The following is a 57,446-nucleotide window of genomic DNA, read 5'->3' as shown; positions in this document are numbered from 1 at the left end:
AATTCGAGGTTCGCGGCACCCGGCAGACACGTCTTGCGTTCGGCGGGGTTCATTTCTTCGTCCTCCTGAGGCGGCGCGAGTCTGCGGGAATTCACGTCGATTCCCTTTTCCCTCGCTCGGTTTTCATTGTCGGGGGGGTCGGCAAAGCGCTCACTAAAAGCGGGCTCAAAGCACCCAGGCGAGCGGGCTGTGGTAGGCGTGCCCGGCCCGGTCCCAGGTGGCCCGCGGCGCGGCACCGGCCGCGTCGTCGGCGGCGCCGGCACCGGCGTCCGCGCGTCCGTACAGCGCCACCAGGACCGCGACGAGCGCTGCGAGTTCGTCGGCGTCCGGGTTGCCGCGCACCACGCGGAACGCGGCCTCGCGCAGCAGCTCCAGCGGCCCGGCCGCGCCAACGGCCCCGCGCGGGGCGTCGGTCGGGGCCGCTGCCGGCGGACGGCCGCTCACAGCGGGGTGATCCCGTGCTTGCGCTGCGGCAGCGCCCGGTGCTTGGTGCGCAGCATCTGAAGCGCGCGGGCGAGCACCGCGCGGGTCTCGCCCGGCTCGATCACGTCGTCGACGAGCCCGCGTTCGGCGGCGTAGTAGGGGTGCATCAGCTCCGAGCGGTACTCGTCCACCATCCGCGCGCGCATCGCGGCGGGGTCGTCGGCCTCGGCGATGCGGCGCCGGAAGATGACGTTGGCGGCGCCCTCCGCGCCCATCACCGCCACCTCGTTGGTGGGCCAGGCGAACGACAGGTCCGCGCCCACGGAACGCGAGTCCATGACGATGTAGGCACCGCCGTAGGCCTTGCGCAGGATCAGCTGGATGCGCGGCACGGTGGCGTTGCAGTACGCGTACAGCAGCTTGGCGCCGTGCCGGATGATCCCGTTGTGCTCCTGCTCCACCCCGGGCAGGAACCCGGGCACGTCCAGCAGGGTGACCAGCGGGATGTTGAACGCGTCGCACAGCGACACGAACCGGGCGGCCTTCTCGCTGGCACGGATGTCCAGGACACCGGCGCTGACCAGGGGCTGGTTGGCGACGACGCCGACGACGTGCCCGTCGATCCGGGCCAGCGCGCACACCACGTTGGCCGCCCAGGTGGGGTGGGTCTCGAAGAAGTCGCCGTCGTCGACGAGTTCCTCGATGACCTCGCGCACGTCGTAGCCGCGTGCGGGGTCGGCCGGCACCAGGTCGGTGAGGCGGTCGGTGCGCCGGTCGGCCGGGTCCCCGCCGCGCAGCACGGGCGGTGCCTGGCGGTTGTTGGAGGGCAGGTACGACAGCAGGTAGCGCACGTCCTGCAGGCAGCTGACCTCGTCGTCGTAGGCGAACGCGGCCACCCCCGACACCGAGGCGTGCACGTCGGCGCCGCCCAGCTCGTCCATGCTGACCTGCTCACCGGTGACGGCGCGCACCACGTCCGGCCCGGTGATGAACATCTGTGACACGCCCCGCACCATGAAGGTGAAGTCGGTCAGTGCCGGCGAGTAGGCGGCGCCGCCCGCGCACGGCCCGAGGATGACGCTGATCTGCGGGATGACGCCCGAGGAGCGGGCGTTGCGGCTGAAGATCCCGCCGTACCCCGCCAGCGCCGTCACCCCTTCCTGGATGCGGGCGCCGGCCCCGTCGCACAGGCTCACCAGGGGCGCGCCCGAGGCCTCCGCGAGGTCCATCAGCTTGTGGATCTTCGCGGCGTGCGACTCGCCGAGGGCGCCGCCGAAGATCCTGAAGTCGTGGGCGTAGACGAACACCTGCCGCCCCTCGACGGTGCCCCAGCCGGTGACGACGCCGTCGGTGTGCGGCCGCTTGTCCTCCAGCCCGAACCCGGTGGCGCGGTGCCGCCGAAGCGGCTCCAGCTCGGTGAACGAGCCCTCGTCCAGCAGCAGTTCGACCCGCTCGCGGGCGGTGAGCTTGCCGCGTGCGTGCTGCGCCTCGGTGGCGCGCTGCCCGGGCCCGGCGTGCACCTCGGCCCGCAGCCTGCGCAGTTCCTCCACCCGCACGTGCATGGTGTCGGCCCGCAGGGGCTGTGCGGCCTCGACCGCGTTCCCCGGGGGTTTTTCGACCACGGTGGTCATGCAACGCCTCCCGTCCCGTATGCCGTTTCGTCGCTCCGTCGGTGAAGCACGACACCGAGAGTCGGCCCTGCGCGGCAATGCCTGACTCAAGCCGGGAAAAAGCCGGGAACGGGGCGGGAAAAGGCTGCCGGAGAAACCGGGAGAGTTCTTGTGCGGTCTTTTAGCGAGCGCATGGTGAACACCGTGCCGCCCCTTGAGGAAAGACCGCGGAAGATGATCCGGACCGCCCCCGACCGACAAAGGAAAAAACCATGGAGACGCACGTCGAGGAACCGGCCGCCCCCCGGACCGCACCCCGGATCGCCGTCCTGTTCCCCGGCCAGGGCGTGCAGCGCCCCGGCATGGGCGAACCCTGGCGCGACACCCCGTCCTGGGCCCTGGTGGAGGAGGTCTCCCGGGCCTCCGGCTTCGACGCGGCCCACCTGCTGCTGGCGGCGGACCAGGAGACTCTCTCGCGCACCGACCACGCCCAGATCTCGGTGTTCACCGCCTCCCTGCTGGCCTGGTCCGAGTTCCGCCGCACCGACCCGGCGGCCGACGTGGTCGCCGTGGCCGGCCACAGCCTGGGCGAGTACGCGGCGCTGGTCGCCGCGGGAGTGCTGTCGGTGGCCGACGCCGCCTGGCTGGTGGGCGAGCGCGGCCGCGCCATGGCGGACGCCGCCCGGCTGCGCCCCGGCGCGATGGCCGCGGTGATGGGCGCCGGCCTGGACACGGTCGAGGCGCTGGTGGCCGCCGCGCAGGGCGACCTGTGGGTGGCCAACCACAACAGCCCCCAGCAGACGGTGATCGCGGGCAGCCGCACGGCCGTCCAGCAGGCCGCGGCCCGCGCGGCCGGGGCGGGCCTGCGCTGCACCGTCCTGCCGGTCACCGCGGCCTGCCACACCCCGCTCATGGCCCCGGCCGCCACCCCGCTGCGCCAGGCCCTGGACCTGACGCGGTTCACGGCGGGAACGGTCCCGGTCGTCGCCAACGTCGACGCCACCGCCCACCGGGGCGGCCCGCACTGGCGCGAGCTGTGCACCCGCCAGCTCACCGGCCCGGTCCACTGGACGGCCACCCTGCGCGTCCTGAACGAGGACCTGGCGGCCACGACGTTCCTGGACATCGGCCCCGGCGCCACCCTCTCCGCCCTGACCCGCCGCAACCTCCCCGACGCCGAGTCGCTCCGCTTCAAGGCACCGGCCGTCCAGGGCGCCTGACGGCACCCGCACCGCACTGCCCGGGGCGCGGGGCGGCACGGACCGGGCCCTTCCGAAACTATTCGGCCCGCACGCCCCCTGTTCCCCCACGGCCACGGCACCCACCATTTGTCAGGTCGCTTGCCGAATATGGGGTGGAGGGGTCCGTCATGCCCGCGCACGTCAGTCGCAGAGCTGTCCTGGGCACCGGGCTGGCGGCCGCGGTGCCGGCGGCGGCACCGGCCGTCGCGCTGCCCGCGCCGTCCGCGGGGGCGGACGCACCCGGCCCGTCCGCCCCGCGCGTGACGGACCCGGGAGCGTACGTCTCCTTCGCCGCCCACCGCCCGCACCCCGGCGCCTTCCCGCTGGTCGGCGCCCCGGTCCTGGTCGACGACGACGACCACCCGGGAGTCGTGCGCGCCGCCGCCGACCTGCGCGCCGACATCGCCCGCGTCACCGGCGTACGCCCCGCCGGCACCGTCGCCCGCCGCGCCGTGCTCGTGGGGACCCTCGGCCGCAGCCGGCTGGTCGACTCCCTGGCGGCCTCCGGGAAACTCGACACCACCGGCGTGCGCGGCCGCTGGGAGACCTCCCTGCAGACCGTGGTGGACCACCCCCTGCCCGGCGTCGAGCAGGCCCTGGTCATCGCGGGCAGCGACCCGCGCGGCACGATCTTCGGCGCCTACGACCTCTCCTACGGCCTCGGTGTCTCCCCCTGGCACTGGTGGGACGACGTGCCGCCGCCCCACCACGACCGCGTCTGGATCCTGCCCGGCCGCCACACCCAGGGCACCCCGGCCGTGAAGTACCGGGGAGTGTTCCTCAACGACGAGAACCCGGCGCTGGGCACCTGGGCACCCGCCCACTTCGGCCCCGGCAAGGCCGAGGGCCACCCCGGCGGCTTCACCGCCGACTTCTACGCCAAGGTCTTCGAACTCCTGCTCCGCCTGAAGGCCAACTACCTGTGGCCGGCCGTCTGGGGCCGCGCCTTCGCCGAGGACGACCCCGACAACCACCGCCGCGCCGCCGAGTACGGCATCGTCATGGGCACCTCCCACGAGGCGCCGATGATGCGCGGCATCGAGGAGTGGAACCGGCACGCCACCCCCGCCGTGCGCGACGCCTCCGGCGCCGTCGTCACCCCGGGCCACGACCCCTACGGCGGCACCGGCGAGTGGTCCTACCTGCGCAACGCCGACGCGATCGAGCAGTACTGGCGGGCCGGCCTGCGCCGCATGGCCGACCAGGGCTTCGAGGGGGTGGTCACCCTCGGCATGCGCGGCAACGGCGACACCGGCCTGCCCGACGGCGACGGCATCGAGCTGATGCGGGAGATCATCGCCGCCCAGCGCCGCATCATCGAGGAGGTGACCGGCCGGCCGGCCGCCGAGACACCCCAGGTGTGGACCCTGTACAAGGAGGTCCAGCGCTACTGGGACCGCGGCCTGCGCGCGCCCGACGACGTCACGGTCGTCCTCACCGACGACAACTGGGGCAACATCCGCAAGCACCCCGACCCCGCCGAACCCGCCCGCGGCGGCGGGTACGGCCTGTACTACCACTTCGACTACGTCGGCGTCGGCCGCAACTACAAGTGGGTCGACACCGCCAACCTCACCAACACCTGGGAGCAGCTTCACCAGGCCCACGCCTTCGGCAGCCACGGCCTGTGGGTGGCCAACGTCGGCGACCTGAAGGGCAACGAGCTGCCCACGGAGTTCTTCCTCACCTACGCCTGGAACCCCGCGCGTTGGCCGCAGGAGCACCTGCCCGAGTGGGAACGGCGCTACGCCCGCCAGAACTTCGGCGAGGACGCGGCCGGCGCCGTCGCGGCGGTCCTCTCGCGCTACGGCCGCCTGCAGGCCCGCCGCAAACCGGAGCTGCTCAACCGCCGCATCACCGAGCGCGACGGCCAGGTCGTGTACGACGACCGCCAGACGCCCTACTACTTCGCCCACCGCGAGCTGGACCGCGTCACCGAGGAGTGGCAGGACCTGGCGAAGGAGGCGGACCGCGTGGCGCGCGCCCTGCCCGCCCGGCTCCAGGACGCCTGGTTCGAACTGGCCGGCTACCAGGTCCAGGCCACCGCCAACCTCTACGCCCTGCGCCGGGCGGAGTTCACCAACCTCCTCTACGCCGCCCAGGGCCGGGCCCGCACAGGCGACCTGGCCCAGCAGGCGCAGGACGGCCTGGCCCGCGACCTGGCCCTGGCCGACCGCTTCAACTCCCGGGTCGCGAACGGCAAGTGGCAGGGCTTCCAGACCCAGCCGCACATCGACTACGGCGACGTCGACCGCTACGGCCCCAACGCGCCCTGGCAGCAGCCGGAGAAGGACAACGTGGCCCTGCCGGACGTGCTGTTCCCGGCGGTGCGCCGCATCGAACTGCCCGAGGCGGCCGCCCTGGGCGTGTGCGTGGACGGCGCGCAGGACACCGGCCGGTGGTGGCCGCACGGCGCGGCCGGCACCCCGGCGCAGCTGCCCGAGTTCAGCCCCTTCCAGACCCGCCCGCAGCAGTACGTGGAGGTCTTCAACCGCGGCCGCACCCCCTTCGCCTACCGCGTGGAGACCTCCGCCCCCTGGCTCACCGTGGACCGGCCCCGGGGCCGCGTGGAGCAACAGGTACGCCTGGAGGTCCGCGCCGACTTCCCGCGCGTCCCGCACGACGGCGCACGGGCCACCCTGACCGTCACCGGCGCCGGCACCTCGGTCACCGTGACCTGCACCGCCCGCATCCCCTCCCGGCGGGGCCTGCGCGGCTTCGTCGAGGCGAACGGCTACGTGGCGATCGACGCCGAGCACCACGACCGCGCCGTGGGCACCTGGCACCGCCTTGACGGCATCGGCCGCACCACCTCGGGCATGACCCCCTGGCCGGTCACCGCACCCCCGCAGACCCCGGGCCGGACCACCTCCGCCCGCCTGGAGTACGAGGTGACCCTGCTGGGCCCGCCCCCCGGCGGCGAGGTCACCCTCTGGGTCGAAGCCTCCCCCCGCAACCCGGCCCTGCCCACCGGCACCGGCCTGCGCTACGCGGTCTCCTTCGACGACGCCCCGCCCCGGACGGTCGACATCATCGCCGCCACGGGCGCCGACGACACCACCATGAACACCCCCTGGGCCCGCAACACCTCCGACAACGTCAACCGCACGGCCACCCGGCACACACTCACCGCCCCCGGCCCCCACCGCCTCACCCTCTGGGCGGTGGACCCCACCCTGATCGTCCAGCGCCTCCTGATCGACACCGGAGGCCTGCCGCAGACGTACCTGGGACCGGCACAGAGCATGCGGGCCGACTGAGGCACCACCGGGCGGGCCCGGTGCAGCTCGCGCACACGCCGGCGGGTCAGGGGCACAGGCCCCGGTCGGAGTTGTAGTAGAGGTCGATCGAACCGCTCCAGGTCATGCACCGGCCCGGCTCGGGGAGGTCCTTGTACACCGGGCCCGCGAAGGCCGTGTAGGAGCCGGCGTCGCGGGCCGGGGTGGTACTGGTCGGCCAGGTGTCCAGGGTGACCTCCATGAAGACGCGGGCGCCGGGCTTGCTGCGCACGGTCACGGCGCACCACTGCCGGTCGGCGGAGCTGTAGGCCACATAGGTGGTGGCGGCGACGGTCCGCTGCGAGGACATCACCGGAGTCGACGTGAAGACCTCGTACCCCGCGCCGCACGCCCCGTTGTAGGCGCCGGCGGTGGCGGCCGAGGCCGGTGCGGTCGCGGCGAGCGTGCCGCCCAGCGCCAGTACGGCGAGGGCGCCTGCGGTGGCTGCCTTGCGGCGGATCGGCTTCATGGTGTTTCCCCCTGTCGGTTCACGGCGGGACGGCCGGTCGTCGCCGTCCACGCACAGTGGGACGGGCGATCCCCGCTGACCGTTGTGGCCGGTTGTGTCCCGGTCCTGTCACCGCCGTCACAAGGGCCGTTACGACGGCTCCCGTCGCAACGGCGGCGATATTCGCTGTCCGGCCGGCGGAGCACGGTGATAGACACCGGCTGTGGCCATGACACTGGAGTTCTCCGACCTGCGGCGACTGACGGACGAACGGGCGAGCGCCTTCCGCGCCGCGGTCGCCTCCGCCCCCAGCCTCGACGCGCAGGTGCCCACCTGCCCCGAGTGGACGCTGTACGACCTGGTGCACCACCTGGGCGGCGGGGACCGCTTCTGGGCCGCCGTCCTCAGCGCGGGTCCCGCCGACGTCCCCCCGGCCAAGGCCATCGCCGAGCGGGCCGCCCTGACCGCGCCCCGCGAGCGCGCGGCCCTGCTGGACTGGTCGCGGGAGTCGACGCAACTGCTGCTGGACGCCCTGCGCGAGGCAGGCCCGCAGCGCGGGTGCTGGACGTGGTGGGGCGCGTCGCACTCGCCGCAGAGCTCCGGCGCCGTCGCCCGCCACCGGCTCCAGGAGACCGCGGTGCACACCTACGACGTCCAGGTCGTCCTGGGCGCCCCGCAGCCGCTGGCGCAGCAGGTGGCACTCGACGGCGTCGACGAGTTCCTGTCCACCTGCTGCGCGACGACGGCCGCCTGGCCGCACGAGCCCACCGCCTTCGACTTCCACGCCACCGAGGGCCGCTCCTGGCGCCTCACGCTCGACGGGGACGGCGCCCGGTCCACCCGCATGCCCGCCACCGGCGAGAGCCCGGACGGCACCCCCGGCGCCCGCGTCAGCGCCACGGCCAGTGACCTGGTCCTCTACCTCTACGACCGCGTCCCCGCCGACGGTGTGCGCATCGACGGCGACGCGTCCCTGCTCGACCTGCTGCGCGCCTGGGAACCCGAGGACTGACACCTGACCGGATGTCACCTGCTGCGCGGGGCACGGCCGTTCACCTACCGTGTGCGTGCCGTGCCACCGAGCCGAGGAGACAACCCCGTGACCGCGTCAGCGCTGCGCCACCCGTCCAAGCCGATGCCCCGCGCCGCCCTCGCGGGTGTGCTCACCGCCGTCACCGCCGTCCTGACGGCACTGATGCTCGCCCTCACCCAGTCCGCCGCCTACGCCGGCGGCCCCTACCGCTGGGCGCACGACGGCAACATCGGCCAGCGCCTGACCGTCTGCGCCCAGACGCTCGAGGTCCGCAGCTCCTACGGCGGCTCGGCGTTCGGCCGGCTCACCTACGGCCAGACCTTCACCATGCACCAGAACTACGCGGAGTTCGGCAGCGAGTACGTGCGCGGCTTCGCCTGGGGCGACGTCAACGCGGAAGGCTTCGTGCAGAACGGCTGGTTCTGCTGACCCCGGCCGGCTGACCGGGGGCCGGCAGCCCCCGGCCCCCGTCCCGGCTGTCCCGTCCGTTGACAGGGCATCACCCCCCTCCCATCATGGGAGCGCTCCCATGCGTGCGCTCACCGTCCTGCCGTCGGCCCCTGAGGGGGGACCCCATGCCCTTACCGCGCAGATCCGGCCGACCCGGCCGCTCCCGCCCCCGCCCCCGTTCCCTCGTGCGCACCGCCGCCGCCCTGGCCGCCGCGCTCGCCCTGCTGTCCCCGCTCGGCGCCGCCGGTCCCGCCTCCGCGGCGGGGGAGGAGCCCGCCGCGGACGTCGCCGTCCAGGTCAACGCGCAGGCGTCGCTGGGCCGGCTCACCGACACCGCGCGCGGGGTCAACGCCGCCGTCTGGGACTCCCACATGAACGACCCCGAGGTCGCGTCCCTGATGAAGCGGGCCGGTGTGGGGGCGATGCGCTACCCGGGCGGCTCGTACGCCGACATCTACCACTGGCAGACGCACACCGCGCCCGGCGGGTACGTCGCGCCCGGCACCGGGTTCGACGCGTTCATGGGCACCGTCCGCGCCACCGGCGCCCAGCCCGTCCTCATCGCCAACTACGGCTCGGGCACGCCCGAGGAGGCGGCCGGCTGGGTCCGCTACGCGAACGTCACCAAGGGCTACGGCGCGAAGTACTGGGAGATCGGCAACGAGATCTACGGCAACGACCACTACGGCAGCGGCTGGGAGCACGACGAGCACGCCGACAAGAGCCCCCAGGAGTACGCCCGTCAGGTCCGCGCCTACGCCGCCGCGATGAAGGCCGTCGACCCGACCGTGAAGATCGGCGCGGTCCTCACCGCACCGGGCAACTGGCCCGACGGCGTCGTCGGCCAGGGCGATCCGGGCGACTGGAACCACACCGTGCTCTCCCAGGTCACCGACGTCATCGACTTCGTCAGCGTGCACTGGTACGCGGGCGGCTCCGACACCACCGCCGACGCCGCCCTGTCCCGCCTGACCCGGCTGCCCGGCGAACTGCGCGAGGTGCGCCGCCAGCTCGACCGGTACGCGGGCGCCGACTCCCCGCGCATCGGCATCGCCCTGACCGAGGTGAACACCAACACCGGCGGCGCCCTGCTCACCGCGCGCCCCAACGGCCTGTTCGCCGCGGACGCCTTCGCCACGGCACTGGAGAACGGGGTGTTCACCGTCGACTGGTGGAACACCCACAACGGGCCGGGCCAGATCAGCACCGTGGACGGGGAGACGGACTACGGCGACATGGGCATGCTCTCCAGCGGCGCGTGCAGCGGCGCGGTCTGCCAGCCGCCCGCGAACACGCCGTTCCACCCGTACTTCGGCATGAAGATGACGACCGAGCTGGGCACCACGGGCGACACCATGGTCGCCGCCGCGTCCTCCGCGCAGGACGTCTCCGCGCACGCCGTGCAGCGCCGCGACGGGCGCCTGAGCGTGCTGCTCATCAACAAGAACCCGGACGCCGCGCGGACCGTCGACCTCGCCTACACCGGCTTCACCCCCTCCGCCGCCACCCCCGCCGCACGCCGTTACGCGCGCGGCGACAGCGACATCACCGACGTCACCGGCGCCGGGGCGACCGCCTCGCGGGTCACCGTGCCGGCGTACGGGATGCTCACCGTCACACTCAGCCCCAAGTCCGGGACGGGACCCGCTGCTTCGGCGGCCGGCACGCCGGGCACACCGAAGCTGGAAGCGGTCACCGACACCACCGCCCGGCTGTCCTGGGCGGGCGCACCCGGGGCGGCCCGCTACCTGGTCCAGGAGCGCGACGGCGCGCACACGTGGACGGTCGGCGAGAGCGCCGGCACCTCGATGACGCTGAGGAACCTGCCCGCGGGCAGCACGCACACCGTCGACGTGCTGGCCTCGGACGCCGCGGGCCGGCTCGCCGCGCCGTCCGGCCCGCTGACGTTCACCACCGGCACCCCCTCCGACGCCGTCTGCGCGGTGACGTACCACCGCGACACGGGCTGGGGCAACGGGTTCGTGGCTACGGTGAGCGTCCGCAACCTCTCCGCCACCCCGGTCACCGGCTGGACGCTCGACTGGGACTGGCCGACCGACGGCCAGTCGGTGTCCTCCGGCTGGAACGCCACGTTCACGCAGACCGGCCGGCACGTACGGGTGACCGCGCCCGAGGGCGCGGGAGCGCTGGCCGCGGACGGCGCGTCGACGGCCTCCTTCGGTTTCGTCGGCGCCAACGACGGCCCCGACCCCGACCCCACGGCCTTCCGCCTCAACGGCGCGGTGTGCTCGGGCAGCTGACGGCCCTCTGGTCCGGGAGTACGGCAGTGTGCTCCCGGACCAGGGCGGCCCCCCGCGGCCGGCCGGCGGGACGGTTCCAGCGCGAGGTCCGAATCCCGCCAGCCGCCGCTTTCGTGATGCGTCAGGGTGGACGACGGAACACACCGCCCCGCAAGGAGGCGACCATGCGGTACTGGACCACCACCACCACCACCACCACCGCCGGCCCGCTCGGCGACCTGCTGCTGGTGGGGGAGGAGTCCGGCGACGGATTCACCCTCACCTCGCTGTCGATGCCCGGCCGGTGCGAGGCCGCCGCCGTGCCTCCCGGGTGGCGGCACGACGCGGTTGCACTACATCACCCTCAACCGGTCCCCGGCGACCCTGGAGATCCACCGTCCGGCCGATGATCACTCACGGCAGCGACACAGCGACAGGGACGGGCATGAGCGCACACCAGGACAGCACGACCGAACTGCTCGAGCGGTTCTACGACGCCGAGGCGCACTACGTCGCGGCGGGCGGCCCGGGGCGCGCCGCGTTCGACTCGATCGCGCGCTGCCTCGACCCGGACGTGACCCTGCACCAGGCCCCCGGGCTTCCTTACTCCGGTGTCTGGCAGGGGCCGGAGGGCATCGAGCGGTTCATGGCCGTCATGGGCGAGATGTGGGAACGCATGGAGTTCCTCGAACAGCGCCGCTTCGTCGACGGACAGCAGGTCGTCATCACCAACCGGGTCCGGCTCACGGCCCGCAGGACGGGACGCGAGCTGGACACGCGCATCGTGCAGGAGATGACCGTGCGCGACGGACGCATCCGGGAGATCCGCCCCTACTACTGGGACCCGGCCGCCGTCCGTGCCGTCCTGGCCTAGGACGGGGGCCCCCGGCGCGGCGTACGCCGTGTACACCGCGCCGGCCCCGGGGGGCGGCCGGGAGCATCGACTCCGCCACCTCCAGTCCTTCAAGTTCCCGCGTTCACAGGCCCGTTGACGGCTGTTTCGGCTTCAACTCTTGACGGCTTTGGCGTAGACCTTTAGGTTCCAGTTCGCCGCAGCTTCATGAATGCACCTGATGTTCACATACATGAACATCAGGTGCCCGTCGCCCCCACCGATGGCCTTCCCCGAAGGGCTGTGAACCCCCCATGCACCCCACGCTCCCCACATCCCCCCTGCCCGCATCCGCCCCCACCCCCGCCCCCGCCCGCAGGGCCGCGCTGCGCGCCGTCCTCGTCACCGCGCTGCTCGCGGGATCGGCGGGCGGCGCCCTCGCCGCGGCCCCCGCCACGGCGGCCACCGGCACCATCACCGGACTCGGCGGCAAGTGTCTCGACGTGGCGGGGGCGAACTCCGCCAACGGCACGGCCGTCCAGCTCTACGACTGCAACGGCACCGCCGCCCAGCAGTGGACCGTCGGCACCGACGGCACCGTCCGCGCCCTCGGCAAGTGCCTCGACGTGACCGGCGGTTCGACCAGCAACGGTGCCCGGCTCCAGCTGTGGGACTGCACGGGCGGCGCCCAGCAGAAGTGGACCGTCACCGCCGCCCGCGACCTCGTCGGCCAGCCGTCCGGCAAGTGCGCCGACGTCACCGGCAACACCACCGCCAACGGCACCCCCGTCCAGATCTGGAGCTGCACCGGCGCCGCCAACCAGAAGTGGACCGCACCGGCGGCCGGCGACGGCACAGGCACACCCCCCGCCGCCCCGATGGCCGTCGCCCCCTACCTCTACAACGGCTGGGGCAGCCCGCCCAACCCGGTCACCATCATGAACGCCACCGGCGTCAAGTGGTTCACCCTCGCCTTCGTCCTCAGCAACGGCACCTGCACCCCGCAGTGGGACGGCGCCCGCCCGCTCACCGGCGGCGTCGACCAGCAGACCATCACCACCGTCCGCGCCAACGGCGGCGACGTCATCCCCTCCTTCGGCGGCTACAGCGGCAACAAGCTGGAGAGCTCCTGCACCAGCGCCTCCGCACTCGCCGGCGCCTACCAGAAGGTCATCAACGCCTACGGCCTCAAAGCCATCGACATCGACCTGGAGGCCGACGCCTACAGCAACGCGACCGTGCAGCAGCGCACCGTCGACGCGCTGAAGACCGTCAAGGCCGCCAACCCCGGCCTGAAGGTGTACGTCACCATCGGCACCGACCAGTCCGGGCCCGACACGAGCCTGATCAACCGGGCCGCGAACTCCGGCCTCACCGTGGACAGCTGGACGATCATGCCGTTCGACTTCGGCGGCGCGGGCCAGAACATGGGGACGCTGACCACCCGGGCGGCCGAGGGCCTCAAGAACGCCCTGAAGAACGCCTACGGCTACAGCGACGACCAGGCCTACCGCGGCATGGGCATCTCCTCCATGAACGGCATCACCGACGTCGGCGAGACCGTCACCCCGGCCGACTTCCAGACCATCCTCGGCTACGCCCAGCAGCACCACCTCGCGCGCCTGACGTTCTGGTCGGCCAACCGCGACCGGCCCTGCTCCGGCGCCTACCCGAACGACGACACCTGCTCGGGCGTGGCACAGAGCGCCTGGCAGTTCACCGGCATCCTCGCCAAGTACACCGGCTGACACCCCGGGACCGGGACGAAAGGACCGATCGGCAGATGCACGCACCGCACACCGCCCCCTGCGCACCCGCCCGCACCGCCCTGCGGATCCTCCTCCTGCTCGCGGCGCTCCTCACCCTCGCCGCACCGCCAGCCGCGCACGCCGCCCCCGCGGCGGCCCCCTTCAAGGTGCTCGGCCTGTACAGCGGCACCTGGGACGCGGCACACATCGACTTCGAGAAGGAAGCCAACGACTGGCTGCCCCGGCAGGCGGCCGCGAACGGCTTCACCTACACCGCCAGCAACGACTGGAACCTCCTCGCCAACGGCGGCGTCAACGCCTACCAGGTCGTCCTGTTCCTCGACGACCTGCCGCAGACCGCCGCCCAACGCGCCGGATTCGAGCAGTACATGCGCTCCGGCGGCGCCTGGATGGGCTTCCACGTCTCCGCCTTCACCACGGACGCGGCGAGCTGGCCCTGGTACCACGACCAGTTCCTGGGCAGCGGCAATTTCCGGTCCAACACCTGGGGCCCGACGGCCGCGACCCTGAAGGTCGAGAACCGCACCCACCCCTCCACCATGAACCTGCCCGCCACCTTCACGTCGTCGGTCAGCGAGTGGTACAGCTGGTCCAACGACCTGCGGCAGAACCCGGACATCACCGTCCTCGCCTCGGTCGACCCCAGCAGCTTCCCGCTGGGCACCGACCCCGACCAGTCCTGGTACAGCGGCTACTACCCGATCCTGTGGACCAACACGAAGTACCGCATGCTGTACGCGAACTTCGGCCACAACGCGATGAACTACGCCACCAACACCCGCACGTCCTCGACGTTCGCCAGCGCCACGCAGAACCGCTTCCTGCTGGACGGGCTGAAGTGGCTCGGCGGCGCCGGCACCACCACCCCGCCGGACGACACGCTCTCCGAGACGTCCCCGTACTCCCTGAGGAACGTCGGCAACGGCACCTGCGTCGACGCCCGCGCCGCCGCCACCGCCAACGGCACCGCGATCCAGCAGTACACCTGCAACGGCACCCAGGCCCAGCAGTTCCGGCTCGCCGCCACCGACAGCGGATACCGGCGCATCGGCGTACGCCCCGACCCCCAGCAGGTCATCGACGTCACCGACGTGTCCGGCGCCGACAACGCCCCCCTGCAGCTGTGGACCTACACCGGCGGGCGCAACCAGCAGTGGCTCCCCGTGAAGGAGGCCGCCGGCCGCTACCACTTCACCGCCCGCCACAGCGGCAAGTGCCTGACCGCGGCCGCCACCGCCACCGACAGCGCGCAGCTCACCCAGCGCACGTGCGACGGCTCACCCGCACAGAGCTTCACCGCGACCGCCGCCTGACCCGCCGCCCAACCCCGCCGCCGGGCGCGGTGGCGGGGGAGCGCCGTACTCGGGGTAGATGCTTCAGGTGCCAGGTGACCTGCACCGGATGACGGAGCGGGCCTCCTGGCGCTGTCAGCGGCGGCGAGGGGAAGGACCGGTCGGTATGGCACGCACGCGCGCGGAGGCGAGCACCAGGCATCCCCGGCACGAACGCAGGGGCGAGGTACGGCTGCCCGCGGTCGTCGCGACGCTCACCGCGATCGCCCTGTACCTGTTCCTGCCCGAGCAACTGCTCGTCGCCCCGCGCTACGTGCTGCCCGCCCTGGAGTGCCTGCTGCTCGTCCCGCTGGTCGCCATCAACCCCAGGCGGCTGACCCGGCAGACCAGGGCGTTCCGGGTGCTGTCCCTCACGCTCGTGGGCACCATCGCCGTCAGCAACCTGGTGGCGCTCGTCATCCTGGTCCACGAGCTGGTCTACGCCGGGGTCAAGGACGGCAAGTCCTTGCTGGTGGCGGCACTGCAGGTATGGCTGACCAACATCATCGTCTTCGGCCTGGCCTACTGGGAGCTGGACCGCGGCGGCCCGGTCAGCCGCACCCAGGTGCCCCGCTCGGCCCTGCCGCTGGCGGACTTCCGCTTCTCGCAGGACGAGAACGACGACGCCATCCAGGAAGTGGCCGACGGCGCCAGCGGCACCTCCGACTGGGTCCCCACCCTGGTGGACTACCTCTACGTCTCCGTCACGAACTCCACCGCGTTCAGCCCCACCGACACGATGCCCCTGTCGACCCGCGCGAAGCTGCTGATGAGCATCCAGAGCGTCTCGGCCCTGATCACCTCGCTCCTGGTCATCTCCCGCGCGGTGAGCATCCTGCACTGACCGGCCCCACGGCTCAGGCCGTGCCCTCGCCGTACAGGCGCACGTAGTCCACGCTCATCGTCGCGGGGGAGGGCGTGGAGCGGTCCGCAGGGCCCGGCCAGTCGCCGCCGACGGCGACGTTGAGCAGCAGGTGCAGGTCCTGTTCGAAGACCCAGTCGCCGGGCCGGGGCAGCTTCGACGGGGTCAGCGTGAAGTACGGCTCGCCGTCGACGGACCAGGTGATGCGGTGCGGCTGCTTGTCGACGGCGTAGACGTGGAAGTCCCGCGACGCGTCGCCCGGCAGGGCGGTGGAGCCGCCGAGCCCGTTCTCGTTGAAGTAGCTCGGCCCGTGCGCGGTTCCGTACACCGTGCGCGGCTCACCGCCCACCACCTCGCAGATGTCGATCTCCCCCTGCCCGGGCCATTCGACGCCGTTGTCGCCGAGCATCCACAGCGCGGGCAGCAGCCCCGTGCCGGTGGGCAGCTTCGCGCGGATCTCCACCCGCCCGCGCCTGAGCGCGACCTTCCCCTCGGTGGTGAGCCGGGCGGAGGTCCACGGGCACCACTCCCGTGTGTAGCAGGGCAGTTGCGCGCCGGCGGGGGCGCGCCGCGCCGAGATCAGGAGGTGTCCCGCGCCGTCGAGGGCGGAGTTGGCCGCATCGTCCGTGTAGTACTGCAGCTCGTCGTTGCCCCACCCCTCGGCTTCCCGGTTGCCCGTCTCGGTGTTCCAGGACCGGGCCGACGGACGGGTACCGGCCGCACCCGCGAACTCCGCGCTCCAGAAGGGCCGTTCCGTCGCGCGGGGGGAAGGCGTCTGCGCGGCCGTGCCGCATCCGCCCAGCAGTCCGGCCAGCGCCAGGACGAGCGCCGGGCGGCGGGGTCGGTTCATCGTGCTGCTCCTGCAAGGTGGGGGCGGACACCAGTGTGGCGCACCCGCGCACGGACACGGCCGCCAGGGTGGGGGAGCGGGGCCGGACCGCGGCGGGCGGACCGGCCCGTGACATTCGGGACACATCCGTAGCAGGCCCGCGCACAACGCACCCGGCCGCCGACCGGTCGTACAGGGGGCGGGGGCACACGCCCGCGCATCCGCCCGGGCAACCGGGCACCACCGATGGGGGAGACCATGAACATCCGCGCCCGAGGCACCCGTACCACCCTGGCCGCCGTGGCCGCGCTCGCGGCCGTGGCCGGCGTCGCCGCGACCGCCGTCCCGGCCGCCGCGGCCCCCCGGCCCGCCTCCGACACCCCCCGGTTCCTGGAGCCGGCCGAGCTGCCCCCGTACCCGGCCTCGCCCTGGTACGCGGGCCCGGTCACCGCCGGCCAGCCCGACCCGCTGCCGATGTGCGTGGGCGAGGCGCTGCCGTCGATCACCTCGCACCGCGAGTACACGACGGACTACGACACCAACGCCCAGCAGCTCACGGTCGAGGGGCGCAGCGAGCAGTGGTCGAAGGAGTTCGCCGCCCTGCTGCGCAAGGACCTCGCCGGCTGCGCGAAGACCCTCATGCGGCAGGACCCCGGCCTGACGGCGACGCAGAAGTCCTACGGCCACCTGAACGTCGAGGAGGGCGCCGACGTCTACGGCATCCACACCGCCTCCGCCCAGGGCTCCTCCGACATCGCCCTGTTCTCGGTCGGCCGCGACGGCGCCGCCGTCACGATCGTCCGCTGGGCCCGGCTGGGCACCTTCAAGGACGCGCAGGTGGCGGACTTCAAGGCCACGACCGTCACGGCGGTGAACAAGCTGTACTGACCGCTCAGGGCGCCCAGGCCCTGAGCATGTCCTTCATGCTGTCCGTCAGGGCGAACTGCAGCAGCGGGCCGTAGGTGACCCGGCCGACGCCGAGGCGGCGGAAGCGCTCGAGGTCGTGCTTGACGGGGTGGGCCGTGGAGTTCACGGGGACGCCGACGGCGCCGGTCACGGCGGTGAGCAGCTCGTCGTCGTCCTGGATGCCCACGGGGTAGACGCTGTCGGCGCCGGCCTGTTCCAGCGCCCGTAGCCGCTCGATCGCCTCGTCGAGGACACCGGCGGCGTCCTGGGCGTGCAGGAAGAGGTCGGTGCGCCCGTTCACCCAGAGCGGGACGCCCGCGTCGTCGGCCGCCGCGCGCAGTCCGGCGACGAAGACGGCGTGCTCCTGGGTGCTGCGCACCCGGCCGCCGTCGGAGTGGACGGTGTCCTCGATGTTGAGGCCCGCCCCGCCGGCCTCGACGAGCCCGGCGACGAGGTCGGCGGGCTTCTGCCCGTACCCGGCCTCCAGGTCCACCGACACCGGGACGTCGACCGCCGCGATGATCGGCGTGACCGCGCCGATGACCTCCTCGAAGGTCTGCCCCTCGTGGTCGTCGGCGCCGCGGGAGTCGGCGAGGGGGTGGCTGCCGATGGTCAGCGCGGGGAATCCGGCGGCCACGGCCGTGCGCGCGGACCAGACGTCCCAGACGGTCGGCAGCACGAGCGGCTGGTGCTGGGCGTGCAGCTGCTTGAGGCGCTGAGCGCGCTCAACGGTGGTGTGGAGGGTCATGCGATCACGCTACCCCGGCACCGCCGACCACCGGGCGGACGACGGGCGTTCACGACGCCCACCCGTCACCTCGGGGGCGAGGCGCGGCACCGGGGAACACGCCGCCCTGACACGCCGTCGTACGCGAGGGCACGGCGGCGCCCGCGACGCTGCCGCGTCCGCGCGGCGGCGCGTGCCGGATCGCCCAGCGGCGCCCGCGGCGCGCAACGGCACCCGGGGTGCGCACGGGTGCGTCCACTCGGTCCGCGCGCCCCCTGCCCCGGCGCGAACGGCAGGGGCAGGGTGGGCGGTTGCCCCGGGGAGCCGCCCCGGCGCGCCGTCTCCGAAGGGCTGGGTGGGCTGGGTGGTCGCGGTGGACGAGGGGCGTGGCGAGGGGCGTGGCGAGGGGCGTGGCGAGGTCCGCTTCGACGGCCGCGTGGTCGTGGTGACCGGCGCGGGCAGGGGACTGGGCCGGGAGTACGCGCTGCTCCTGGCGGCGCGCGGCGCGCAGGTCGTGGTCAACGACGTGGGGGCCGCGACCGACGGACACGGCACGTCACCCGTGCCCGCACAGGCCGTCGCGCAGGAGATCCGGGCGGCGGGCGGGCAGGCGCTGGCGGACGGGCACGACGTGGCCACCGCGGCCGGCGCGCGCGCCCTCACCGCGGCCGCGCTGGAGCGGTTCGGACGGCTGGACGCCCTGGTCAACAACGCGGGCATCTCGATCCTGCGCCCGCTGACCGAGCTCACCGACGACGAGTGCCGGCGGGTGCTGGACACGCACGCGGGCGGGACGCTGAACATGCTGCGGGCCGTGTGGCCGCACATGGCCGCCGCCGGGTACGGGCGGATCGTCAACACCTGCTCCGACGCCCTGTTCGGCGACACCGGGCTCAGCGCGTACGCCGCGGGCAAGGGCGCCGTGCTCGGCCTGACCACCTCCGCGGCAGCCGAAGGCGCCGCCCACGGCATCAAGGTCAACGCGGTCGTCCCCGTCGCCGCGACCCGCATGTCCCTGGAGGCGGTCCGGGACGACGCACGCACGACCGCGCTGCTGACCGACCTGTTCCCCGCCCGGCACGTCGCCCCGGTGGTGGCCCTGCTGGCCCACGAGGACGCCCCCTGCACCGGCCACCTCCTGCACGCGGCCGGCCGCCGCACCGCCCGGATCTTCCTGGGCGCCACCGAAGGCGTCGTGTGGACGCACGACCCCACCCCGGAGGCGGTCCGCGACGGCTTCGCGCGGATCAGCGACACCGGGGCGTTCCGCACCCCGGCGAGCGTCAGCGAGTCCATGGGCTTCTCCCTCGCCCGGCTGGGCGCCGGGGCGGCCGGAACACCCGTCCTCGACCTCACGACGCCGGCCGACCGCGCATGACGCGCGCCCGCCCGCCCCGCGCCGCCCGCCACGGCCCCGGGAGCCACCCGTGCCCCAGGACGTGACCTTCGGCCTGCCCGCCGCGCAGATCAGCCCCGACGTCGACGGCGCCCGCCGGCACCACCTGGACTGGGTGCGCCGCACCGGCCTGGCCGCCGACGACCGGTCCCTGGCCTGGTACGTCTCCTGGGACATGCCGCGCCTGGCCGCGCTCGGCTTCCCGCACGCCCGCGGCCCGGCCCTGGACCTGCTGGCGGACGCGATGGGCTTCTTCTTCGTCTTCGACGACCAGTTCGACGGCCCCCTCGGCCGCGACCCCGCCGGGACCGCCCGCGTCTGCCAGGCGCTGATCGACATCACGCACGGCGCCCCTCCGCCGCCCGGCGCGGACCCCTGCACCACGGCGTTCGCGGACATCCGGGCCCGCAGCACCGACGGCGCCCACCCGGCCTGGACCGCCCGGACCGCCCACGAATGGGAGTACTACTTCGCCGCGCAGGCCCACGAGGCGCGGGGCCGCCTGCGCGGCACCCCGACGGACCTCCGTACCTACCTCGAGGTCCGGCGCGGCATCGCCGCCACCGACCTGCCCCTCTCCCTCGGGGAACGCGCGGCCGGCCTCACCCTCCCCGCGTCCGCCTTCCACAGTCCCGAGCTGCGCCTGATGCGCCGGGCCGCCATCGACGTCACCCTGATGTGCAACGACGTGTACTCCCTGGAGAAGGAGGAGGCCCGCGGCGACATGGACAACCTCGTCCTCGTCCTGGAACGGGCCCGCCACCTCACCCGCGGCGCAGCCCTCACCGCGGCCCGCGGCGAAGTGACCCGGCGCCTGCGCCGCTTCGACCGCCTGGCCGCACAGGTCCCCGCCCTCTGCACCCAACTCGCCCTCACCGAACGGGAACAGGCCGACGTCGCCGCCTACGTCCGCGTCATGACCGCCTGGATGAGCGGCTACCACACCTGGCAGACCGAGACCCACCGCTACCGCGACGCCCCCCGGGTCGTGCCCCCCTCGGGCCCGGGCCACCTCGCCCGGCTCCTGTTCGCCCGCGGACACGACGGCTGGCCTCCCGCGGCAACTCCCCACACTCCGCCATCCCCGCGGTGACGGCCCCGTGGTCACGATCGCCGCATGTCGCTTGCGCTGGACCGTCGCCCTCCACGTTCCCGACACAGAACGCGAAGCAGACCCCCTCGACCCGGAGCAGATCGTGTCCAGGCCGGCGGTACGGTGAGGTCGCCGCGGCTGCGGGTGGCTTGAGCGACTTCCTATTCCGAATGGTTCCAGAAGCGAGCCAGGGCGTCAGCAGTAGAAGCAGGCTCGTGGACGGACGGTGAGTGGCCACCGTGGCGAATGATGACGCAGGAAGCCTCCAACCGAGCCGCCATCTCCTCGAACTCAGCCACGGGCCAGGCTTCGTCGGGACTGCCGGCCAGGACCAATTTGGGGAGGTCACATTGCTCAAGATCCGCCAAGGCCGATGGCGGGTTCAGCATCCAACGGCCTGCGCTGATGAGTTGTTGCGTGCACGTGCGCAGCCAGCGATCACGCATCAGGTCAACGGCGTCCCCCGTCGTGCTCTTCTGTGTCATGAATTCCCAGATGACATCTTTGGGCATCGTTGGCAGGGCCTCGATGAGCAACTGGATGCGCTGGCTTTGACTGCGCGCGGGCGCGGCCGGGCCGGAGTTGAGAAGAGTCAGGGAGGACCATGGCTGGACAACTCCTGGGTCCGCCGATGTTTGAACCACGGCTTGCCGCGCGACAAATCCTCCGTATGAGTGACCGACGAGGTGGACGGAGTCGCTGCGCAGGGCTCGTGTGAGCGCAAGGAGATCGGCTGCAAGCTCGGATGGCGTGTATGCAGCGGGGTCGCTTGAGCCGGCCGTCTCGTACTGGCCCCGGCCATCCACGGCCACGGCGCGGTAGCCGTGTCGAGACAGGAAGGGAAGCAGCGGGGCGAAGTCCTCCTTGCTGCCCGTCAATCCAGGCAGCAGGAGAACATCGCCGCGCTTCCCTGCGGGGCTTGGGTCCGATTCCAGGGCGGCGAAGCAGCCGCGGGGGGTGTTCACCTGGCTGCGTGTGACGCCAGGAGGAAGTGCGGCCGTCAGGAGCTGGCTCATGCGGAGGGAGTCTAGGATGCCGGCGGGCGGCGATCGGCCCTGTCGTACCAACCGCCGAAGCGGCCGACGTACCCGGGCACCCCTTTCACCCTCATCCGGCCGGCCTGTGCCGCCGTCTCCCAGCTCAAGACGGGCTCAGTGCTGCCATATCCCTGGGCTGCGAGGTCGTTGATACGGACTTCCAGGCGCCGTAGATGAAGCCCGATGCGCTGAATGGCTCGGTTTATGCCGCGCAACCACAGCAAGGCGACCACCAAGACGAGGATCGCCACGTAAAAGCTGGGTGCGTCGAAGTGCAGCCTGTCCGACACGACGAGTAAAGCCGAGATGATGCCGGCAAAGCCGATCATCTGCATACGCCCAGCCACGCGGTGGATGATCTCCTCCCGCAACGTCCGATATTCCTCGAGCAGGAGCCCGATCTCCTTATTCCGGTCGCGCTGCCCCGCGGTCGCTGAGGTGCCACCCGCCTGTGCCGGCACGCCTGCTGATGTCATGAGGTACCCCCGCACGCCGCTCATCTAAGTCCCTGCTCTGCACGATTCTCCCCCAAGCTGCACCGTGCATACCGGTGGATGGCTCCGATTGATCCGTCAAGTTGTTCTGCACGGCTGGCATCCGAGAGCCGGCTTGCGCCGGTTCCCTTCCTGCCGGTGGGCACGCGGGAGAATTGCGTTCACGTGCTGTAGGTGGGTGCGGACAGTGCAGGGGCCAGGAGAGCTACGTGTTGGTGCGGGCACGGAAGCTGGCGTATATCGGGTCTGACGGGCATCGAATGGGTCGCCGCGTTGCCGTACCCGGACCAGCCGCGGCCGGGCGAGTCGGGCCAGGAAATCTGGCCTGCCGGTGATGCTCTGGGGTTCAGTCGGGCCAGAGATGCGGTGTTGTGCGGTAGCGGGTTTCCTGATCGGCTGTGCATTGTGGGGGGTGGGCGCACAGATCAGGGGAGGTCGGGGTGCGGTTGGAGCTTCAGGTCGGTCTCGGTGCGGGGGAATTGCGCTCGCTGCAGGGCTGGTTGCGTGCGGATCCTGTAGTGCGCCGGTCCACTGCGGTGGGCGTACGGGGTGGTGGGCCGGAGCCCGGGGAGATGGGCACGGCCCTGGATGTACTCGAGCTGGTGACAGGCAACGGGTGGAGCGCGGCGTCGTTCGTGCTGGCGGTCGCGGCGTGGCGACAGAGCCGGCCGCAGCGACCGAAGGTGGAGATCCGACGTGGGGAGACGGTGATCGTCCTTGCGGAGGGTTCTGAGGACGACATCGCCCGGGCGGTACGGGCACTCGAGGCCATCGACGGCGGGCAGGGCGAAAATCGATGAGTGTGCTGCCCGATCCGGGGGCCTCCAGGGCTGTGCTGGTGGGCACGAGCCAGTATGAACATCTGGAGCAGTTGCCGGCTGTCTCGAACAATGTGCAGGCTTTGGCCGACTTGCTGCGTGGGCCGCTGTCGCTGCAGTTGCCGGACCGGCATGTGACAGCCGTGGAGAACCCAGTTGCCGCGCACGCAGTGTTGGGCGAGCTGCGGCGGGCAGCCACCGAAGCAAGCGACACACTGATCGTCTACTTCGCCGGGCACGGGCTGGTCGATGCCCAGGATCAGCTCGTTCTGGCTCTGCCGCACACCGAGTTCGGCCGTATAGAGACCGGCCTGCCTTATGACTGGGTACGCCAGGTGCTGCTGCTGGACTCCCGAGCCGAGCGGCACGTGGTGATTCTGGACTGCTGTTACAGCGGTCTGGCTCTGGGGAGGATGAGCGCCGGAACGGGGCTCGCCGACCAAGCGGCGGTAGAAGGCAGTTTCCTGCTGGCAGCCGCTGCCGAGACCCGTACAGCTCTGGCGCCGGTGGGGGAGACCTATACGGCCTTCACCGGCGCTCTGCTAGAGGCGCTGCGCCAGGGCATACCCAGCGGTCCAGCACTGGTGGATCTCGGGACGCTGTACCGACATCTGCGCCTGACGATGGAGGCGCGCGGGCATCCTGTCCCGCAGGCGCGGGACCGCAACAGCGCTGCCCGGGTCGCGCTCGGACGCAACCATGCGAACCTGCCTGCGTGGCCCGTTGCCGCTGCGGCCGTTGCGGATGCACCTGCGGGTCCAGATGAGCGGCCCTGGCCGGATCCGCGCGCGATCCGTACCGTGACCGGATTCTTGACCGCCCTCGCGGATGTGCGCGTGGTCAGTGGACTGACGCAAAAGGCGGTCAGCGGGCGTTCGGCCGGAAGCATGACAGCAGGCACCGTCGGCCGTCTGCTCAACCGCCCTGACCTTCCCGCGACGTGGGGCACCACAGCCGTCTACCTATCAGCATGCGGCGTGCCCGATGAGCAGATCACACACTGGCAGGCGGCCTGGCAGCGGCTGCGCACGCAGAGCGCTCCGGCAGAGGCGGCGCGCCCGGCAGCCACACGCGATGGCGGGTCCGGGAAGCCCAGAGTGTGGCAGCGCCCTATGTCGACGTTCCGCCGGAGGCGGGATCACTGACCGGACGCGGCCGAGGCCGAAACACTGGATCGCTGCGGGCGAGGGGTCGTGTCCGAGTCGCCGGAGCCGTCTGAGAACACGGTGTTCCATGCTGCTATGAGCAGCACAGCGGCGCCCAGGACGACCCCCAAAGAGGGCTTCTTCCACCGGCTGGACTGCGAGGACGGCTTCACGTAGTGCCCAGCCCGATAATAACCCTTGCGCGTTTGCGCCTTCGTCTTTGCTTTCGCCACAGCTACACGCCCCCGTTCGGTGCGACTGCCTGCCAGGCAGAGTTTCGCAGCGATCAAGCCGCATCGTTCCCTGAACAGCTCGCTACGGCTGATTCCGCACTGTTGCAGTTCCCGCGGTGACTGGTCTCCCGCTGCCGCTGGACGGCTCGAGCACGCTGGCCGGCCCGGCACGGCCGGAGCGGGCGATGTACGAGGGGGCCGCGGGACCGGCCGGACACAAGCACGGCCCCGGACAGCCCCCGGACGTCTTGACAACAGGATTGGTCTGGACCAAGTTGTGTGCGCTGCGCCCCTCCAACCCCCCCGATCCCGGAGGCCCTTGTGGACCGCGCCCGACGTCCCAGATCCGTCCTCGCCGCGCTCACGGCCGCCCTGCTGGCCGTGCCCGCCCTCACCGCGCTCTCCTCGCCCGCCGGCGCGGCCGACGCGGACGTCGCGGTCAACGGCGGCTTCGAGTCCGGCCTGACCGGGTGGACCTGCACGGCCGGCACGGCCGTCGACTCACCGGTGCACAGCGGGCGTTCCGCGCTGCAGGCCACCCCGGCCGGCAGCGACAACGCCCAGTGCTCCCAGACGGTGACCGTCCAGCCCGACGCGCAGTACACCCTGTCCGGGTACGTCCGCGGCTCCTACGTCTACCTCGGCGCCAGCGGCACCGGCACCACCGACGTCTCCGCCTGGACCCAGTCCGCCCCCGACTGGCAGAAACTGGGCACCACCTTCCGCACCGGCCCCGCCACCACCAAGGTCACCCTCTACACCCACGGCTGGTACGGCACCGGCGCCTACCAGGCCGACGACATCACCCTCGTCGGCCCCGGCGGCAGCGGCACCGGCCAGCCGCCCGCCGCCCCGGCCGGCCTCAAGGCCACCTCCGTCACCTCGTCCTCCGTCGGCCTGTCCTGGTCGGCGGTGACCGGCGCCACCAGCTATGCGCTCTACCGCGACGGGAGCCGGGTCCAGACGGCGACCGGCACCTCGGCGACCGTCTCCGGCCTCGCGGCCTCCACCGCGTACAGCTTCCAGGTGACCGCGGTCAACGCCGCCGGCGAGTCCGCGAAGTCCGCGGCCGTCACCGCCACCACCAGCGCCGGCACCGGCACCGGCGGCGGCCCGTCCGACCTGCCCGCCCACGCCCTCGTCGGCTACCTGCACGCCAGCTTCGCCAACGGCGCCGGCTACACCCGCCTCGCCGACGTCCCCGACAGCTGGGACGTCATCGACCTGGCCTTCGGCGAGCCCACCTCGGTCACCTCCGGGGACATCCGCTTCAACCGCTGCCCGGTCACCGAGTGCCCGGGCGTGGAGAGCGACGCCGACTTCAAGGCCGCGATCAAGGCCAAGCAGGCCGCCGGGAAGAAGGTGCTGATCTCGATCGGCGGCCAGAACGGCCAGGTCCAGCTGACCACGACGGCCGCCCGGGACGCCTTCGTCACCTCCGTCTCGAAGATCATCGACACCTGGGGCCTGGACGGCCTGGACATCGACTTCGAGGGCCACTCCCTGTCGCTGAACGCCAACGACACCGACTTCAAGAACCCCACCACGCCCGTGGTCGTGAACCTGATCTCGGCCCTGAAGACCCTGAAGGCCAAGTACGGGACGAAGTTCGTCCTCACGATGGCCCCGGAGACGTTCTTCGTGCAGAACGGCTACCAGTTCTACGGCACCGGCAAGTGGGGCGGCCAGGACCCGCGTTGCGGCGCCTACCTCCCGGTCATCCACGCCCTGCGCGACGACCTGACCCTGCTGCACGTCCAGGACTACAACTCGGGCCCGATCATGGGCCTGGACAACCAGTACCACTCCATGGGCGGCGCCGACTTCCACATCGCCATGACCGACATGCTGCTCACCGGCTTCCCGGTGGCCGGCGACGCGAACAACGTCTTTCCGCCGCTGCGCCCCGACCAGGTCGCGATCGGCATGCCGGCCTCCACGAACGCGGGCAACGGCTACGTCTCCCCGTCCGAGGTCACCAAGACCCTGGACTGCCTGACGAAGAAGGCCAACTGCGGCTCGTACGCCACCCACGGGACCTGGCCGGCGCTGCGGGGCCTGATGACGTGGTCGATCAACTGGGACCGGTTCGCGAACGGGGAGTTCAGCAAGACCTTCGACGGCTACTTCGGCTGACACGCGGCACGCGGCCCAAGGCACGGGGCGCATAGCGTAAGACGTTTGGGAGGGCGGGGCGGGGCGGCCGGGTCAGGGCCGTGCCGCTGCCGCCCGGTCGAGGATCTCGCGGGCCGCGGGGAGCGCCTCCTCGCGGTCGGGCCCGATGACGCCGATGCGGGTGCGGCGGTCCAGCAGGTCGGACTCGTCCAGGGCGCCCTCGTGCCGGACGGCCCACAGGAGTTCGGCGCGGGTGACGGGGTGGCCGGGCAGCACCGGCTCGGCCAGGGCGGGGTCCTGGGCGGCGAGGGCGTGGACCGCGACGGCCTCGGTGCCGTAGCGGCGCACCAGGCGGCGGGGGGCGGGCAGGGCGCGCAGCCGTCCGGGGGCGGCGGCGCCGGTCAGCGCCAGCCCGGCGGTGGGGGAGGGGGCGGCGCGCAGGCCGCGGGCGGTGACGGCGGCGTCCACGGCGTCCTGTGCCATGCGCCGGTAGGTGGTGAGCTTGCCGCCGACCACGGTGGTGACCCCGTCGGGCGAGGTGATCACGGCGTGCCGGCGGGAGATGTCGGAGGTGCGGTCCGGGGAGCCGCCCGGGCCGGTGTCGAGCAGCGGGCGCAGGCCGGCGAAGGCGCCGGCCACCTCGTCGCGGCCGACCGGCACGTCCAGGGCCGAGCCCAGCACGTCCAGCAGGAAGCCGACGTCGCTCTCGGGCACGTCGGGCACCGGGCCCTGGACCGGCTCGTCGGTGAGGCCGACGTAGACCCGGCCGTCGCCCTGCGGCAGGACCAGCACGAAGCGGTTGGTCTCGCCGGGGACGGGGATGTGCAGGCCGGCCGGCAGGGCGCCGAGCCGCTCCGAGCGCAGCACCAGGTGGGTGCCGCGGGAGGGCCGGATGCGGATGCCGTCGGCGAGGGTGCCCGCCCACACGCCGGTGGCGTTGATGACGGCGCGGGCCCTGATGTCGCCCTCCTCGCCGGTGAGTTCGTCGCGGACGCGGGCGCCGGTGCCGCTCACCTGGAGCGCGCGCACCCGGGTCAGCACCCGGGCGCCGTGCGCGGCGGCGGTCCTGGCCAGGGCCGTCACCAGCGCCGCGTCGTCGGTGACCTTGCCGTCCCAGGACAGCAGTGCGCCGCGCAGGCCGGCCGCGCGGACCGCGGGCGCCAGGTGCCGGGCCTCGGCCGCGGACAGCCGGCGCGGCGCGGGCAGCACCGGGCGCGGGGTCCTGGCGGCCAGCCGCAGCACGTCCCCGGCGCGCAGCCCGGCCCAGGCCAGCGAGGCCTGGCCCCGGGACACCAGCGGCGTCAGCGGCAGCACGAACGGCTGGGCGGCCACCAGGTGGGGGGCGGTCCGGGTCATCAGCACCCCGCGTTCGACCGCGCTCTCGTGGGCGACGTCGAACTGCGCGGAGGCGAGGTAGCGCAGCCCGCCGTGGATGAGCTTGGAGCTCCAGCGGGAGGTGCCGAAGGCCAGGTCGTGGGCGTCCACCGCGACGACGTCCAGGCCGCGGGCCGCCGCGTCCAGCGCGACGCCGGCCCCGGTGGCGCCGAGCCCGACGACCAGGACGTCCACCGTCCGCCCGTCCGCGGCCTCGGCCAGTTCCCGGCGGCGCCGGTGCGCGCTCAGCGACGAGCCGGGCGCGGCCTCGGTGTGGCTCATGGCGTCAGGGTCCTCTCCAGCAGGGTGCGCAGCTCGCCGAGGAACGCGGCGGAGTCCAGCTCCGCGTCGTCCTCGTCGGTCATCGTGCGCAGGGACAGGGTGAAGGACTGCACGGTCAACAGCAGGGTGCGCGCCTGCCGTTCGGTGTGGCCGGGCCGTACCGAGCCGTCCGCGTGGCCCTCGCGCAGCGCCTCGCCCAGCAGGCCCAGCAGCGCCTCCTGGCTCGCGCCGCGCCGGTCCAGGACGTAGGGCAGGAGCAGTTCGGGGTCGACGTCGACGATCTTGCGGAAGAGGGGGTGGGCCCGGAAGGCCCCGACCCCGGCGACCAGTCCGTCCACGATCCGGGCGCGCGTGCCGGTGCCGGGCGCGGCGTCCGGCATGGCCGCGGTGGCCACGGCGATCCACTCCCGCGTCATCAGGTCGCCCACCAGGGTCCGCAGGTCCGGCCAGCGCCGGTACAGCGTCATCCGGGAGACCCCGGCGCGGCGGGCCACGTCGGCGAGCGTGGTGCGCCGCACCCCGACGGCCAGCACACAGTCGCGGACCGCGTCGAGGACGGCGTCGTTGTCGGATCCGCCGCCCGAACCGTTGTGACGAATAGGCGTCATGTGTCACAGTGTAACGCCCTGGGGGCCGGGCGGAAGCGGAACGCCCCCGCCGGCGGCCCGGGCCGCGCACACCGGGCACCCCGGGCCGGCCGACCCGCCGACCCACCGACCAGGGCACCCCCGCCCACCCGCCGACCCGTGAGGACGACCGTTCGATGGACATGCTGTGGAACGGCTGGGGCGACCCGGCCAAGGCGGCACCGCTGCCCGAGACGGTGACCGCCCTGCTGCGCGACCTGCTCGGAGTCCAGCCGCGCAGCACCCCCGCCCTCCGCCTGGACGACGTCCGCCCGCCCGCCCCCACCACGGCCCCCGCCGCCCTGCGCGCCCTCGCCGACGCCGTCGGCGAGGAACACGTGCGCACCGACGCGGAGAGCCGCGTGCGGCACACCCGCGGCAAGTCCACCCCCGACCTGCTGCGCCTGCGCGCCGGCGACGTCACCGACGTACCCCAGGCGGTCGTCCTGCCCGCCGGCCACGACGAGGTCCTCGCCGTCCTGCGCGCCTGCGCCGCACACGGCCTGGCCGTCGTGCCCTTCGGCGGCGGCACCTCGGTGGTGGGCGGACTCGCCCCGCAGCGCAGCGCGTTCGTCGCCCTGGACCTGCGCCGGATGAACGCCCTGCTCGACCTCGACCCGCTCTCGCGCACCGCCGTCCTGCAGCCCGGCCTGCGCGCCCCCGAGGCCGAAGCCCTGCTCGCCGCCCGGGGCTTCACCCTCGGCCACTTCCCGCAGTCCTTCGAATGGGCCACCATCGGCGGCTTCGCGGCCGCCCGCTCCAGCGGGCAGGCGTCCGCCGGGTACGGCCGCTTCGACGAGATGGTCCTCGCCCTGACCCTCGCCACCCCCGAGGGCACCATCGACACCGGCCGCGCCCCGCGCTCCGCCGCAGGCCCCGACCTGCGCCAGCTGATCCTCGGCTCCGAGGGCGCCTTCGGCGTCATCACCTCCGTCACCGTACGGATCCGCCCGCTGCCCGAGGTCCGCACCTACGAGGGCTGGCGGTTCGCCTCCTTCGAGGAGGGCGCCGCCGCACTGCGCCGGCTCGCCCAGGACGGGCCCCGCCCGACCGTGCTGCGCCTGTCCGACGAGACCGAGACCCTCGTCGGCCTCGCCCAGCCCGACGCCATCGGCGCCGACCCGGCCGGCACCGATCCGGCCGGCGGCGGCGCGGGCTGCCTGGCGATCGCCGGGTACGAGGGGACCGCCGAGGACACCGCCCACCGCCGCGAGCGGGCGGCCGCCGTCCTGGCGGACTGCGGCGGCACCCCGGCCGGCACCGCACCGGGCGAACGCTGGGCGCACGGCCGCTACTCCGCGCCGTACCTGCGCGACGCGCTGCTCGACGCCGGCGCCTTCGCCGAGACGCTGGAGACCGCGGCCTTCTGGTCCCGCATCCCCGAGCTGTACAGCGCCGTGCGCACCGCCCTGACCGACACCCTCACCCGGGCCGGCACCCCGCCCCTGGTGATGTGCCACATCTCCCACGTGTACGAGAACGGCGCCTCCCTGTACTTCACCGTCGTCAGCGCCCAGGGCGAGGACCCGGTGGCCCACTGGACGCCCGCCAAGCACGCCGCCAACGAGGCCGTGCTCGCGGCCGGCGGCACCATCTCCCACCACCACGGCGTCGGCACCGACCACCGCGACTGGTACGTCCGCGAGGCCGGCCCCCTCGGCGTCTCGGCCCTGCGCGCCGTCAAGCGCCGCCTGGACCCCGAGTGGCTGCTCAACCCCGGCGTCCTGCTGCCCACCGACTGACCCGCCCCACCCCGACCGCCTGCCCCGGAGGCACACCGATGCGCCAGTTCACCGCCGTCGTCAACCCCACCGCGGGCGGCTCCACCGGGGCGGCGACCCTGCTGCGGCTGGCCCGGCTGCTGCGCGCGGCCGGCGCCGAGCTGGCCACCGAGTACAGCCGCAGCCTCACCCACGCCCAGGACCTCGCCCGCGCGGCCGGCGAACGCGGCCGGATCGTCCTGGCCGTGGGCGGCGACGGCATCGCGGGCGGCATCGGCGGCGCACTCAGCGGCACCGGCACCGTGCTGGGCCTCGTGCCCGCCGGACGCGGCAACGACTTCGCCCGCGCACTCGACCTGCCCGCCGAACCGGAAGCCCTCGCGCAGATCCTGCTGCACGCCGAGCCCCGGCCCGTCGACACCCTCGAGGTCGAATCGGCCGTCCACCCGCGCACGGTGGTCCTGGGCAGCGTGTACGCCGGCGTCGACGCCCAGGCCAACCAGCACGCCAACAACGCCCGCCTGCTGCGCGGCGCCGCCTCCTACTACGCCGGCGGCCTGCGCGCCGTCACCACCTGGCGGCCCGCCGACTACCGGGTCACCCTCGACGGCGAGGAACACCTCCACCGCGGCTACACCGTCGTCGCCGCCAACTCCCCCTACTACGGCTCCGGCCGGCTCATCGCGCCCGGCGCACGCATCGACGACGGCCTGCTCGACGTGGTCCTCATCCGCGAGGCCCCGCGCAGGCTCTTCTTCACGCTGATGAACGAACTGAGGACCGGCGCCCACGTCCACCGCCCCGAAGTGCGCGTCCTGCGCGGCCGCGAACTGCGCATCGAGGCCGGCCGGCCCGTCCCCTACGGCGCCGACGGCGAGGTGGAGGCCACCCTCCCGGTCACCGTGCGCGTCCGCCCCGGGGACCTGCCGGTGCTCTACTGAACCGGACCCGGCCCGCCGACACCCCTCGTAGGATCCCCGCATGGACTGGGCACCGCTGGTCAGCACGACACTGGGCGCCGTCATCGGCATCGCCTCCACCCTGGCGACGGACCAGGTGCGCACCAGGCGCGGCCGCCAGGACAACGACCAGGCCGCACGCCGGCAGTTGTACGGCGACTACCTCGCCGCCCTGGCCAGGACCAGGGACCAGCTCCGCATGGCGGCCAGACCGGCCGGCCTGCCGGCCGCGGAACGCGCCCGCAGGGCCGCCGAGGCCTTCCACGAGGGCAACGCCTACGAACTGCGCTACCAGATCGCCGTGGTGGCCCCCCAGACGGTCGTCGAGGCCTCCACCGCCGCGTTCCGCGCCCTGCGCGACCTCAGGGACCGTGTCGAGGACGGAGCCCACCACACCAGCCCCGACTACGTGCAGGCCCGCGACAGGTGGGAGTCGCTGCTGACGGAGCTGCGCAAGGCGATGAGACGGGACCTCGGCAGGGAGGTCTTCTAGACCCCCGCACGCCGGACCGGCCCCTGCGCCCCGGCGAGGTGCTTGCATCCCGGCCTGCTGGACCCTCAGGCGTCCGCAGGAGGTGTTTTCTGAGTCGGTGGTCCTAACGGGGTCGGTCGCCTCAGCTTCCTGCGAATGACAGAGAAAGTTACATCTCTCAGGAGAGTGGTGCAGAGTTTGTTACATCTAGGGAGTAACTAACTCTGCGATGTTGTGTAACTATCTTTGTATGGATCGTACCGAGCAGGTAGCTGCCCTGTCCGGAGCAGCTGCAGATCAATGGGGCCTTGTGACGTCTGTCCAGGCCGAGGAGCTGGGCGTCAACCGTGTGCAGCTCATGCGGCTGACAGAAGCCGGCCTCCTAGCGAAGGTGGGCCGCGGTGTGTACCAGCTGGCCGCGGCAGGCGTTACACCTCACCTGGAGGTGAAGGTCGCCTGGCTGCGACTGCAGCCCAAACGGTTCGTATGGGACCGGACCGTCGGTGATCCGGACTTCGGCATCGTCTCTCATGCTTCCGCCTGCCAGTTGCTGAACCTCGGAGACATCCCAGCTCCGGAAGTAGAGATCAGCGTGCCTCGCCGGCGCACCACCACCGACTCATTCGTGCGCCTGCGGACCGCGCAGATTGCACCAACGGAGATCACCACAGTCGACGGCCTGCCCGTCACCACGGCCGTGCGTACCATCACCGATCTGCTCCACGGGGGAGCTGACGGCGGACACGTCGGCGGAGTCATCGCCGACGCCGAACGCCGCGATCTGATTACCATCGACGACCTGGCAGAACGCGCCCAGCCATTCGTCCGCAAGTACGGTCTGAAAGTCAGCGCCACCGGACACGACCTGATCAACCACCTCGTCGCACAGGCCGGGGAAAGGCTGCGCCGCCAGGAATTTGACCGGGCCAGCCAGGAAGGGTTCGACCAAGCCGTTCATCTCCTGGCCGAGCGCCCCGAACTCGCCGACCTCGTCTGGGCGGCCCGGGCAGCAGCGCGCCAGAAAACGCCCACCGCGTCCGTGCTCGACCCTGTGCTGATGGAGTCGATCCGGAAGGTGATGCAGCCGGAACCAGCTTGGACAGAAGTGATGCAGAGAATGTTGCAGCCGTTCGCGGAGTCCCTCAGGAAGGTGTCACAACCTGATCCTGAGATCCTGCAGAGGATCATGCTGCCGCTCTTGGAGTCGGTGAGGAGGTCGCAGCCTGATCCCGAGGTGCTGCAGAGGGTCATGCTGCCGCTTACGGAGTCGGTCAAGAAGACGTCACCCAATCCTGAGGCGCTCCAAAAGATCATGCTGCCGCTCGTGGAATCGCTGCGGATGCAACCGGACTTGGGCATCAGGCAGGCCGCCTGGGGCGCGGCTGCGCCACCGCCCGGTGTGCCGAAGGCTCCGGGGCAAGAGACCGCTCCTGTCCCGGCTGCCAAACACCCAACTCCGCCCTCTCGCCCTCCGCACGCCAAAGACGGGATGATCTCCGGCGACGGCAGCCAGGAACAACCGGAGCCACCTGACAACCAGCCAGGTTGAATGCCGATCACTACGGCGTAGAGTCTGCGGATCCAGGCCGGCACGCCAGGGGGGCGATCCGTGGGCAAGACGTACCAGACTCCATCAGCCTTCAGAACAGCTCTGAATCAGTCCGCGAAGAAGATGTCCAAACAGACTGGCATGAACGTCGCAGAGCTCATGCGCATCTTCTACTTCAACCGTCTTGCCGCCCGGGTCTTCACCCTGGACCCCGACGGCTGGCTCATCAAGGGCGGCCAAGCCCTCCTCGTCCGCTATAAAGGTGCAGCCCGCCTAAGCGGCGACATCGATCTGCAGGCCGCCGAACCCGGCCTGCCCCCGGACGAAGCGCTCAAGCGCGTCCTGGAAGCCGCCGCCCATGACCTGGGCGACTTTCTCCGCTTTGCCCCCGGCAAGTACACGTCGGCCTCCGACCCCACCCGCGGCGGCTCCCAGCACTTCGAGGTCTTCCTCGGACCAACCCGCGTCGACCGCGTCAAAGTAGACATCACGGTCCGCCGCGCCCTCGCCGGCACCCCGGAAATTGTTCCTCTTGCCTCTGCCGTAGACCTGCCCTGGCCCGTCGACTGGCCCACCGTGCGTCTCTATCCCCTCATCGACCACATCGCCGACAAGATCTGCGCCTTGTACGAACGACACGGCGACGAAGGCTCGAGCCGATATCGCGACTTGGCCGACCTGCTGCTGATCAGCCAGCAAGAGAAGGTCGACGGTTCGATCGCCTACCAGGCATTGCATCAGGAGGCCGAACTCAGGCGCCAACGAGGCATCGACCTCAAACTGCCCAAGAACTTCCAGGTTCCCGGAACCGCCTGGCACGACCGCTACCCGGCTGCTGCTGCACTGGTCGTCGGCCTCCAAGGATGCCGCACCTTCTCCCAAGCAGCCGAAGCCGCCGAGGTCTTCCTCAACCCGCTCCTAGACGGCAGCGTGCGAGGAAACTGGGATCCCTCCGAGGGCGCTTGGAAGTAACGCACGGGCCCTGATGCCCTGCACCGGTCCGGCGCAGGGCATCGTTACGAGTACGAACGCCAACCCGCCGAGGAGCGACACTGCCGCGCCCTGGCCGAGGCGGATGCGCGCCACTGCCGACGCCTTCAGAGGGGCGGCGGCGCAGATCTCGGATCTTTTGGTAGTTCCCGCAGAGCGTCGGCGTCCCAGAGTGCAAGGTCGGCTAGCTACATCGAGCACCTCGAGTTCGAGCTGTAGCAGCCGTCGGGGAGCCAGCCACTGAGTGCACCACCCCTCGAGGCGTGCCCGATGCGCATCGACTCGACCGAGATCACACCCTGTGCCCGTGCGCTACTCGAACAGCACATGGCTGGGGGTGGTACGCATGGCGCACGGGAGCGCGGCCGGTAGCGAGGGGGGCGGTTGTCGGCGGGGTCGGCTACCTTCGAACGGTCCCGAGTGGACGGTGCGTTCCCGCCCGGCCTGATTGGTGCGGGCCGGGCGGGAACGGTGTGCTCGCCCCCCGGTTGTTCTGGCACGGGGGCGGGCCCTTCCGGATGGAAGACCGACACCAAAGGGTGCCCGGTGTCCATTGACCTCGGTTGCACGCCCGATTGCAAGGAAAACCGGGAACTTCCACCCCACAGCGAACGGGCCTGCGCGTTTTCCTCCGGTGGGCCGCTCGCCCCCTTTCGGGGCGGGTTGCTTGATGAACGGCATTGTTCCGTGAATTCTTGATCACTTGGCGTTACAACTCCCGTGCCCGCCATGCTGGTTGCCCTCCCCGGCGACGGCGGCGTGGCACCTGCCCGTCGTGGGGTCCCGCGGGTTCCCGGAGACCGGCGGGCCAGGAAGACCGAGCACCAAGGGAGTTCGATGGAACGCAAAGGCATAAAGCTCCTCGTCGCGTTCGCCACGGCGATCGTGTTCGCCTGGAGCGTGGTGATGGTCGCGCTCGGGCAGGTGGCGGCGATCGCCGTCCTCGCCCCGGTGCTGGGCCTGACGGTCCAGCAGATCGTGCGGGCTCTCCGCTCGCAGCCCGGCCCCGGAGCCGGCGGCCCGGTGATGGCGGTGCCGGACAGCGGGGAGGAGGCGCCATGAACCAGTTCGATGATCCACCTGCGGCACCTGATGAGCCGTCTCCTTCCAGCGAGTCAGGTCCGGCTGACGGGCCGGGCACATCGACCACGCAGGTCAGGGATCACCCCAAGGAGCCTGTCAGGCCGGGAGCAATGGACCGGCCGGGCCCGCTCCCGGGCGGCGTGCAGGGAGTCGTCTCCGCACGGCGTCCCGGACGCCCGGGGCGGCCCCTCGGCCCGATCGCGGCACACGTCTCCAGCGCGCACCGGGCCTGGCTGGGCCCGGTCCGCGAGGCCTACCTGGCCGCCGCGCTGTCCTCGGGCCTGACGATGAGCCGTCTCGGCGAGACGCTCTACATCTCCAAACCGAAGATCTCCGAGTTGCTCAGCGGCAAGCTCTACCCCCGCTGGGAACTCCTCCACGACGTCGCCATGGAGTTGGGCGTCTCCGTCTGGCCGCTGTACCGGCTGTGGCGGCATGCCGCACTGGAGACGGAGAACAAGTCCCGCTCCTGGGTGGAGAAGTCCTCCGCCCGCGTGACGATGACGGCCACCCGCGCCACCCCGCCCATAGACCTCTCAGCGTTCCGCGAGATCACCGAGAGCGGATACCGCCTCTACGCCGGTGTCTTCCTCATCGCCGGCGCCTGCGATGCGGCCCTCCACGAGACCTACGACCAGCTCTGGCTCTCCTGGGACCAGGCCCTCGCCAGCCACGACACCCGCCGTTACGCCTTCACCGTGCTGCGCACTGCCGTCATGGCCCGCACCCCTCACCTTGACGGGCGTCCCGAGTTCAGCGAAGCCGCCTTCGACACGGTCGCCCTGCAGACCATCACCGATGCCGACCAGGCCGCCGAGCAGGTCGCCGAGACCCTCGCCCTGTTCAAGGCGATGAGCCGGCTGCCCGACAACCAGCTCGACGTCATGGTCTTGCGCGTCCTGTGCGGCATGACCGACAAGAAGGTCTCCCACATCCTGGGCCTGCCGCTGCCGACGGTCCGCTCCGACGAGCGCCACGCGATCCGCTTCCTCGAGGACATCCTGTCCCCGCCGCCCCCTTTCGAAGAAGGAGATCAGCCATGACCCGCATCGACGGCATCCTCGCCCGGGCGCGCCTGGCCACGGAACGCACCGCCCCCCGCGACATCGTCGACACCGTCTCCTACGCCACCGCCCACGCCGTGCAGCCGTCGGACGCCCACCCCCGGCCGGCAGCATCCGGTCGGCGGCGCGATGCCCAAGAAGCAGCCGAGGACCTGCGGGCCCTGTGCGAGACCCTCGTCTCCCACACCCCAGCCCACGAGATCGCCGACTTCGTCACCGAGCAGATCCCCGAACCCCGCAGCGCACTCATCCTGGCCTGCGTGCTGCAGATGACCGACACCGACGACGGCGCCCGCTTCTGGTGGCAGTACGCCGCCGGCGCCGGACAGCCAGCCGCCGCCTACTGCCTCTACCTCCACCACCTCGCCGTCGGCGAGGACGCCCCCGCACACTGGTGGCACCAGCAGACAGACGACGTCAAGCCACCGCCCCCGCCTCCCGCATCCACGCCCAGGCCCGGCGCCGTGCAGGAGTGGGCACCTGCCCTGAACCCCGTCACCAGCACCTCCACCACCACCATCCTGCGCATCCTGCGTCACCTCGCCAAACAGACTGTCCGCGACCGCACCACCGCCGTGACCCGCCTCATGGCCTACATCCCCACCGCCGTCACCGTCGGATACCTCCGCGAACCCGACATGGAACTGCCCCTGCCCGGAGACGACTTCGCCCAGCGCGTCAAGGACCTCCTCGCCGCAGCAGCCTGCCGTCCGGACGTCCTCCCCGTCCGCACGTCACAAGCTGAACAGGATCTCGACCTCCTCCAGCAGGCCGCCAGCCACTGACCCCGCCGGCACCCGGCTAAAACGCGAGCCGGGACGACCGGCGGGGAGAGGGGCAACCCGGCCCGCGGCACGAGCCTCACCGGCTGGCCGGGTTTGCCCTGCTGCCCTCGAAACCGGATCTGTCCCAGCTCGCCGGCGGGTCTGACGACGTCCGCGCCGTCACGCAACCGGCATCCTCGCGCCCGAGGACGGGGTGCCACCGCTGTTCAGGGAGATCTACATATGCATCGAACCTACTTACTGATCTTTTCGTAAGTTCGGTGGGTGTGGTGGGTGGATGGCCAGGCCGGTGTGGGCGAGGAATGACCATGGAAGTTGGGGGTTGGTGTTGATGCGGTGGATGCCTTGTTCGGTGGCGTCGGCGACATCGGCGAGGTGGTCGCCGGCGAGGTTGGCGAGTTCACGCTTCTTGAGCGAGGACCACAGCAGTTCCACCGGGTTCAGCTCGGGAGCGTAGGCGGGTAATCGCTCCAGAGTCAGCCAGTCCTGCTCGGCGACCCAGGCCCGCATCGTCCGGCTCCAGTGGGCGGGCAGGCCGTCCCAGACCAACACCACGTTCTCGCCGCGGTAGAACACCTTCACCTGCTCGAGGACTTCGATGAGGGCGGCGGTGTCGTAGCTGCCGGGCTTGAGATGGAAGCACAGGCGGGCCCCGCGTTCGGGGTCGGTGGAGTGGTAGCCCAGGGCCCCGGCCATCGACGCCCGCTTCCAGTTCAGGCGGTGCCGCAGCAGCGGAGTCCGCCCTCGGGGTGCGTAGGTGCGGCGGATCTGAGGCAGCAGGGAGACACCTGATTCGTCGAGGAACACGATCCAGGCACGTGTGTTCACGGCCCCTTTTTGATGCGCGGCCACTCGTGCGCGATCCAGCGGGCGATCTCGGACTCGTCCCGTTCGACCGCCCGCCGCTCGGGCCGTTGCAGGCTCCACCCGAGCCGGCCGGTCAGCAGCCGCCATACCGATGCCCTCGACAACGCCACCCCCGTTGTCTTCTCCACGACGGTACCGACTCGCTCCAGGGTCCACAGATCAGCCTCGAAACCATGAGCCTGGGCGCCCTGCTCCAGCGCGGCCCGCACCCGCTCGACCTGGGCGTCGTCCAGCTTGGGTGGACGCCCGGTGGCTGACCGTCTCCGCAGGCCCGGGGCACCGTCTTGCTCCCACACCCGACGCCAACGCCGCACACTCTCGGCACACACCCCCACCGCCCGCGCAATCTCCGCATTCGAGGCGCCCTCCTCGAGCAACTCGACCGCCCGAACACGACGCGCCTCCGCCAACTGAGGCCGTGACAAAGGAGGAAGAGACGAGCCGGCAGCCGAAGATGAGGGTTGATAAGCCACCCCGAAAGCCTCCCACTCGCAGGGCCACCACACCCACCGAACTTACGAAAAGATCAGTAGAGGTCGTTTTCTCCCGTTGTTTCATCCCGTAATCGGTTGTTTCGCGTCCTTCCTCGGATCGCGCCAGGAGATCGTGTTCTCGCCGGTGAAGCGGCGGGCCATGAGGTCTGTCATCGCGATATGGATCACGGCTTCGGATCGGCTGGGAAGGGTTTCGTAGTCGCGCGCGAGGCGGCGGTGGAGCATGAGCCAGCCGTAGGTCCGCTCGACCGCCCACCGTTTCCGGATCGGGGTGAAACCCCTGGTCCCAGGCTTGCGGGCGGTGATTTCCATGTCGATGCCGAGGGTGGCTGCGTGCTCGACGAGGTGCTGACGGTAGCCGCCGTCGACCCAGACCTTGCGGATCCCGGGGTGGTCGGCGGCGACCTGGTCCAGGAGCCGGGCGCCGGCGATGGAGTCCTGCACGCTCGCCGCGGTGACCAGCACGGCGAGGAGAAGGCCGAGCGTGTCGGTGACGATGTTCCGCTTCCTGCCAACGATCTTCTTGCCCGCGTCGATGCCCTGACCGGAGGCCGGCACGCTGGTCGAGGTCTTCACGCTCTGGGCGTCGATCACGCACGCTGAAGGCTCGCCCGCCCGCCCTTCCTTCTCTCGCAGCAGCTGCCGGAGCAGGCCATTGAGCTGGGCGAACACACCCTCGTCCGCCCACTTGGCGAAGTAGCCGTAGACGGTGTTCCAGTGCGGGAAATCATGCGGCAGGTAGCGCCACTGCACCCCGGTGCGATCCACGTACAAGATCGCGTCCATGATGTCGCGCAGGTCGTGTTCGGGCGGCCGGCCGAAGTCCAGGGCTCGGCCGCGGCGCTCGAAACGCCAGGCCGCAAGGACCGGCTCGATCAACTCCCAGCGCGCATCGGACAGATCACTCGGATACGGACGTCGCTTCGCCATGCCTCCGACGTACCGCTCCAGGCGGAGTGCGCCCAGGCGCATAGCGGCGACAGTCGAAGCACACACGACTGCGAAGGCCGGGCATCCTGGGATGAGACAGGATTATGTCTCTCTCTGCCTCATCCGCAACCCCGCCCGCCTCATAGATATCGGCCGCCTCCGCCACCTCACCTGAACCACAACCCGACACTTCGAGACTCCACCGATAAGTGGGCAGTGAGGGTGAAAACGACCTCTTAGGTCCTCGCCGCGAAGATCGACATGTACATGCGGTTTGGCCAGCGGCGTTCGCGTCAGTCCTCGTCCTCATCCCCGGAGTAAGGACCGTGGACCGCTCATCGGCTGGCTGACGGGACCGTTGAGCCACCCGGGAGGCGATGGCTGCAGATTGTTGGCGTTGTTGCCTCATCGAGGTGATGCAACAACGCCCCGCCAGCGTACGAGCCGGCTCTGTTCAGCACCGGCGTTCACGGCGGCGGGCACGTCCTGAGATGTGCGCCTTGCGCCCCGGCGAGGGGTGCCGTTTCCCGGCCGACGAGGCAGGTCCAGCCGTGCGGGGCGCCTCCCTTCCAGCTGAGGAGGACTCGTGTTTCCGCTGATCAGGGACGGTTTACGCGCCAACTGGGGCCCGTGAGGAAAAAGTTGGTCTTCGGCATCCGGATTCGGGCCACTCCGCGCGTGTAAGGGGGTGAGGGTGTCAACGCCCTCATCAACGAGTCGATGATGGGAGGCCGGTCTGGTGACCTGGCTCGAGTGGACGGGAGCGGGTGGGATTTCGGTCCCGCTGATGTTCCTGGCGTACTTCGCGCTGCGCCGTACCAAGAGCGCGGTGGAGATGTGCCTGACGGCGTACCTGCAGGCCCGCACGGAGCGTGAGCAGCGCGCGACGATGATCGCGATGGCGGCGGCGCTGCCGGGGGGCGGGGCTGCGGCCCGCTTCGAGGAAGGCCAGCCGGCCTGGCTGTTCTACAAGCACTCGGAGCAGGGCCAGCCGGCGATCGTCACGCGGGAGGCTGCGTGACCGAGCCCGACCGGGGCACGGACTTCGAGGCGTTCGTCCTCGAAACCAGCGCGGCGTTCTCCTGCGTGGCCCGGGCCGAAGCAGGTGGCGACCTGCACAGCGCGGAAGATGCTGTGCAGGTCGCGTACATGCGCATGTTTACGTCATGGGAAAAAATTGTAGCGCGGCCCGGGAACCGAGCCGCCTACGGTCGCACCGCAGTCAAGAATGCGGTGATCGACCAATTTCGGCGTAACCAGCGCATCACCCCTGCGCCGCTGCAGGACCTGCCTGAACAGGAATCCCAGATCGGCATCCCCGATGCCGCCTACGAAATGATCAAAGAGGGTATCGATGAACTAGTCGCCAAACTTCCCGACCGGCAGCGGCAGGTCATCACCCTGTGCGTTCTCCAGGACGTCAGCCCTGAAGACGCCGGGAAGCGCCTGCGCCTTAAGGAGGAGTCGGTGAAGAGCTACATCCGTATGGCCATCAAAAACCTGAAGAAGTTCGTCAACGAGACCGGCGAGGAGGGAACCGCATGAGCACCTGGGGCAACGAACACGAGCAGAGCGCCATCCGGCTCCTCGCCGTATGGGCCCTGCTTGAACGCTCCGAGCAGGCACTTTCGAATGGTTCTCGGACACCCGAGGACTCGGTACAGGCGGAGGGGGGCCAGCTTGCCGGCTGGCCCCCGGCCCCCGCCCCTTGCCCAGACGACCGAGAGCAAACCGAAGCCAAGGGCGAACTGGTACTTCTGCTAGCACGCGAGTGCGCGCACAAAACCACCGCACCGGAAACACGCAGAATCGCAGAACTCCTGGAATATCTCAACCGGGACGAAGAAGCGATGCGTTGGTGGCAATGGGCAGCAGAGCGAGGCGACGAGGATGCGCGGGACTATCTTGAAATGCTCCATGCTGAAAGGTATGGACAAGAGAACCCGTCAGCTGACTCTCCAACGCTCGAGGAACTGGAAAACAGTGCGGCGCTATATGTGTGGAAATCGAGCGAAACAAACGCCGGATCACACACATTTGCAGCCGTACAACTGGCGTTGAGTGCTGCAGTCAACTCAGAGCTGAGCGAAGACGCGAAGCAGCTAGTAAGGGAAATCGAAGAGTACCTGCAGCACCCTGATCGCATGACAGACGGAAGGCGGCGCTGATGGGCAACATCCTTCTGCCATGCCTGGACATGGGAGCAGCCCTATAGGTAGACCCATCATGAGTGCCTCACACTGAGGCACAAACGACTCGTTGCGACAGCGGCCCGCCGTACCGGCGGGCCGCTGTCGCATCTCCAGCTACGTGAACCGACTCGCGGACCCGACAGAGGCCTCATGGAATGAGTAAGGACTAGCCTGAGCGCGAGGCTGTCTTGCATGGCCCGTCCCACCAGGTGGAGTTGAGGCGCTTCCCGAGCCTCACCGGCCAGCGGTCCCGAAATCTGCCCCAGGAACGACAGCGTCATCTCGCCCTGGATCTTGTGACGCCCAGTACTCCGGCTTAGCTCTGCCTCGGTTCCGTGAGTCGACTTACGGAGTCTCAGTAGTCGAGGTCGAGGTAGTCGATGTCGTTGAGGGTGACGTCAGACAGTCCCGTGGCACGGTTTCCGCCGTCTTGGAAGTACACGTCTTTGAAGCCTTCGGCGATGATCTGGCGCATCTGCTGGTCGCTGGCTCCGGCTTGGCGGGCGTCGAAGAGGCGTTGTGCGTAGGTGGGGGGGAGGTGGATGGTGAGGCGTCGGAAGCGTCCGTCGTCGGTGGTGCCGATGGGTGCGGTGTAGCCGAACCGGGCTCTCGTCTCGACTGTGATCCCGGTGGTGGTGGCGGCCTGCTTCCGCCGGCGTTTGCGGACCTGGGGCTGCCACCGCGCCCGTACGGCGGTGTCGATGCGTTCTGCGATGGCCTGGGGCGGGTGTTTGCGTTCGCCCTTGCGGTAGCGCTCCACCGAGCGCTGGCTGACCCCGATCTCCGCTGCGACGGCTTTGGTCGTCTTGAGTTGTTTCATCAGGAAGTTGATGCGGGCCTGGAGTGTCTTGGGCGGCTGGCGGGTGAAGCCTTCCCGGTCGGCGCGTTCGATGGCGTCGTCGATCTCTCCCACGGCGCCTACTCGCCTTCGTCCAGGACGGCGTCGCCGCCCTTGATATGACGGGCCGGGTTCAGGCCCTTCTCCATCAGGTCGACCGCCCACAGCATCGGCTGGACGCCCTCGAGCTTGGCCAGGCCGGGGGTGGGCCCGAGGCGGAATCCGCCGGGCTGGGGCTTGCCGGAGGCTGCGTAGGGGAGGAAGTCGAGCGGGCTGGCGCCCGGTGAGGGGTAGACGACGCAGTCGGAGAGCACGGCGAGCGGGTACAGGCCCGTCATGGTGGCCATGTTGCGCAGTTTGCGGTGCATGTTGATGCGGGCCTTGGAGATGACGGCGGCGCGGATGTCGGGCCGCCAGGTGGGGCGCTGCAGCGCCGGCCAGCGTTCGCCCTCCTTGTACTTCCTGCCCTGCGGGCGCTCACGCAGCTTGCCGATGCCGCCCTTCACGGTGGCTTTGATCGCGGCCAGCACGGCCGCCATCGCCGGGTCGGCGTCCCTGTACCGCTCCATCGCCGCCAGGAACTCCCTCTCGTTCAGGTCCCTGGTGACGCCGAGGTCGGCGAGGGTGTCGACGTAGGCGGTTTTGAGGCGGTCGTGCCACGGGTCCAGGTACGCGCCGGTCTCGCGGCGCAGATACCCCTCGAGGGGAGCTACGTTGAAGCCGAGCTCCTGGGCGTAGGCGACGGTGTGCGTCTGATACCAGGCGGGCCCGGTCGGCCGGGTTCCGTCCGGCGTGAACGGCGAGGGAAGACGCGGGTCCACCTCGACGTGGGACAGGTCGACCAGCCAGGACCCGGGGATCTTCGGGTTGAACGCCGGGCCCACGAAGTGGTCGGGGGCGGACAGTCCGACGACCAGGCGGGCCGCGGCGGCGAGGAACGCAGTGTTGAGATCCAGGCCGACCGCGAAGGGCAGGGTGCATTCCTCATCGGTGAGCAGGTCCACCGGCCGCACCCACTGGTACGCCTCTTCATCGAGGAACCCGCCGCTCCAGCCGCTGTCTACCACGACGGGGTGCTCAGCGGTGGCTTCCGGCGGCGCCGGGTCCATCGGCTCTGTGCCCAGCGAGCCCGGATTGTAGGCGGACACCCAGTTCCCGGTCGTCTCGTCGCGCACCGCACGCGTGGGCGGGCGCAGCGCCGTCATCAGCTCCAGCCCGGACACGGCGGTGGAGCCGCGCGGGGTGATGACCCGCTGGGCGTATACCCCAAGGACGCGGGCGATATCGGCCGGCTCCATCTCCGCAACGCCGGGCCAGGACCGCTCATCGAGGGCACCCCACGACAGGACCGCCAATAGCCCTGGCGCCGCGCGCGTCGGCCGAGCGCCTAACTGGCTCTAACAAAAGCGCGTGATCATGTGACTGTCGGCTTGATCGTTCGTTGATGCGGGCATGGGGAAGCGTCAGTCGCGGCCGTGGATCGTGTCGGACGAACTGTGGTCGCTGATCGAGCCGTTGCTGCCCGAGCCGCCGCCGAAGCAGGTTGAGGGACGGCCGCGGGTGCCTGACCGGCAGGCCCTGTGCGGCATCCTGTTCGTCCTGCACACCGGCATTCAGTGGGAGTACTTGCCCCAGGAGCTGGGCTTCGGCTCGGGCATGACGTGCTGGCGGCGTCTGGCGGCCTGGAACGAGGCCGGCGTCTGGGACCAGCTGCACCAGCTGCTGCTGAACAAGCTGCGGTCGAAGAACCAGCTGGACTGGTCGCGGGCGGTGATCGACTCCTCGCATGTCAGAGCGGCTCGGCGAGGCCCAAAAGCGGACCCAGCCCGGTCGACCGCGCACGGCCGGGCAGCAAGCACCACATCCTCACCGACGGCCAGGGCATCCCGCTCGCGGTGTCGCTGACCGGCGGCAACCGCAACGACGTCACCCAGCTCCTTCCCCTGCTTGACAAGATCCCAGCGGTCGCGGGAGTCGTCGGCCGGCCCCGACGCCGCCCGGACATGCTCTTCGCCGACCGCGGCTACGACCACGACAAGTGCCGCCGACTCCTTCGCAAGCGGGGCATCCGGCCAGTGATCGCCGAACGAGGCCAGCCTCACGGCACCGGCCTTGGGACCTTCCGGTGGGTCGTCGAGCGGACCATCTCCTGGCTGCACGGCTTCCGCCGCCTGCGCATCCGCTGGGAACGACGCGACGACATCCACGAGGCCTTCCTCGGCCTTGCCGTCTGCCTGATCACCCACCGACACGTCCAAAGGCTTTGTTAGGACCACTAAGGCAGCCTTAGGGGCCTGCACTACGCCCTCCATGATTGTGCGTGGCCACCGTTACGGAGTTCGATTCCGCTGACGCCAGCCGGGGTCGTACCGGGGGGCCGGGCGTGGCGGGGGGTCGGTCTGATCGAGGTCGTTGATGCCCATCATGCGATCCAGGAGCCACAGCATTCGTAGGAAGCGCACGAACGCCAACGCCATCGAGGCCTCGAAGACGAAGCGCGCCGAGTGCAAGTCCGTCTTGTCGTCCAGGCCCTGCGCGATGAGGCATCCCATGCAGATAAGGGCGGTTGCGACAAGGAGGGCCTTCCAGTTGCGGCGCAGCTCGCTCTGGTAGTGCCGGCGCACGGCCCGGAGCCGTTCGCCATTGCTGGACAGATAGATAGAGATGGCGATCGAGCTCAACCCCCCGATGGCGGAGACAACACCGGCGGCGGTCCCGTACAGGGAGACGCGCTGCTCGGAATCGATCCAGGACAGCCAGTCGCCCCGCCCTGCGGCCCGCACCACCGCCACATGCCCAGACACCAGCACAAGGGCGATCACGTAGTCCCACCAGACGGCTTCCGACCACCGGTCGACGAGAGACTCCCCTACGCTCACCCAGCGCCCCCTATTGCATGTCAGCCCAGGTCAGCCCCCACAGCCGCCCGCAGCTCACCTTCGTGCTCACCCGCTACGTCAAGGATTGCATCCACCGCTGACAAGATCCGGATGGAGTTTCCCTCGTCGTCAACCGCGGAGACCCGCCGTTTGGCGGTGATGTGGTGTTCGGTCAGCTCCACCAGCCGGCTGCGCTCGACGCCGTCCGCTTCCGCAAACACCAGCCTTGCCTGCGCACGGGCAGCAGCGTCAGGGGCCACCGGTGCGATGTCCTGTAGATCGGCCAGGAGTGCCTGGCGGTCCTCGTCCCGCGCGCGGCCCCGCGGCACGCTGATGATCATCGTGACATTGATATCGCCGTAGGCTTCCTGCGCCTGCCGCAGGAAGCTTGCCAGCCGGCCGTTGCGGCCGCGCAGAGCCGAGACTTTGTGGCTGCCGATGCGGATCTCGATCCTGGATGCGCCCTGGGCGGTCCCCAGCCGTTCCACCTCGGCCTTCGAGAGCACGGGCCGGACCACCAGCCGCGTGTCAGGGAACAGATGCAGTTCGTTGAGCCAGGTTTCCAGGCCCTTGTGGGACGGGGCCGACACCGAGCCCTGCATAAGGCCCACTACGTTCCCGAACGGCAGAAAGCAGATCGCGGAGGTGTCCACGAAGCCACGGATAGCGTTCTGCTCCAGCTCCTGCCACTGGCCGGTACTCCAGTCCATCACGCTCAACCATTCCGTGGCGTCCTTGACCCGATGGAGCAGCAGGTGGTCCTGCTGGCGCACGGTGGCCACCGACCCGACAAGGGTGACCTCCTTGGCGACCATCCGGTCCTGCAGGCTGGCCGTGGCCAGGTCACGCAAGACACTGTCCCAGTCCATGGGAGGAACCCGCGTCTGGTCCCCGGACTCGCTCGTCACGACTTCGAAGAAGGCGATCGTGCGTTCGGGCATGCGTCGGATGGAAGCCACCACGTCTCCTCGATCAAGTCGATCATGCACGCTGACTAACCCCGGAGACGGGGAGGTGAACAGACGCGCTTCTAAGGCTCAGCTGGGCATATGACGCTAGCACTACAAGTCACGCAAATGGTCTACGCAGTCCTCTTGTTGACGAGCACTGTCCGAAAAGTCCCGACCACGCGCTCGCCATTCGTACATAGAGGCGAGTCTGGGGGGCGGAATGACTCGAAAGCGAGCCCTGCCTACGCCCTGCACGCCCTGGCGCCGCATCCGTCTCCCTCGGCGGCATGCGTTCTGCGCGCTGCCGGTCTCGTCGAGCAGCCACATGCCGGTGTATCAAGCAGGGGCAGGTCACATCGGCTGGGCCGACCTCTGCGCAGCGGACCCACATCAGGTAGCCCCAGGCGGAGCAGGCCACTTCAAGGTCTGCGCTCAGGAACTGTGTCGCGAGCGGCTCACCCGTGGCGAGATTGTTCTGTAAGGGCCTGGCAGCGGTGGTGTTATCGGTTCTACCCGGGGTGATGGCGATGTGGTGAGGAGGCTGGCTGTGGCCGGGAAAGTCTTCGTCTGGATGGAGAGGCTGCCGCGGCCGCAGGCTGAGAACTGCAGGCCCCACCGCGGCTGGCCAAGACATCGTCTCCTGACGTCTCATGCGCATGAAGGGCTCTCGTCGTGCTGATCTACGCTTTCCGTGACGCTCGTGGGGTCTGGTACGGGGATCCTGACGCCGCCATCCACGGCCTTCGGCCAAGGCGCGGCGTGCTGACTCTCCCGCCCACCGCGCCAGGGCAGGACCAGGGCCCATTTGATGGCCAGCAGGTCGAGGTTCTGTATGCGGCATGCGATGCGGAAGCGAGTCAGACGAGCTACCAGCTCGACGACGGTCACTCCATCGTGGCTACCTGCCATGTTCACGAATTACTGTCCCCGGCCTACCAGCGCGTGCTCACGGCCCCTGCTGCAGCACGGAATGCGGCGACAGTGAGGCTTGAGGTCAGCGATTCGGACCGCCGCTACAGTCTGCACGCCGACCGCCTCGCTGACGGCCGTGTCGAGATCACCGTCGTCGCCTGCACCCCTGACGGAGTTATCCGCGGCGAGCTGACCGGAGAGCTGGACACGGCCGACCTCGCCGAGGTCGGCCGTCTTATCGCCTCCGTTCCCACTGCCTCCGCCACTAAGGCGGCGCCGCCTGTCACTGCTCGTGCCCCTGCCAAAGCCACCCGCCACGGCCAGAGATGGACTCCCGAAACCATCGCCTACCTCAAAGAGCACCACCGAGCAGGCAAGAGCCCAGCACAACTGGCTGAAGAACTCGGGCGCAGCGAGAAGTCGATCCGCTGGAAGCTGCACGCCCTCAAGCTCGCGCCATACCCCAGCGACCTGGTGCCTGAACCACGCACGCCGGCTGAGCCAGAAGTGCCCAAGGCTTATTCCGTGGAGTCAAAGCGGCAACTGCACCCCAACGCCTACAAACCCTGGGATCCCGAAGACGAACATCGGCTCGCCGAGCGCTGCGCTCAGGGTGCCTCTCTGTCCGAGCTGTCGCAGGAATTCGGCCGCAACGAAGGCGCCATTGCCTCCCGGCTTCTGAAGATCCAAGCGGAGGGGCCAGCCGCCGACGACGCCTGGGATTACGGCGGATAGGGCAACATCACGCTGTGTCACCGCGCAACGGCCCCTCGGTAGGACGCCGAATTACCACTGGTCGACTGGCCAACCGAGCCCAGCAGAACTCGCACCGAGGGCCGGTCAGACCACCGGGAAGCGCATCGCTAGTCTTCTGAGTCAGGAATTCTGCGTAAATAACTGGCGAGGCGTTCGAGGATCTCGTCTGCGGTCCTGGTCCAGACGTAGGGTTTGGGGTCGGTGTTCCATGCGGCGATCCAGGTGCGGATGTCCTTCTCAAGGGCCTGGACGCTCTTGTGGGTCCCTCGGCGTATCTGCTTGTTCGTCAGTTCTGCGAACCACCGCTCCACGAGGTTGAGCCAGGACGAGCCGGTGGGCGTGAAGTGCAGATGGAATCGAGGGTGGGCGATCAGCCAGGTCTTGACGGCCGGCGTCTTGTGGGTGGCGTAGTTGTCGAGGATCAGGTGCACCTGAAGATCTGCCGGGATCTCCTGGTCAAGCTTGAGCAGGAACTTCTTGAACTCCTCGGCCCGGTGCCGGCGGTGCAGGGATCCGATCACTTTCCCAGTGGCGACCTCGAGTGCCGCGAACAAGGTGGTGGTGCCGGCCCGGACGTAGTCGTGGGTGACCCGCTGAGGAACCCCGGGCATCATCGGCAGTACCGGCTGGGAGCGGTCCAGGGCCTGGATCTGCGTCTTCTCGTCCACGCAGAACACCAGCGCCCGCTCGGGCGGGTCCAGATACAGGCCCACGACATCGTGCACCTTGTCGACGAAGTACGGGTCCGTCGACAACTTGAAGGTCTCCGAGCGGTGGGGCTGCAGCCCGAAGGCACGCCAGATCCGCGACACGGTCGACTGGGACAGGCCCACTTCCTTGGCCATCGCCCGCGTCGACCAGTGCGTAGCGTTCCTCGGTGTCGACTCCAGCGTCCGCTTCACTACTGCGGCGACCTGCTCGTCGCTCACCGAGCGGGGACCGCCGGATCTTGGCAGGTCACCCAGGCCGGCGATCCGATGCTCGTTGAAACGCGCCCGCCAGCGGCCCACCGACTGCCCCGTCATGCCCACCAAGGCACCGACATCCTTGTTCGACATGCCGTCTGCGCAGGCCAGGATGATCCGGCACCGCACCGCCCAGGACTGAGGAGTTGAGCGACGCCGCACCCACCCCTCCAGCGCCGCCCGCTCCTCTACCGACAGCACCAACTCGGCCTTCGGCCGCCCCGTACGAGCCATACCGCAAGCCTACAGTTATATAAGGAACTTCTGACTCAGAAGACTAGCGCGTTCGTGGAGATCGACCGCACCATGTCCGACGCCCGCCTAGGCGCCAAGCTGGAGCGCTACGACGCCTAACGCAACGCACTGGCGACCTGACGCGGCAACGCGGCCCGCGCAGCCACTGGCAGGAGGCCTACGCGGGGGTGTCCCTCGAGCGCCCCTTCCCGCCTATGCTGTTCGTCTTCGCCCCCGGAAGCGACCTTCCACCAGCGCGCCCAGCACGCCCACAGCGTGAACTACCGGATCATCGTGGCGACCACGGCGCTGGCACAGCTGACCCGGCAGGGGCCCGATGAGCCGGTGCGGCGAGCAGCCGGCCGCGGCGCAGGGAAGGAACGATGCCCGCCGGACGCGCTGCTGCAGGCACGGTGAGCGAAGAGACAGCCACCAGGCCGCATCGACCACGGCACCATCCAGAACCGGTAGACCCACATCGCGCCGTGGTCGGCCCCGTGGCCGCATCCCGACCAGGCTGCCGCCCCGTCCACGGCAGGCCAGGGCTCCGCACAACGAGGGCGGGAAGATTTTTCCTCACCCCGACTACACGTTCCTGGGGCGGCCGCCCTTATGTGAGGTGAGACGAGAGCGTGGGTTGCATTGGGGCGGCCCGGAATGGCTCTCCAGGGAAGGGCTGGGGATGGGCGGAGAGGTTGCCACGATGGTCGGATCCGGCGCCGTGTTCGCGCTGGGACTGGCTATGCGGTTGATGAGCCGACGCGGGCGTACGGGATTGGGGGAAATTATGCTGGAACTGGCGCGGGGACGTGCGGCCGCGGCGTCGGAGAGGGAACGCCGAGCCACCACAGTGGAGATCCTGGACCGGCTTCCCCACGGCGGGCGCGTTGACGAAGTTGACGAGAGCGGCCGTCAGCGCACCTACGAGGTCGCCCCGGCTTTCGCGCGGCCTCGCAGGAATGGCGGGCGCCAGTGACTGCGGCCGACCCGGCCCCGCCACCCGGGCGTCAGCCCGCCGCGAGCACAGCGCAATATGGCCCGGCGGGCTTCGAAGAGTTCTTTCGCCACTACGAGCCGATGGTGCGCCGGTATCTGATCTGGCAGGAAGCCGACCCCGGCATCTTGGACGACGCCGCCCAGCTGACCATGGTCAGCGCCTTCCGGTACTGGGACCGCGTCGGCCAGATGGACCCCCCGACGGGCTGGCTGTTCAATGTGGCCCGCCAACGACTGCAGGACGCCCGCGAGTCGCGGAGGCGCAACGGCGTCCTCCTCGGTGCCGACGCGTTACACGACACCACGGCCCATCCCGACCCCATCACCACTTGCGATCAGCGGCTCGACATACTCGCCGCCGTCAGCAAGCTGCCGCGCCGTCAGCAAGAAGCGGTGGCGCTGCGCGAACAGTTCGGACTGCCGTACAAGGAGATCGCAGCGATCATGGGCGCTTCACCCGCCACGGTCCGCGCCCATGTACACCAGGCCCGCAAGACCCTTGAGGCGATGCTCGGAGACGACAAGGAAGGGGGAGACGCATGAGGATCAGAGAGCGTCTCCAGGAGGCTGCTCAGGCGATCGACGAACTGTTTGCCGACCATGAGGCCGAAGCTGCAGAGCGCTACCAGCGCCTCCTGGCGGTCATGCAGGACAGCGAAACCGTCCAGCCCCCGACTACCAAGGTTGATTCCCCTGCCCCGCCGGCCCGGCAGGCCAACCCCCGCAGTACGCCGGTCACGGCGCCTCAACAGGGCCCGGCCGAGCGCCCGGGTCTGACCGACCGCGAGCGGAAGGTCATCGAGGTCATCCGCGACTCCGTGCAGCAGCGCGGATATCCGCCATCTATGCGGGAAATCGGCCAAGCCGTGGGTCTGTCCGCCGTCTCGTCCGTCGCTCACCAGCTGATGGCGCTGGAACGCAAGGGATACTTGCGCCGGGATCCGACCCGACGCCGGACGTACGAAGTCGAAGGCTCCGTCCGACCGCCCACGAGCGGCAAGCACGGCTACAAGCCCGGCAGGGAGACTGCGCCAGAAGGCGAGACCGACGACCGGAATCAACTGGGGCAACTTCCGGCACTGGTGGTCCACCCTGAAGATGAGGCTCTGAAGGAGCGTGTGCGAGGTGCCTGGGCATGCGTCGAAAAGCTCCGCCGGGAGAGCAATGAACAACGCCGCTACCTCCACCGCAAGCCGCTGACCAACGCCGATCTTGCAGCCCACATCGGCAAGTCGGATCGAACGGTGAGCAGGTGGCTGCACGATCAGGACTTCATGCCCTCCCGCACAGAGTTCCTCGCCATTATCGAGAAGCTCGGAGGCGACCCCGACGAATACGACTTCATCTGGCACGAAGGCTACATGGCATACGAAGCGCTGAAGGGCATGGCAGACACGGAGCCACTCTCGCCCCGTTCACCAGGGGAACGGCGACAACTGAGCGGAACGGCGGACAGATAACCGGCGGGAGGCAGGGCCATGCTCCGGCGGTGATCGCCACGGTGCCCGCCCCGCTGCGCGGGCAGCTTGGCGGCGAGGCGCTCGGGCCCCATGGCTGCCCGGTCGACCTCCACGAACGACAGGTTCCGGGCGGCGGGCGAGGGGGATCGGGCGCCGCCGGTGTCCCTCGCGCGCGACGGCGGAGCCGCGCGCGACGCCGGGCAGACAAGTCGGCCGCTTAGGTCAACTTGCCACCGGCAAAAGGCCCGTGGCTGCCTCTGACGCCATGTAAGTTGGGCACTGCTTCCCAGAGTGAACCTTCGGCGGGACCGCACATGGCGGGCCTATGCCCCCAGGGTCCGGCAGCCAAGATGCTGGTCCCACCACCCCGAAGGGGACACGATGGGAAAGCACAAACGGCCGACGTCGGTGAACTGGAGGAGGGTGCGCCGAAGCATCCGACTCTGGATGGCGCCGACAGCGGCCACGGCGTTCTGGCTAGGGCGGATGATCCACACGTGGATCTGGCCCTACAAAAAATGACGCCGCCCCCAGCTCCCTTGCGTTGAGCTGGTGACGGCGTCAGAACGCGGGCGCGGGGCTCTCGTCGGACAGGACGGGAGCCCTGATGCCTTCACTGCGCCTGCAATAAAGGCTGTAACCCCACCCTAACGCAACACCAGTTGCGTACGCAGGAGCGTACGCAACTGCGATCGTACCTGCGCCCCAAAGGCCGCCGTCTCGGCGCCGCTACGCCGTCGCCCATAGCAGCCCGAGGCCGGCCAGCGCCTGCAGCTTGTCGGCGGTCAGCTTGGCCCAGCGGCTGTTGCTATCGCTGATGCGGTATACCAGGTGGGGTCTCCGGCGCGGTCACTGGTCGATGTCGTCGAAAAGGCTGCGATGTGATGAGGAGGGTCGGTGTCCGCCCGCGCCGTCAACGGTGCGCTGGTGCAGCGGGCGGCTGCCTTCCACCAGTCGGGGGCGGCGTCATCCGGACGCGTCGCCTCAAGGCGGGTCGGCCACCGCTGTTCCTGGCTCGGCCAGGGCCGCTCCCACCAGGATCCGGTGACGGCGCGCGCGACCTCGAACGCCTGCGCTGCGGCGGGGGAGCGGCGCAGCAGCCGCACGTGCTGCCGCAGGGCGGCGATCACGTCCGGGCACCGGCCGAGAGACACGGGCAGACCACGGGTTGCGGGCAGGTACAGCAGCCAGTACCGGTGGCCGGCGCATACGCGCTCCTGGGGTGCCAGGTAGCGTCGGGCCGGCACGAGGCGTCCGGTGCGGGCGGCCGCGCAGGCGGGGCAGGCCGGACCCCACGGCGCCACGGCTTCCTCACCGAGCACCAGCCGCCCGGCCGGACCGCCCCGGTACGTGCCGGACGGCTCTTCCCCGTCCACGCGGGCAGGGCACGCTCGAGTGCCTGTGGCTCAACGCTGCAGAGCGTGGCGATGCGGGCGCGGGCCCTGGGCGTTGAGGTGGATCTCGCTGTCCGGGTGGAGCGTTCCGGTGAGGTTTGCAGGCCGTCGGTCTCGGTGACGGCTGGGAGACTGGACGGATGCACGGAAGCGCTGAGGCAACGACCATGTCATGCGGCACGCCTTCCACACTGGCTACCAGCCTTATCAGTTCCGGACTGCCTTGCTCCGGCTTCGTCCGCTAGCGTCCATGGTCATTACCGCACCGGGGGATACCGACAACATGTCCGTGCATGACCTGATCGAGGTACGACTCGACCGGCATCAGGCCCAGTTGCTTGCCATGATCGGTCGCCAGCAAGCGATGGATCCGGAGGGCCAGTGGCCCGTATGGAGCTGGGTTGAATACCAGGCCAAGGCCAACGGGATGAACGATCCCCGGGGTGTGCTGACCTCGCTTCCGCGCGTCGGAGGGTCCGAAACGATCGGACCTTCATACGGCTTCAGCTCAGCGGTCCCTCGCATCCTGGCAGCTGATACCCGGATTGCACTGACGGTTGCAGCGGCGGTGGCAGTGGAGGAGCAGCGGTCTGATCTCGGCATCCCCTTCCTCATGGTGCTGCGCCACATGATCAATATGTGGCGCAGCGCCCCACGCTTTCCGAATGAGGTAGCTGAGGTCACCCTCACATCTGAAGCTCTTCAGCAGGCCCTCCCTCACATGCGCCCGCGCATCATCCGGCTTATCCCGGGTTACTTCTCCTGCGAACCGTTCCTGGGCGGGTCGCACAGTCGGCAGCAAGACGGCAGCTGGACGATGGAGGTTAGGGACACGGTCATGCACTACGAGCACGCCACCGATTTGCTCGGCTATGTGCGTGAGGCGTGCGGCCGGGTTCGTCAGGTCCGCCGCGAAGTGGAGAAGGACTGGGGTATCGAGCCGGCGGAGCCCACTCAGCCCCTTGACACGGTGCGTCACATCAGCGCTTCCCGCAGTGCTCTGCTGCTGTGGCTGTGGCACCAGAAGCAGCACCACGTCCCGGGCGAGCCGATGCCCAGTGTGCTGGACGTCCTCCTGGACGAGCGTTTCGCTATGGATCAGGGAGTGCGGTTCACCGATGCCGAGATCGACCGAGCCGCCGCGCACCTGGAGCAGCACGCGCTGATCAATAGTGGCGGCACCTTCGACCAGAAGATCGGCCCGGTCGTGGCTGAGATCACTGTGGCTGGCGAGGACTGCGTGGAGAACTACAACGGTGATGTCAGCGCCTACGTCCATCAGAAGCACAGCGGCGCCGTGACGTTCCACATCGCCACCAACACAGGGAACATCGCAGCCAACAGCACCGCTGTCACCCAGCATTCCGTGACGCAGGATGCTGCCGGTCCGGCGAAGATACTGGCCGCGGTCAGCCTCATCAGGCAGCTGGCCCCCGCTCTAACCACGGACACCGACCAACAGCAGAACCTCCTCGCCTCTGTGGATGACCTCCAGGCAGCGGCTGAAGACAGCACGTCTGACGGCGTGGCCGTTCGGCACCTCGCAGACGGAGTCTGCTCCGCCCTGCGCAATCTGACCCAAGCACCCGACGTCCAACGCCTTGCTCTAGAGGCTGTAGAGCAGGCCGTCGGAAGCCTGTAGATCGACGAGGGGGCATGAACCAGGGGCCCAGCGCCGGCGCTAGGAATTTAGCGGGTGAGTACACGCTGGCAGTGCGACGCCACGGATAGGCCCCAGGTATCGCACTCGAGTGCATCCAAGGTCTGAGTCCGGTGCCCCTGGCCCCGGACAGCGAAGGACCCCGGACCGCCCTTGCGCTCGGGTCCTGGCGCGGTCTCACCGCCGCCGCTCACCAGTCGTCAGGTGCGCTACCCACCCGCACGCGATTAGCCGGCCCGCGCTGTTTCGGCCTCAGAGCGGTTCCTCCATGGATGGGTGTCTTCTCATCGGCTAGTGGGAGCCGAGCCCGTCTTGGGGATCCTGGTGTCAGTGGGTGGTTCTACGCTTATGCGCTCTGCAACACCTAACAAGGAGTGGTCCATGGCCATCGATTTCGTCGCCCTACATGAGCCGCTCGTGGAGTGGGTCTACGAACAGACGGCTGCGGACTCAGCGGAGTACGTGACGATCACCGCCTTCGGCGAACAGCATGGTCTCGACGAGCAACAGACCTTCCGTCTCCTGCTGACGTGTAAGGAATGGGGCCTGTTGAGCGATCGGTGGGCCACGATGGGTGATCCAGCAGCCAACCTGACGCCACGGGGAATGCAATGGGTACAAGAACGCCGACGTCGGCGCGCTGATCCCCGAGCGCGCAGTGTCACTGCACGCAGGGGCCTGCTGACCTGGTTGTGGGAGCAGAAGAACGATGGCGCGGGCTATCCCATCGTGGAGGGCGTCCTTCAGTCCCCGCACTCGCTCCACGAAGGAGAGCGACTGACGCCGGAGGAGATCGATCGTGCCAGCGCCTACCTCCTCGCCAAGGCTTTGATCACAGGAAACAAGACGGACCAGACCGAAGGGCCTGTACGAGCTGAAATCACGGCAGAAGGGCAGGACTGCGTGGAGCACTTCGACGGCGACGTAAGCGCGTACGAGCGTCGCAACAGCACCGGCAACACGACGTTCAACATCGGCGAGAACACGGGCAACATCGCCGCGAACAGCCGTGACTTCACCATGAACGCGACGACCAACAAGGACGGGATCGACCCTGCTGCAGTCGTCATGCTTGCCCGCGCACTGCGTCAGGCCGCGCCTGCCCTGGAACTGCCGGAAGAAGACGCCCTCGAGTTCACCCAGCTTGCCACGCGTCTCGAAACCGAGGCCGCCAACGGCTCTCCCGACCCCAGCAGGCTCCAGCGTTGGGGCGGTTCCATCATCGGCATCCTCAACTCTCCCGTGGTCAGTGGAGCCCTGGGGAGCGTGCTTGCTGCATACACCGGGACGGTGCTACCGGGCCTGCCGCCCGCGTAAGACCGCAACAAAGTGACCACGGGGTGGGGGCCGCAAGAGGAGAGTTTGCGGCCCCCACCCCGTGGTCCTAGACCGCTGCCCAATCCAGTCCGAGGTCGGCCAGCGCGGCGAGTTTGTCGGCGGTCAGCTTGGCCCGGCGGCTCTTGCTGTTGCTGAGGAACACCCCGAGCTTGACCTCGGTCCCGTCCTCCAGCCGCTCTACGTGGGCTCTGGGGACCTTCACGGAGCCCTCGCGGGTCTTGTACTGCGCCAGGGCCGCAACGCCCCGTTCGAAGGCGCTCAGTGGCGCCGTGGACGCCTTCATGGGCTCCTCCGGCTCGGGGGCGAGCGGCGTGATGCCGAGCTGCTCCAGGCGCTCGCGCTGCCCGTCTGTCAGGGCCTGCCACGCCTCGGGCTTGCGCTGGCGGGCCAGCCACTTGCCGATGTCCATGCCGTGGACCGTGAACCCGGGCAGGACCTCTACTCCGCCAGCCTGGCCGTCTTCGTCGGCCACGAGTTCGCGCAGCGCGGCGTAGTGCCGCTGCCAGTCCGCCGGCCACTGGGGGTTCCAGTCCGCGTCCACGGCCTTCAGCGCCGCCTTCCACTCCGGGTGACCCTCCAACGCACCAGGCCGGCGAAGGTTGGACAGCCACTGCCCCACCGGCCGGTCCAGCGCGGTGGCGGAGCGGGGTGCGCACAGCGTCCAGTGCTGCTCGTAGTACGCCTTGGCGGCCCCCAGGTTCTCCTGGAACCGCTCGTCCGCCAGCGACCAGACCATGCTCAGCTGCTCCAGCCGGCGGGCACGCAAGCCGCTCATCTGCCCCGCCCCGTAGGCCCGTCGCTGCTCGGCGACCCACTGCCCAAGGGGGTACGCGCCCTCCTTGTGCCCGTACGGAACCCGGGCGTGAAGTTCACGCTCCGTGAACTTCTTGAGTGCTGCCCAGCCGCGGGCCCAGTCTTGTTTCTCCGTGTCGATCACGTTGAAGCTGACCCAGTCCGCGACCATAACCGGGCCCCTGGGGGCGGCAAAGCGCAGCAGCAGACGGGATTCTTCTTCGCCTTCCTCGGGCGGCGGACCGATAGAGGTAGACGGCTGCGCTACGTCCTTCTGCGGTTCCTGCGGGATCGCGAGCGATTCGACGGCTTCTTCGTCGTGAGCGCGCAGGCCCTCCAATACCTTCACCAAGGGTCGATACGATCCCGAGGTGAACATGTCCTCCGGCTTTTCCCCGGGCTGGAGAAATACCGGCACTATCAAAGAGGCCAGCTTCCCCTCGCCGGGCTTTTGACGCAGCGCCCGGCCGATGGCTTGGACGATGTCGTGCGGAGCACCCTTGGGGTCCAGCAGGGCCACGCTGTCCACGGCGCGGATGTCGACGCCTTCGCCCAGGACGCGGCAGTTGGAGAG

At 70.2% G+C, this 57,446-nt stretch carries 50 protein-coding genes and 3 pseudogenes (1 of these 53 running past the window's edge); 33 read left to right on the top strand and 20 right to left on the bottom strand.

What is annotated here, in order from left to right; all coding sequences use genetic code 11:
• The 3 genes from E4U91_RS00270 to E4U91_RS00260 form a co-directional block, all read right to left on the bottom strand.
• Positions 1–53, bottom strand: partial view of an AfsA-related hotdog domain-containing protein gene (locus E4U91_RS00270; RefSeq protein ID WP_137304639.1) — the beginning only. The gene continues 997 nt to the left of window position 1, outside the view; the window shows 53 of its 1,050 coding nt (coding positions 1–53); its start codon is at positions 51–53; the stop codon falls past the left edge of the window.
• Positions 54–165: 112 nt separating this feature from the next.
• Entirely contained in the window at positions 166–444 is a 279-nt protein-coding gene (locus tag E4U91_RS00265; RefSeq protein WP_137304638.1) for an acyl-CoA carboxylase epsilon subunit, read from the bottom strand.
• A complete protein-coding gene (locus tag E4U91_RS00260; RefSeq protein WP_168218035.1) occupies positions 441–2,054 on the bottom strand; it encodes an acyl-CoA carboxylase subunit beta in 1,614 nt (537 codons plus the stop codon). Before E4U91_RS00260 ends, E4U91_RS00265 begins: the two co-directional genes overlap by 4 nt.
• A gap of 251 nt (positions 2,055–2,305) precedes the next feature.
• Here E4U91_RS00260 and E4U91_RS00255 point away from each other — a divergent pair, with 251 nt between their 5' ends.
• Both E4U91_RS00255 and E4U91_RS00250 read left to right on the top strand, forming a co-directional pair.
• Positions 2,306–3,253 (top strand): ACP S-malonyltransferase, encoded by a 948-nt coding sequence (locus tag E4U91_RS00255; protein WP_137304637.1) that lies wholly within the window; start codon positions 2,306–2,308, stop codon positions 3,251–3,253.
• Positions 3,254–3,402: 149 nt separating this feature from the next.
• Positions 3,403–6,534, top strand: a complete 3,132-nt coding sequence (locus E4U91_RS00250; RefSeq protein ID WP_137304636.1) for a glycosyl hydrolase 115 family protein — start codon at positions 3,403–3,405, stop codon at positions 6,532–6,534.
• Positions 6,535–6,580: 46 nt separating this feature from the next.
• Here E4U91_RS00250 and E4U91_RS00245 read toward each other — a convergent pair whose 3' ends face one another.
• Complete coding sequence (locus E4U91_RS00245) at positions 6,581–7,021, bottom strand: hypothetical protein (protein WP_137304635.1); 441 nt, start codon at positions 7,019–7,021, stop codon at positions 6,581–6,583.
• A gap of 208 nt (positions 7,022–7,229) precedes the next feature.
• Here E4U91_RS00245 and E4U91_RS00240 point away from each other — a divergent pair, with 208 nt between their 5' ends.
• The 8 genes from E4U91_RS00240 to E4U91_RS00205 all read left to right on the top strand — a co-directional run bounded on the left by E4U91_RS00240 (position 7,230) and on the right by E4U91_RS00205 (position 15,499).
• Positions 7,230–8,012 (top strand): maleylpyruvate isomerase family mycothiol-dependent enzyme, encoded by a 783-nt coding sequence (locus tag E4U91_RS00240; protein ID WP_137310580.1) that lies wholly within the window; start codon positions 7,230–7,232, stop codon positions 8,010–8,012.
• Positions 8,013–8,099: 87 nt separating this feature from the next.
• On the top strand, positions 8,100–8,462 hold the full coding sequence (locus E4U91_RS00235) for a hypothetical protein (protein WP_206666895.1): 363 nt from the start codon (positions 8,100–8,102) through the stop codon (positions 8,460–8,462).
• 146 nt (positions 8,463–8,608) lie between these two features.
• The gene (locus tag E4U91_RS00230; RefSeq protein WP_137304634.1) at positions 8,609–10,744 is read left to right on the top strand and encodes a cellulose binding domain-containing protein; all 2,136 of its coding nucleotides are present in this window, start codon (positions 8,609–8,611) and stop codon (positions 10,742–10,744) included.
• Positions 10,745–10,908: 164 nt separating this feature from the next.
• Positions 10,909–11,133, top strand: a complete 225-nt coding sequence (locus tag E4U91_RS00225; protein ID WP_137304633.1) for a hypothetical protein — start codon at positions 10,909–10,911, stop codon at positions 11,131–11,133.
• 35 nt (positions 11,134–11,168) lie between these two features.
• Entirely contained in the window at positions 11,169–11,597 is a 429-nt protein-coding gene (locus E4U91_RS00220; RefSeq protein WP_137304632.1) for a nuclear transport factor 2 family protein, read from the top strand.
• 272 nt (positions 11,598–11,869) lie between these two features.
• Entirely contained in the window at positions 11,870–13,303 is a 1,434-nt protein-coding gene (locus E4U91_RS00215; protein ID WP_137304631.1) for a lectin, read from the top strand.
• Between the two features lie 35 nt (positions 13,304–13,338).
• Positions 13,339–14,637, top strand: coding sequence for a ThuA domain-containing protein (locus tag E4U91_RS00210; RefSeq protein ID WP_137304630.1), 1,299 nt, complete (start codon positions 13,339–13,341; stop codon positions 14,635–14,637).
• A 145-nt stretch (positions 14,638–14,782) separates the two neighbouring features.
• A complete protein-coding gene (locus E4U91_RS00205; RefSeq protein WP_137304629.1) occupies positions 14,783–15,499 on the top strand; it encodes a hypothetical protein in 717 nt (238 codons plus the stop codon).
• A 13-nt stretch (positions 15,500–15,512) separates the two neighbouring features.
• Here the strand turns inward: E4U91_RS00205 and E4U91_RS00200 are convergent, their stop codons facing one another.
• A complete protein-coding gene (locus E4U91_RS00200) occupies positions 15,513–16,367 on the bottom strand; it encodes a glycoside hydrolase family 16 protein (RefSeq protein WP_137304628.1) in 855 nt (284 codons plus the stop codon).
• A 237-nt stretch (positions 16,368–16,604) separates the two neighbouring features.
• Here E4U91_RS00200 and E4U91_RS00195 point away from each other — a divergent pair, with 237 nt between their 5' ends.
• Positions 16,605–17,234, top strand: coding sequence for a hypothetical protein (locus E4U91_RS00195; RefSeq protein WP_137304627.1), 630 nt, complete (start codon positions 16,605–16,607; stop codon positions 17,232–17,234).
• Positions 17,235–17,238: 4 nt separating this feature from the next.
• Here the strand turns inward: E4U91_RS00195 and E4U91_RS00190 are convergent, their stop codons facing one another.
• Positions 17,239–18,000: an isocitrate lyase/PEP mutase family protein gene (locus E4U91_RS00190; RefSeq protein WP_137304626.1), complete on the bottom strand. Its 762-nt coding sequence runs from the start codon at positions 17,998–18,000 to the stop codon at positions 17,239–17,241.
• 352 nt (positions 18,001–18,352) lie between these two features.
• On the opposite strand from E4U91_RS00190, the gene E4U91_RS00185 reads away from it, so the two are divergent.
• Positions 18,353–19,357, top strand: a complete 1,005-nt coding sequence (locus E4U91_RS00185; RefSeq protein WP_241678441.1) for an SDR family NAD(P)-dependent oxidoreductase — start codon at positions 18,353–18,355, stop codon at positions 19,355–19,357.
• A gap of 49 nt (positions 19,358–19,406) precedes the next feature.
• Entirely contained in the window at positions 19,407–20,468 is a 1,062-nt protein-coding gene (locus E4U91_RS00180; protein ID WP_277755253.1) for a terpene synthase family protein, read from the top strand.
• Positions 20,469–20,629: 161 nt separating this feature from the next.
• On the opposite strand, the gene E4U91_RS00175 is transcribed toward E4U91_RS00180, so the two are convergent.
• Both E4U91_RS00175 and E4U91_RS00170 read right to left on the bottom strand, forming a co-directional pair.
• A complete protein-coding gene (locus E4U91_RS00175) occupies positions 20,630–21,484 on the bottom strand; it encodes an alpha/beta fold hydrolase (protein ID WP_137304624.1) in 855 nt (284 codons plus the stop codon).
• An 11-nt stretch (positions 21,485–21,495) separates the two neighbouring features.
• Complete coding sequence (locus E4U91_RS00170) at positions 21,496–22,005, bottom strand: hypothetical protein (protein ID WP_206666894.1); 510 nt, start codon at positions 22,003–22,005, stop codon at positions 21,496–21,498.
• A 392-nt stretch (positions 22,006–22,397) separates the two neighbouring features.
• Between E4U91_RS00170 and E4U91_RS00165 the strand changes: the two genes are divergently transcribed.
• The 3 genes from E4U91_RS00165 (at position 22,398) to E4U91_RS00155 (ending at position 26,331) form a co-directional block, all read left to right on the top strand.
• A complete protein-coding gene (locus E4U91_RS00165; protein WP_338326658.1) occupies positions 22,398–22,799 on the top strand; it encodes an effector-associated constant component EACC1 in 402 nt (133 codons plus the stop codon).
• Positions 22,796–23,962: a caspase family protein gene (locus E4U91_RS00160; protein ID WP_137304621.1), complete on the top strand. Its 1,167-nt coding sequence runs from the start codon at positions 22,796–22,798 to the stop codon at positions 23,960–23,962. The genes E4U91_RS00165 and E4U91_RS00160 overlap by 4 nt, the downstream gene beginning before the upstream one ends.
• 554 nt (positions 23,963–24,516) lie before the next feature.
• Complete coding sequence (locus E4U91_RS00155; protein ID WP_137304620.1) at positions 24,517–26,331, top strand: chitinase; 1,815 nt, start codon at positions 24,517–24,519, stop codon at positions 26,329–26,331.
• Between the two features lie 72 nt (positions 26,332–26,403).
• Here the strand turns inward: E4U91_RS00155 and E4U91_RS00150 are convergent, their stop codons facing one another.
• Positions 26,404–27,966, bottom strand: coding sequence for a glycerol-3-phosphate dehydrogenase/oxidase (locus E4U91_RS00150; protein ID WP_137304619.1), 1,563 nt, complete (start codon positions 27,964–27,966; stop codon positions 26,404–26,406).
• Positions 27,963–28,574 (bottom strand): TetR/AcrR family transcriptional regulator, encoded by a 612-nt coding sequence (locus E4U91_RS00145; RefSeq protein WP_137304618.1) that lies wholly within the window; start codon positions 28,572–28,574, stop codon positions 27,963–27,965. The genes E4U91_RS00150 and E4U91_RS00145 overlap by 4 nt, the downstream gene beginning before the upstream one ends.
• A 155-nt stretch (positions 28,575–28,729) precedes the next feature.
• Here E4U91_RS00145 and E4U91_RS00140 point away from each other — a divergent pair, with 155 nt between their 5' ends.
• The 8 genes from E4U91_RS00140 to E4U91_RS00105 all read left to right on the top strand — a co-directional run bounded on the left by E4U91_RS00140 (position 28,730) and on the right by E4U91_RS00105 (position 37,215).
• A complete protein-coding gene (locus tag E4U91_RS00140) occupies positions 28,730–30,334 on the top strand; it encodes an FAD-binding oxidoreductase (protein ID WP_168218034.1) in 1,605 nt (534 codons plus the stop codon).
• Between the two features lie 38 nt (positions 30,335–30,372).
• Positions 30,373–31,254, top strand: a complete 882-nt coding sequence (locus tag E4U91_RS00135) for a diacylglycerol kinase family protein (RefSeq protein ID WP_137304617.1) — start codon at positions 30,373–30,375, stop codon at positions 31,252–31,254.
• A 40-nt stretch (positions 31,255–31,294) separates the two neighbouring features.
• The gene (locus E4U91_RS00130; RefSeq protein WP_137304616.1) at positions 31,295–31,765 is read left to right on the top strand and encodes a hypothetical protein; all 471 of its coding nucleotides are present in this window, start codon (positions 31,295–31,297) and stop codon (positions 31,763–31,765) included.
• 229 nt (positions 31,766–31,994) lie between these two features.
• A complete protein-coding gene (locus tag E4U91_RS00125; RefSeq protein WP_137304615.1) occupies positions 31,995–33,293 on the top strand; it encodes a type IV toxin-antitoxin system AbiEi family antitoxin domain-containing protein in 1,299 nt (432 codons plus the stop codon).
• A 141-nt stretch (positions 33,294–33,434) separates the two neighbouring features.
• Positions 33,435–34,265 carry a nucleotidyl transferase AbiEii/AbiGii toxin family protein gene (locus tag E4U91_RS00120; RefSeq protein ID WP_137304614.1) on the top strand — a complete coding sequence of 277 codons (831 nt, stop codon included), beginning with the start codon at positions 33,435–33,437 and terminating at the stop codon, positions 34,263–34,265.
• 855 nt (positions 34,266–35,120) lie between these two features.
• Positions 35,121–35,345: a hypothetical protein gene (locus tag E4U91_RS00115; RefSeq protein ID WP_137304613.1), complete on the top strand. Its 225-nt coding sequence runs from the start codon at positions 35,121–35,123 to the stop codon at positions 35,343–35,345.
• A 131-nt stretch (positions 35,346–35,476) separates the two neighbouring features.
• Positions 35,477–36,409, top strand: coding sequence for a sigma factor-like helix-turn-helix DNA-binding protein (locus E4U91_RS00110; RefSeq protein ID WP_137304612.1), 933 nt, complete (start codon positions 35,477–35,479; stop codon positions 36,407–36,409).
• The gene (locus E4U91_RS00105) at positions 36,406–37,215 is read left to right on the top strand and encodes a hypothetical protein (protein WP_137304611.1); all 810 of its coding nucleotides are present in this window, start codon (positions 36,406–36,408) and stop codon (positions 37,213–37,215) included. Before E4U91_RS00110 ends, E4U91_RS00105 begins: the two co-directional genes overlap by 4 nt.
• A gap of 237 nt (positions 37,216–37,452) precedes the next feature.
• Here E4U91_RS00105 and E4U91_RS00100 read toward each other — a convergent pair whose 3' ends face one another.
• From E4U91_RS00100 to E4U91_RS00090, 3 genes are all read right to left on the bottom strand, one after another.
• Positions 37,453–38,043: a transposase gene (locus E4U91_RS00100; RefSeq protein ID WP_137304610.1), complete on the bottom strand. Its 591-nt coding sequence runs from the start codon at positions 38,041–38,043 to the stop codon at positions 37,453–37,455.
• Positions 38,040–38,555, bottom strand: a complete 516-nt coding sequence (locus E4U91_RS37910) for a winged helix-turn-helix domain-containing protein (protein ID WP_241678440.1) — start codon at positions 38,553–38,555, stop codon at positions 38,040–38,042. The genes E4U91_RS00100 and E4U91_RS37910 overlap by 4 nt, the downstream gene beginning before the upstream one ends.
• 81 nt (positions 38,556–38,636) lie before the next feature.
• Positions 38,637–39,506 (bottom strand): IS5 family transposase, encoded by an 870-nt coding sequence (locus E4U91_RS00090; RefSeq protein ID WP_137304608.1) that lies wholly within the window; start codon positions 39,504–39,506, stop codon positions 38,637–38,639.
• A gap of 739 nt (positions 39,507–40,245) precedes the next feature.
• Between E4U91_RS00090 and E4U91_RS00085 the strand changes: the two genes are divergently transcribed.
• Genes E4U91_RS00085 through E4U91_RS00075 form a run of 3 tightly spaced genes read left to right on the top strand, consistent with a single transcriptional unit; the run spans position 40,246 to position 41,674 of the window.
• Entirely contained in the window at positions 40,246–40,527 is a 282-nt protein-coding gene (locus tag E4U91_RS00085; RefSeq protein WP_137304607.1) for a hypothetical protein, read from the top strand.
• Positions 40,524–41,051 (top strand): RNA polymerase sigma factor, encoded by a 528-nt coding sequence (locus E4U91_RS00080; protein ID WP_137304606.1) that lies wholly within the window; start codon positions 40,524–40,526, stop codon positions 41,049–41,051. Before E4U91_RS00085 ends, E4U91_RS00080 begins: the two co-directional genes overlap by 4 nt.
• On the top strand, positions 41,048–41,674 hold the full coding sequence (locus E4U91_RS00075; RefSeq protein ID WP_137304605.1) for a hypothetical protein: 627 nt from the start codon (positions 41,048–41,050) through the stop codon (positions 41,672–41,674). The genes E4U91_RS00080 and E4U91_RS00075 overlap by 4 nt, the downstream gene beginning before the upstream one ends.
• Before the next feature lie 379 nt (positions 41,675–42,053).
• On the opposite strand, the gene tpg is transcribed toward E4U91_RS00075, so the two are convergent.
• A complete protein-coding gene (gene tpg / locus E4U91_RS00070; RefSeq protein ID WP_137304604.1) occupies positions 42,054–42,611 on the bottom strand; it encodes a telomere-protecting terminal protein Tpg in 558 nt (185 codons plus the stop codon).
• Positions 42,612–42,616: 5 nt separating this feature from the next.
• Positions 42,617–43,891, bottom strand: a pseudogene (gene tap / locus E4U91_RS00065) (telomere-associated protein Tap); the annotation flags it as partial.
• A gap of 97 nt (positions 43,892–43,988) precedes the next feature.
• On the opposite strand from tap, the pseudogene E4U91_RS00060 reads away from it, so the two are divergent.
• Positions 43,989–44,806, top strand: a pseudogene (locus E4U91_RS00060) (IS5 family transposase).
• 60 nt (positions 44,807–44,866) lie between these two features.
• Here E4U91_RS00060 and E4U91_RS00055 read toward each other — a convergent pair.
• Positions 44,867–45,415: a hypothetical protein gene (locus tag E4U91_RS00055; protein WP_137304603.1), complete on the bottom strand. Its 549-nt coding sequence runs from the start codon at positions 45,413–45,415 to the stop codon at positions 44,867–44,869.
• A gap of 20 nt (positions 45,416–45,435) precedes the next feature.
• Positions 45,436–46,356, bottom strand: coding sequence for a hypothetical protein (locus E4U91_RS00050; RefSeq protein ID WP_241678438.1), 921 nt, complete (start codon positions 46,354–46,356; stop codon positions 45,436–45,438).
• A gap of 681 nt (positions 46,357–47,037) precedes the next feature.
• Here E4U91_RS00050 and E4U91_RS00045 point away from each other — a divergent pair.
• Positions 47,038–48,012, top strand: coding sequence for a hypothetical protein (locus E4U91_RS00045; RefSeq protein WP_137304602.1), 975 nt, complete (start codon positions 47,038–47,040; stop codon positions 48,010–48,012).
• Between the two features lie 128 nt (positions 48,013–48,140).
• On the opposite strand, the gene E4U91_RS00040 is transcribed toward E4U91_RS00045, so the two are convergent.
• Positions 48,141–49,232, bottom strand: a complete 1,092-nt coding sequence (locus E4U91_RS00040; protein WP_137304601.1) for an IS630 family transposase — start codon at positions 49,230–49,232, stop codon at positions 48,141–48,143.
• 972 nt (positions 49,233–50,204) lie between these two features.
• Here E4U91_RS00040 and E4U91_RS00030 point away from each other — a divergent pair.
• Together E4U91_RS00030 and E4U91_RS00025 are read left to right on the top strand one after the other, a co-directional pair.
• Complete coding sequence (locus E4U91_RS00030; RefSeq protein ID WP_137304600.1) at positions 50,205–50,771, top strand: RNA polymerase sigma factor; 567 nt, start codon at positions 50,205–50,207, stop codon at positions 50,769–50,771.
• A gap of 101 nt (positions 50,772–50,872) precedes the next feature.
• A pseudogene (locus tag E4U91_RS00025) lies at positions 50,873–51,220 on the top strand (LexA family protein); the annotation flags it as partial.
• Positions 51,221–52,473: 1,253 nt separating this feature from the next.
• Here E4U91_RS00025 and E4U91_RS00020 read toward each other — a convergent pair.
• Positions 52,474–53,064: a hypothetical protein gene (locus E4U91_RS00020; protein ID WP_137304599.1), complete on the bottom strand. Its 591-nt coding sequence runs from the start codon at positions 53,062–53,064 to the stop codon at positions 52,474–52,476.
• A 268-nt stretch (positions 53,065–53,332) separates the two neighbouring features.
• On the opposite strand from E4U91_RS00020, the gene E4U91_RS00015 reads away from it, so the two are divergent.
• Both E4U91_RS00015 and E4U91_RS00010 read left to right on the top strand, forming a co-directional pair.
• Positions 53,333–54,724 (top strand): hypothetical protein, encoded by a 1,392-nt coding sequence (locus E4U91_RS00015; protein WP_137304598.1) that lies wholly within the window; start codon positions 53,333–53,335, stop codon positions 54,722–54,724.
• Between the two features lie 399 nt (positions 54,725–55,123).
• On the top strand, positions 55,124–56,059 hold the full coding sequence (locus tag E4U91_RS00010; protein ID WP_137304597.1) for a hypothetical protein: 936 nt from the start codon (positions 55,124–55,126) through the stop codon (positions 56,057–56,059).
• A 67-nt stretch (positions 56,060–56,126) separates the two neighbouring features.
• Here the strand turns inward: E4U91_RS00010 and E4U91_RS00005 are convergent.
• The coding region (locus tag E4U91_RS00005) for a helicase associated domain-containing protein (RefSeq protein WP_241678437.1) at positions 56,127–57,446 on the bottom strand (1,320 nt) is incomplete at its 5' end.

Source organism: Streptomyces lasalocidi, assembly GCF_005280215.1.
GTDB lineage: Bacteria > Actinomycetota > Actinomycetes > Streptomycetales > Streptomycetaceae > Streptomyces > Streptomyces longwoodensis.
Note: the sequence above shows the minus strand (reverse complement) of the source record. Positions and strands in the feature narration are given on the sequence as shown.

Bases quoted from the DNA above. Each gene is read 5' to 3' on its own strand.
- E4U91_RS00260 (WP_168218035.1), bottom strand. From the start codon at position 2,054: ATGACCACCGTGGTCGAAAAACCCCCGGGGAACGCGGTCGAGGCCGCA.
- E4U91_RS00255 (WP_137304637.1), top strand. From the start codon at position 2,306: ATGGAGACGCACGTCGAGGAACCGGCCGCCCCCCGGACCGCACCCCGG.
- E4U91_RS00250 (WP_137304636.1), top strand. From the start codon at position 3,403: ATGCCCGCGCACGTCAGTCGCAGAGCTGTCCTGGGCACCGGGCTGGCG.
- E4U91_RS00245 (WP_137304635.1), bottom strand. From the start codon at position 7,021: ATGAAGCCGATCCGCCGCAAGGCAGCCACCGCAGGCGCCCTCGCCGTA.
- E4U91_RS00240 (WP_137310580.1), top strand. From the start codon at position 7,230: ATGACACTGGAGTTCTCCGACCTGCGGCGACTGACGGACGAACGGGCG.
- E4U91_RS00230 (WP_137304634.1), top strand. From the start codon at position 8,609: ATGCCCTTACCGCGCAGATCCGGCCGACCCGGCCGCTCCCGCCCCCGC.
- E4U91_RS00225 (WP_137304633.1), top strand. From the start codon at position 10,909: ATGCGGTACTGGACCACCACCACCACCACCACCACCGCCGGCCCGCTC.
- E4U91_RS00220 (WP_137304632.1), top strand. From the start codon at position 11,169: ATGAGCGCACACCAGGACAGCACGACCGAACTGCTCGAGCGGTTCTAC.
- E4U91_RS00215 (WP_137304631.1), top strand. From the start codon at position 11,870: ATGCACCCCACGCTCCCCACATCCCCCCTGCCCGCATCCGCCCCCACC.
- E4U91_RS00210 (WP_137304630.1), top strand. From the start codon at position 13,339: ATGCACGCACCGCACACCGCCCCCTGCGCACCCGCCCGCACCGCCCTG.
- E4U91_RS00205 (WP_137304629.1), top strand. From the start codon at position 14,783: ATGGCACGCACGCGCGCGGAGGCGAGCACCAGGCATCCCCGGCACGAA.
- E4U91_RS00200 (WP_137304628.1), bottom strand. From the start codon at position 16,367: ATGAACCGACCCCGCCGCCCGGCGCTCGTCCTGGCGCTGGCCGGACTG.
- E4U91_RS00195 (WP_137304627.1), top strand. From the start codon at position 16,605: ATGAACATCCGCGCCCGAGGCACCCGTACCACCCTGGCCGCCGTGGCC.
- E4U91_RS00190 (WP_137304626.1), bottom strand. From the start codon at position 18,000: ATGACCCTCCACACCACCGTTGAGCGCGCTCAGCGCCTCAAGCAGCTG.
- E4U91_RS00175 (WP_137304624.1), bottom strand. From the start codon at position 21,484: ATGAGCCAGCTCCTGACGGCCGCACTTCCTCCTGGCGTCACACGCAGC.
- E4U91_RS00170 (WP_206666894.1), bottom strand. From the start codon at position 22,005: ATGAGCGGCGTGCGGGGGTACCTCATGACATCAGCAGGCGTGCCGGCA.
- E4U91_RS00160 (WP_137304621.1), top strand. From the start codon at position 22,796: ATGAGTGTGCTGCCCGATCCGGGGGCCTCCAGGGCTGTGCTGGTGGGC.
- E4U91_RS00150 (WP_137304619.1), bottom strand. From the start codon at position 27,966: ATGAGCCACACCGAGGCCGCGCCCGGCTCGTCGCTGAGCGCGCACCGG.
- E4U91_RS00145 (WP_137304618.1), bottom strand. From the start codon at position 28,574: ATGACGCCTATTCGTCACAACGGTTCGGGCGGCGGATCCGACAACGAC.
- E4U91_RS00140 (WP_168218034.1), top strand. From the start codon at position 28,730: ATGGACATGCTGTGGAACGGCTGGGGCGACCCGGCCAAGGCGGCACCG.
- E4U91_RS00135 (WP_137304617.1), top strand. From the start codon at position 30,373: ATGCGCCAGTTCACCGCCGTCGTCAACCCCACCGCGGGCGGCTCCACC.
- E4U91_RS00130 (WP_137304616.1), top strand. From the start codon at position 31,295: ATGGACTGGGCACCGCTGGTCAGCACGACACTGGGCGCCGTCATCGGC.
- E4U91_RS00125 (WP_137304615.1), top strand. From the start codon at position 31,995: ATGGATCGTACCGAGCAGGTAGCTGCCCTGTCCGGAGCAGCTGCAGAT.
- E4U91_RS00120 (WP_137304614.1), top strand. From the start codon at position 33,435: ATGAACGTCGCAGAGCTCATGCGCATCTTCTACTTCAACCGTCTTGCC.
- E4U91_RS00115 (WP_137304613.1), top strand. From the start codon at position 35,121: ATGGAACGCAAAGGCATAAAGCTCCTCGTCGCGTTCGCCACGGCGATC.
- E4U91_RS00110 (WP_137304612.1), top strand. From the start codon at position 35,477: ATGGACCGGCCGGGCCCGCTCCCGGGCGGCGTGCAGGGAGTCGTCTCC.
- E4U91_RS00105 (WP_137304611.1), top strand. From the start codon at position 36,406: ATGACCCGCATCGACGGCATCCTCGCCCGGGCGCGCCTGGCCACGGAA.
- E4U91_RS00090 (WP_137304608.1), bottom strand. From the start codon at position 39,506: ATGGCGAAGCGACGTCCGTATCCGAGTGATCTGTCCGATGCGCGCTGG.
- E4U91_RS00075 (WP_137304605.1), top strand. From the start codon at position 41,048: ATGAGCACCTGGGGCAACGAACACGAGCAGAGCGCCATCCGGCTCCTC.
- E4U91_RS00050 (WP_241678438.1), bottom strand. From the start codon at position 46,356: ATGCCCGAACGCACGATCGCCTTCTTCGAAGTCGTGACGAGCGAGTCC.
- E4U91_RS00040 (WP_137304601.1), bottom strand. From the start codon at position 49,232: ATGGCTCGTACGGGGCGGCCGAAGGCCGAGTTGGTGCTGTCGGTAGAG.
- E4U91_RS00015 (WP_137304598.1), top strand. From the start codon at position 53,333: ATGGTCATTACCGCACCGGGGGATACCGACAACATGTCCGTGCATGAC.
- E4U91_RS00010 (WP_137304597.1), top strand. From the start codon at position 55,124: ATGGCCATCGATTTCGTCGCCCTACATGAGCCGCTCGTGGAGTGGGTC.